Source organism: Telluria sp. LT2P34, assembly GCF_059685915.1.
Genome location: NZ_JCASIN010000002.1, coordinates 342,515 through 399,131, shown reverse-complemented (window position 1 = coordinate 399,131; position 56,617 = coordinate 342,515). Strand labels below are relative to the sequence as shown.

Here is a 56,617-nt window from a genome sequence, read left to right as displayed (position 1 = left end):
GCCCCATCATCCAGTCGTAGACGCGGGTGCTGCCTTCGACGATCTGGAGCGCGCGTTCGCTCTCGCTCCAGTCGAAGGGCATCACCGGCAGCGGTATGCCGGGCTCGCGGTTGACCGGTAGCGCGCACGCCACCGACACGAAGGGCAGCTTCATGCTTTCGGCCACCAGGCCGCCGGCCGCTTCCATCTGGTCGACGATCAGGGCATCGATGTTCAAGGCCTCGAGCGCGGCCGGCAGTTCGCGGCACAGCATGGTGGTGGTGCGCGCCATGTCGGTAATCACGCGGCGCAGCCCGAGCGGACTGCCGGGATTGGCGGCGCGCGCGAGCGAGGCGGCGAGCGAGCCGGCCGGATGGCTGGCGGCGCCCAGCGCATGGAAACCCAGGCGGGCATCACGCACATAGGTGGCGGCGTCCGCCTGCTGGAAGAAGGTCACGCGGTGCCCGCGTGCGACGAGCGCCAGCGCGAGCGCGGACATGGCGCTGAAATGGCTGTAGAAGGCGGGAGCCACCACGCCGAAATGGGACATGCGGGCTCCTTGTCTAGCTGGCAGCGCTCAATGGCGCACCCGCATCTGCCCCTGAGCCTGCCCCTGGACCTGGACCTGGGCGGCGAAGCGCGGGCCCGGGCCGCACGCGAACAGGGTGTCGACGAAGCGGCGCGTGTGCTGCCCGCCACCATGCTTGCTGCCGATCGCGTCGGTGAGGAAGCGGTCGGCGTCGTCGAGGTGGCCGGCCAGGCGCTGGCGTGCTTCCTCGCGGCCGAGGGCGTTGATGATGGTGGCCTTGCCGATATCCTTGCCGGTGTCCTTGCCGGTGACGGCGCTGTCGTTGCCGGGGCCATCCTGGAAGTCGTCGCGGATCTGGAAGGCATGGCCGGCAGCCAGCGCGAAGGCGCGCAGCGACTGGGCGACGCAATCGTCCGATTGGGCGACGATGGCGGCCATGTCGACCGATACGCCGAGCAGGACCCCGGTCTTGAGTTCGTTGGTGGTGGCGATTTCCTCGGCGCTGCGATGGCCGCCGCTGCGCAGGTCCTCGAACTGGCCGCGCACCAGCCCCTGGGCGCCGACGGTCTCCGCCAGCTTCGCGACCAGGCGCGCGCGCACCAGCGGCGGGATGTCGGGGGCGGTGGCCAGGATGCCGAAGGCGCGGCTGAGCAGGGCGACCGAGGCCAGGATGGCGACGTCCTCGCCGAACTGGACGTGAATGGTCGGCTGGCCGCGGCGCAGCATGGCGTTGTCCATGCAGGGCATGTCGTCCAGGATGAGCGAGGCGGCATGCACCATCTCGACGGCGCAGGCGATGTCGACCAGGGCAGGGGAGCGGCAGCCGAGGTCGCGCGCCACCAGCATCAGCAGGAGCGGACGCATGCGCTTGCCGGCGCCCAGGGTGCCGGCGCGCATGGCGCGCGCCAGCAGGTCGGCCTTGTCGCCGCTCTCTGCCAGCAGCTGGGCGATGCGCTCTTCGAATTCGTGGCGGATGGTGTCGAACTCCGCCTGCCAGGGATCGCCGCGCTTGTCCGTATCGAGTCCGCTGAACGGTCGTGTCGTGGTAGTCATGCGCCGATCCTTTTTTGCCGTGATGATAATAAAAATTGATGATTTCACTACGGATGATACCGGAATCCCCAAGGGGTAAGCACTGATAATTTCAACAGTGTGTCCATTGTTTGTATCAGGACTGCGGCAATTTCGTCAATTATTTCCCCCATTGAACAGGGTCAATTTCGGGACATGGCATGAAAAATGCCGCGAGGCGCGAGCCGGGCGGCATTTGTATTACAAGCAAGGATATTGCTTCGCAGGAAAGCGGTCAACTATAGCTGGTCCAGCTCTGTGGAATCTCGATGTGGCCCGAGCGGGCAGCGTCGGCATAGGCGCGCATTTCGGCAAGGACGGCTTCAAGCTGTTCGTTACCCGGATTCTGGAGAAAACCTTTCATGCGTTCGTGCAGAGACGCTTGCTGGTCGCGCCACTCGTAACGTGAACTTTTGCTCATATGCCCCCCTTGCAGCTTGCTGCCGAGATGTTCTTGTTGATAGCCATGACACCCTCCTTCTTATCAGGCTATCAGTGTTGCATATACGTTTGCACCAGATCGGTGCGATGACGCACATTCTCTTCAGGGGCTGGGTCAGCGCAGCACGGCGCGGTAGAACATGTCCAGGCGTTCGGCCAGCAGGCGATGGGCCTCGGCAGGCGCCGGCTGCAGCTGCGGAAATACCAGGCGTCCGATGGGGTCGCCGGAAATCCAGCTCGTGAGGAAAACAGGCAATTGTTCGAAGGGCAGATCGGTGCGCAATTGCGCGCGCACATCGGGCCGCGCGAAAAAGCGTTCGAGCATGTCGCGCGTCAGGCGCGGGCCGGCGCCATGGAAGGTGTCGGCCAGTTCCGGATTGCCGGGCGCCTCGGCGATCACCACGCGCTGCATCGCGATCAATTGTTCGTTGCAAAGGAGGTCGAAGAACTGGCGCGCGAAATCGTCGACCACCTCGCGCAAGGGGCGCAGGTCGTGTTCCATGTCGCGCATCTGGAAGAACTGGTCGCGGCGCGACAGCAGCACCGCGTCGAGCAGGCCCGCCTTGCCGCCGAACTTCACGTAAATGGTGCGCACCGCCACCCGCGCCGCACGCGCGATCGCTTCCAGGCTGGTGCGCGTATAGCCGTTCTCCAGGAACAGGCGCGCGGCCGCGTCGATCAGGTCCTGGGTGCGCGCTTCGACCTCGCTCGCCCTGGGGCGTCCGACGCCGCGCACCGGCGCGGCTTTCGCGGACGGCTTGGTGGCGCCCCTGGTGATCTTGTTGCTCGTGACATTGCTCATGCCCTCACTGTAAAACAGCTCCAAATGAAATGCAATCGTTTCATTTCTTGACGAACGCGTGAGCTTGTCGAATAATGGCGGACTGAATCTTTCCTGGAGTTGCAACATGTCCCAGACGCAGGCGCCAATCGAGCACAAGCCGCCCGGCACCCTTCCTCCCCCAGCAGCGGCTGCGGCCGGCAAGACGCCGCCCAACAAGCGCGTGCTGGCCGTGGTCGGGCTGATCGCCCTGGCGGCTCTCCTTGCCGGCGGGCGCATGTGGTACCGCGGGCAGCACTTCGTCGACACCGAAAACGCCTATGTTTCCGGCCACATCCACCCGATTTCGGCGCGCGTCGCCGGCGTCGTCACGCGCGTGCTGGTCGAGGACAACCAGCGCGTCAAGGCCGGCGACGTCATCGCCGAACTCGATCCCGCCGACGGCCAGGTGCGGGTCGAGCAGATCGAGGCGCAGATCGCCAGCGCCCGGCAACAGGTGATCCAGGCCGACGCCCAGGTGGCGCAGGTGCGGGCCCAGGCCGCGGCGGCCAAGGCGCAGATCGGGCAGTCGCAGGCGCTGGCCTTGCGCGCGCGCCAGGACGCCGAGCGTTTCAGCCAGCTGTACACGAAGCAGATGAAGGCCGTCTCGAAGGCCGAGGTCGATGGCGCCAACGCCGCGCGCACGGCGGCCGCCGCCGACGTCGACGCGCGCCGCGACAACGCGGCCGCCGCCGAGGCCCAGATCGCCGCCGCCTCGTCCGCGCGCGACGTCGCCAAGGCCCAGATCGGGGTGCTGCAGGCGCAGTTGAAGGACGCACGGCAGCAGGTCGGCTACAGCCGCATCCTGGCGCCCGTCGATGGCCGCATCGGCCGGCGCAGCGTGGAAGTGGGCGCGCGCGTGCAGCCGGGCCAGCAACTGGTGGCCGTGGTCGAGGACAAGGTCTGGGTCACCGCCAATTTCAAGGAAACCCAGCTCGCCGGTCTGAAGGCCGGCCAGGCGGTCAGCCTCGAGATCGACGCGCTGCCGGGCGAACACCTGGTGGGCCGCGTGCACAGCTTCTCGCCGGCCTCTGGCAACCAGTTCGCACTGCTGCCGGCCGATAACGCGACCGGCAATTTCACCAAGATCGTGCAGCGCGTGCCGGTGAAAATCACCCTGGCGCCGGCCGACGTGCAGCGCCTGGCCGGGCGCCTGGTGCCGGGCATGTCCGTGGAAGCGGAAGTCGACATGCGCCAGGAAGTCGGGCCGCCGGCCCAGGCAGCTCAGCTTGCCCCGCAGCCTGTCCGCTAAGGCACACCCATGACCAGTACCACCAAGGACGCGGCGGGCGTCTTCCCGGGCGCGCCCGCAGCAGGCGCGCGGGTCGACCTGCGCACCTGGATCGCGGTGGCCGCCGGCATGCTCGGCGCCTTCATGGCGGTGCTCGACATCCAGATCACGAATTCCTCGCTGCGCGACATCCTCGGCACGCTGAATGCGACCCAGGAAGAGGGCTCCTGGATCTCCACCGCCTACCTGTGCGCCGAAATCGTCGTCATTCCGATGACGGCGCTGTTCGCGCGTGCCTTCGGCGTGCGCCGCTACATGATCGGCACCACTGCGCTGTTCGTCGCGTTCTCGACCCTGTGCGGGGCCGCCTGGAACCTGGAGAGCATGATCGTGTTCCGCATGCTGCAGGGCTTCACCGGCGGCGCCCTGATTCCGATGGCGATGACGCTCGTGATGACGCGCCTGCCCGCTTCCAAGCGCGCGGTCGGCATGGCCATCTTCGGCCTCACCGCGACCCTGGCGCCGGCCATGGGCCCGACCCTGGGCGGCTACCTGTCCGAGCTCTACGGCTGGCCATCGATCTTCTATATCAACTGGGTGCCGGGCGTGCTGCTGATCGCCGGCATGATGTACGGCCTGGACCGCGAGCCGATGCAGATCCGCTCGCTGATCCACGCCGACTGGCTCGGCATCGGCCTGATGGCCATGGGCCTCGGTTGCCTCACGATCTTCCTCGAAGAGGGCAATTCGAAGGACTGGTTCGATTCGCAGTTCATCATCAACTTCGCGGCGCTGGCGCTGATCGGCATCCTCGGCTGGATCACGGTTGCCTTCACGCGCCAGCAATCCTTCGTCAACCTGCGCTTGTACGGGCAGCGCAACTTCCTGGTCGCCACCGTGCTGTCGGCCGTCACCGGCATGGGCCTGTATGGTTCGTCCTATCTGCTGCCGCTTTACCTGGGCCAGATCGCCGGCTACACGCCGATGCAGATCGGCGAAGTGATCGCCTGGGTCGGCCTGCCGCAGCTGCTGGTGATGCCGTTTGCCGCCGCCTTGTCCTCGAAAGTCGACAACCGCATCCTGTGCAGTTTCGGGCTGCTGCTATTCGGCGGCTCCTGCCTGATGAACGCCTTCATGGACGCCTCCAGCGGTTACGACCAGCTGGCCTTCACCCAGGTGGTGCGCGCCATCGGCCAGCCCTTCGTGATGCTGACGCTGTCGAATTTCGCGATGAACGGGATTGCGCCGAAAGACATGCCGTCGGCCTCGAGCCTGTTCAACATGACGCGCAACCTGGGCGGCTCGATCGGCATCGCCATGCTGGCGACCACGCTCACCAACCGCGAGCATTTCCATTCGGCGCGCCTGGGCGAGTCGGTCTCCAGCTACGCCGCGCCGACCCAGCAGCGCATCGAGCAGATCACCCAGGGACTGGTGGCGTCGGGCGTCGACCCGGCCACGGCCGCGCAGCAGGCGCTGTCGGTGCTGGACCGCGTCGTGCGGCGCGAAGCCTATGTCATGGCCTACAACGACGCCTTCTGGATCGTCGGCCTGATCCTGGTGGGCTGCATCGCCATGGTCTGGCTGGCCGACAAGGTCAAGTCGCCCGGCGGCGCCGGCGGTGGCGGCCATTGAACTCTTTTAAAAAGATGAGAAAAACGATGTTCGATTCCTTTACGAAGCGCGCCGGCGTGGCTGCGGCGCTGGCCATGCTGGCGGGCGGCTGCTCCACCATCGGCCGCGATTTCGTCGCACCAAAACCGATCGAAACGCCGGCCTACCACCATGCGGCCAGGGCGCCGGATACCGCGCCGGATGCCGCGCCGGATACCGCGCCGGATACCGCGCGCCTGCCGGCAAGCTGGTGGACCGTGTTCGACGACGCCACCTTGAGCAGCCTGGAACAGCGCGCGCTGCGCGACAACCCGGGCGCCAGGGCGGCCGGGCAGCGCCTGCTGCAGGCGCAGGCCCAGCTGGGCGTGCTGCGCGCCGGGCAGTCGCCCAACCTGTCGCTGAACGCGGGCGTATCGAATGCGCGCACCTCGGCCGAGACTTCCCAGGCGCTCGCCCTGGGCGGACGCGCGGTCGAGGGCAACAACTTCGCGGTCGGCGCGGCGCTGTCCTATGAACTCGATTTATGGGGCCGCGTGCGGCGCGTGGTCGAAGCGGCCGACGCCCAGGCGCTGGCCGCGCAGGACGACCGCGACGGCGTGCTGTTGCTGCTCTCGAGCCAGGTGGCGCAAGCCTACTGGCAGCTGCGCGGACTGGACCGGGAAAGCGCGATCCTGACCGAGGCGCTGGCCACCCGGCGCGAGGCGCAAGGCCTGGTCGAGGCGCGCTTCGAGGGCGGCCTGTCGAACGAGCTGGACGTATCGCGTGCGCGCATCGAGCGCGCCAATGCCGAAGCCGACCTGCACGACGTGCAGCGCCAGCGCCGCCTGGTCGAGCATGGCTTGGCGCTGCTCGTCGGCGCCACGCCGGGGGCGCCGCTGGTGCCGGCCCTGGCCAAGACGGCGCTGCCGCTGCCGCCGCACATTCCGGTCGGCCTGCCCGCCAGCCTGCTGGCCCAACGCCCGGACCTGGCGGCCAGCGTCGCCAACCTGCGCGCGGCAAATGCGCAGGCGGCGGTGGCCGAAGGCGCCTTTTATCCCGCGCTCACGCTGACCAGCAATTTCGGCTTTGCGTCGGAGTCGCTGCGCGAACTGGCCAGCGGCAGCGCGCGCCAGTTCTCCATCGGACCGCTGGCCCTGTCGCTGCCGGTGTTCGACGGCGGCCGCAATGCCGCCAACCTGGCCCTGTACCGGGCGCGTTACGAGGAAGCGCTGGCGAACCACGAAAACCGCCTGCTCGGCGCGCTGCGCGAAGTCGAAGATGCGCTGTCCGATGCGCAGGGCCGCCAGCAGCAGGGCGAGGTGCAGGCCGAAGCCCAGGCCGCCGCCGCCCGCGCCCTGCTGGTGGCGCGGGCACGCTACGAGCACGGCCTGTCGACCTATCTCGACGTGACCGACGCCCAGCGCAGCGCACTGGCGGCCGACCGCGCCGCGGCCCAGATCCAGACCCAGCGTTTGCTGGCCTCGGTGGCGGTGGCGCGTGCGCTGGGCGGCGGGTGGAAGGAAGCAGCGCCTCTGGCGACGGTGCGTTGATGTTTGTATGACGCGTGGGGCGGGTGAAACGCCGGTCCGCCTCGCCAACCGTATTACAATTCCCCGGTTGCCTTTCAACCAATCCAGGGGACCCATGAAATACTTCTTCGCTCCAATCGTACTGGCGATTGCCGCCAGCATGGTCAATGCGGCCCATGCGGCCGACGCGCCCGCCGCCAAGCCGCAAGCCGCCAGCGTCGCCGAACTGAACGCGATGGCGAAGCGCTTCGCCCCGGTCGAGCTGCGTGCGGATATCGCGGCGCTGTCGAAAGGCGACCGCGCGGCGATCGCGAAACTGATCGAAGCGGCAAAGGTCATCGATACCCTGCAGCTGCGCCAGCGCTGGGCCGGCAACGAAGCGCTGTGGGCGGCCCTGCAGAAGGACAATTCTCCGCTGGGCCGCGCGCGCCAGCAGGCCTTCTGGCTGAACAAGGGACCCTGGTCCATCCTCGACAACAACACGTCGTTCATGCCGCCCGCGTATGCGGGCATCGCCATCCCGGCGCGCAAGCCCGACGGCGCGAATTTTTATCCGGCCAGGGCCAGCAAGGCCGAGCTCGAGACCTGGATGAATGCGCTCCCGGCGACGGAAAAGGAAGCGGCGCAGTGGTATTTCACGGTCATCCGCAGCAGCCCGGACGGCAAGTTCCGCACCGTAAAATATTCGGAGGAATACAAGCCGGAGCTGGAGCAATTAGCCAAGCTGCTGCGCGAAGCCGCCGTCAGCACCGACAACGCGTCGCTGAAAAAATTCCTGAACCTGCGCGCCGACGCTTTCCTGTCGAACGATTACCTGGCCTCGGATTTTGCCTGGATGGACCTCGATTCGCCGGTCGACATCACGATCGGCCCGTACGAGACCTATAACGACGAACTGTTCGGCTACAAGGCCGCCTTCGAGGCCTATGTCAGCGTGCGCGACGCCAAGGAAACCCAGAAGCTGAACTTCTTCGGCAAGCACATGCAGGAGCTGGAAGACAACCTGCCGGTCGACAAGCAGTACCGCAATCCGAAGGTCGGGGCGATGGCGCCGATGGTGGTGGTGAACCAGCTGTATGGCGCCGGCGACGGCAACATGGGCGTGCAGACCGCGGCCTACAACCTGCCGAACGACGAGCGCGTGATCCGCGAGCGCGGCTCGAAGCGCGTCATGCTGAAGAACATCCAGGAAGCGAAGTTCGCCTCGACATTGAAACCGATCACGCAGCTGGTACTGCGCCCGCAAGACCGGAAGGACCTCGATTTCGATTCCTTCTTCACCCACATCCTGGCCCACGAAATCATGCACGGCCTCGGACCTCACAGCACCAGGGTCGGCGGCAAGGAATCGACCCCGCGCCAGGAGCTGAAGGAGGCCTATTCGACCATCGAGGAAGCCAAGGCCGACGTCACCGGCCTGTGGGCGCTGCGCTACATGATGGACAAGGGCCTGCTGAAGGACACGCTGGGGCAGGGGGTGCAAGCCGAGCGCAAGCTGTACAACACCTTCCTGGCTTCGAGCTTCCGCACGCTGCACTTCGGCCTGTCCTCGTCGCATGCGCGCGGCATGGCAATCCAGGTCAACTACCTGCTCGACAAGGGCGCTTTCGTGTCGCATGGCGACGGCACTTTCTCGGTCGATTTCAAGAAGATCAAGCAGGCCGTGATCGACCTCGACCGCGAGTTCCTGACGATCGAGGCGACCGGCAACTATGCGCGCGCCAAGGCGATGATGACGAAATACGTCGTCATCCGGCCCGATGTGCAAAAGGCGCTCGACAAGATGAAAGCGGTGCCGAACGATATCCGTCCAGCCTTCGTGACGGCGGCCAGTCTGAGCGCCGGGAACACGAAATAGCCACTAATAGTCACTCGCTGTCAAATCCGGCAAAGCCCGCCAACATTTTGCCGGAAAAATTGTTGTATTTGATTAACTGGATAAATACCTGAGGGCAATTCTGCTATAGTTTCGGTCTTTCCGCAGGGCAATAACCATCCATATCTGCCCTGTCCGCCGCCGGAGCGATGTTCCGGACATACTTTAGCGAGTCCTCAATGTCTTCTTCAAAATTGACTATCGGCACCCGGCTGGCGCTGGGTTTCGGTGCCTTGCTGGCGCTGATGATGGTGCTGACCGCCCTGGCGGTCAGCCGCGTCGGCCAGATCGACGCCACCCTGAACCACATCAACGACGTTAACAACGTCAAGCAACGCCACGCGATCAATTTCCGCGGAAGCGTGCACGACCGCGCCATCGCCCTGCGCGACGTGGTCTTGTCCGCCGACGCGGCTGCGGCCAAGGTGGCAAACGAGCGCATCGCTTCGCTGGCAGCCAATTATGAATCCGCGGCCGTGGCGCTCGATGCGCTGTTCGCTGCCCGCACCGACATCCTGCCTGAAGAGAAAAACGCACTGGCGGCGATCAAGGCCGACGAGCGCAAGACCATGCCGCTGATCGCCAAAGTCGCCGAGCTGCACCGCGCCGGCGACCTCGAAGGCGCGCGCACGCTGCTCGCTGGCGAAGCCGGCCCGGCCTTCGTCGGCTGGCTGGCCAGCGTCAACGTCCTGATCGACCTCGAGGAAAAATTGAACAAGGATGCGGCGGGCGGAGCGCGGGCGCTGAGCGGCAGCTTCTTTACCTGGATGCTGGTGCTGTGCGCCATCGCCGTGGCGAGCGGGGCGCTCGGCGCCTGGTTCATCAGCCGCGGCCTGCTGCGCCAGCTCGGCGGCCAGCCGGATTATGCAGCCAGCATCGTCGGCAGCATTGCCGCCGGCAACCTGGGCGTGCAGATCGACACCGCGCCCGACGACAACACCAGCCTGCTGTTCGCGATGAAGGGCATGCGCGACAGCCTGGTGGCGATCGTGTCCCAGGTGCGTAACGGCACCCTGACGATCGCGAATGCCTCGACCGAAATCGCGGCCGGCAACCAAGACCTGAGTGGCCGCACCGAGAACCAGGCCGACACGCTGAAAGACACCGCCGCTTCGATGACGGAGCTGACCGATACCGTGCGCCAGAACGCCGACAACGCCCGCCAGGCGAATGCCCTGGCCGAATCGGCCTCGAGCGTGGCGCTGCGCGGCGGCGCCGTCGTGGCCCAGGTGGTCGAGACCATGGCCTCGATCAACGCTTCCTCGAAGCAGGTGGTCGACATCATCGGCGTGATCGACGGGATTGCCTTCCAGACCAACATTCTGGCGCTGAATGCCGCCGTCGAAGCGGCTCGGGCCGGCGAACAGGGCCGCGGCTTTGCGGTCGTTGCCACCGAGGTGCGCAACCTGGCCCAGCGTTCGGCGGCGGCGGCGCGCGAAATCAAGGCGCTGATCGGCAGCTCGGTCGAGCGCGTCGATGCCGGCGCCCGCCTGGTCGACGAGGCCGGCAGCACGATGGACGAGATCGTCAACAGCGTCAAGCGCGTGACCGACATCATGGCCGAAATCAGCTCGGCCAGCGCCGAGCAGAGCGCCGGCATCGAGCAGGTGAATGCCGCCATCGGCCGCATGGACGAGGCGACGCGCCAGAACGCCACCCTGGTCGAGCAGGCCAGCGCCGCTGCCGCCTCGCTGCAGGACGAGGCGGCGACGCTGGCCGACGTGGTCAGCGTTTTCAAGATGCACACGGAAACGAGCGCCCCTGTTGTTTCGAAGCCGCACAGGAAGGCTTTAGCATTGTCGGCTTGAAAACCCACAAAAATATTTCTGATTGGGAAGATATTCTGGGTTCTAGAATTGCTTTAAGGCATTTCACCGAACCCGGAAATCTCCCATGTTCAAATCCCTGTTGTCCTTCTCGCTGCTCGCCAGCAATCTCGCCCAGGCCGCCGAACTGACCGCGCTCGAACAGCGCTGGCTGCAAGCGGCAAGCCCGGTCCTGGCGTATTCCCGCACCCTTCAATTACCCGTGGACGTCATCGTCCAGCCGCAGGCAGGCCCCACCGACGTGCCGCTGGCGATGGGCTTCGAGCGCGGCCGCTGCAAGCTGGTGCTGTCGCTGCGCGGCAATCCGCAAGCCGAGACCTTGCTGGCCAGCGTGCCGGCCGAGCGCCAGGGCGAACTCATCGAAGCGATGGCGGCGCACGAAGTGGCCCATTGCTGGCGCCATGCGCAAGGCGCCTGGAAGGCGCTGCCGGCCGGCTTTGCCGAAGTGGGCGAGGAAAGCGCGAGCGACCCGCGCCTGCTGGCCGCCTCGAAGGCGCTGCGCGAGTCGCGCCGCGAGGAAGCCTACGCCGACCTGGCGGCGCTGGCCTGGACCCGGCATCGCAATCCCGCCGCCTACGGCCGCGTGCATGGCTGGTTGGAGCAGGTACGCAATGCGCAGACCGTGTCGCGCGGTGGCCACGATACCCGGGCCTGGGTGGCGCTGGCGCGCGACGCCGCCAGCATTGCGCAGACCGGGGCGCCGTTCGAAGATGCGGCGCCGCTCTGGCGGCAGGGACTGCTGCAAGATTAGCGGCCCTTATCCGATTCGGCCAGGTTCGCCGGCATTCGTGGTATTTCCTGTAAGGGTACGTTGACGCACAGATGGTGCGTGGGGTGGGGCGTTTAATCATCCGATTACAACAATCACATCAGGGAACTCCACCATGAAATCATTGCTCGCCACCTTGCTGGCCGCCGCGGCCGGCGCCAGTTTCGCCGCCGCTCCCGCCCCGGCCAACGACGCCGCTGCTTACCGCACCCTCAGCCAGAAGGCGGCAGCCGATTACCAGACGGCCAGCGCGAAGTGCGACGCCAGGAAGGGCAATGACAAGGACGTTTGCATGGCCGAGGCCAAAGCCGACCGTGCTCGCAGCGAGTCCGACGGCATCGCCAGGTACAACAATTCGGAACAGAGCCGCGCCAACGCCCGCACCAAGCTCGCCGAAGCCGAGTACGAACTGGCCAGGGAACAGTGCGACGCCAAGAGCGGCGCCGCGAAGGACAGCTGCATGGACAACGCCAAGGCGGTGCGCACCGCCGCGCTGGCAGACGCCAGGGCCGGACGCACGGGCGCCGCGTCCACCGCGCCATCCGCAAGCGCCGGCCTGATCGCCAGCACCGATACCAAGGATCCGGTCAAGGCCGCCGCGGTCGCCAAGTGCGAGAAAGCCGGCGGCGCCGACACCGCCTGCCTGGTCGACAACAAGGGCAGGGCGACGACGCTGATGAACCGTACCGACAGGGCCGCCAAAGAAGTCGACGGCGCCGCTACCGAAAAGAGCACGAACAAGGCGAAATAAGCAGGGTGCATGAAGCGGCGCTGCCCTTTATCGGGCGGCGCCTCGGCCTTTAGGTATAATTTTCGGGTGAATAAACTCGAAGCCTTTGGATACATCGTGGCGCAGGCAGCCCGCGGTGAGATCACTTTCCCCTCCAGCGTCAATGCAGCCTTGCGCCTGCAGCAGGCGCTCGACGACCCCGATTGTCCCCTCGACGAAGCGATCCGCCTGGTGCTGGCCGAGCCGCAACTGGCGGCGCGCACCGTTGCGCTGTCCAATTCGGCGGCCTTCGGCGGCGGCGGCGGGCCACCCATCACGAATGTGCGCGCGGCGATCACGCGGATCGGCTACCGGCGCTTGCAGGCGCTCGTCGCCAGCCTGATCGTGCGCCAGTTCGGCAGCCGCATCGCCGACCCTGGCCTGCGCGCCAAGGCCGAGCAGTTGTGGGAGCACACCGTCCATGTGGCGGCCCTGGCCGGCGTGCTGGCGCGCCGCGTGACGGGCGTCAATCCCGACACGGCGCTGTTCGCCGGCATCATCCACGAGGTCGGCGGTTTCTATCTGCTGTCGCGTGCCGACGAGTTTCCCGGGCTGCTCGACGACGACCCTGAAAACTGGGGCGAGCTGTGCGAAGACGTGGTGGCCACGGAAGTGATGAAAAAGCTGTCCGTGCCGGCCCCGGTGGCCGAGGCCATCGGCGAACTGCGCAAGGCATGGATCAACATGCCGCCCTCGACCCTGCTCGACACGCTGCTGCTGGCCAATCAGTACGCCGCAGTTGCTTCGCCTTTGGGCGGAGCGGCCGACCCCTTGCCCAACCATGCCGACAGCGCGCTCGACCTCGTGGTCGACGCCGAGATGCTGGCCGACATCCGCGCCGAGGCCGAGGAAGCCTGCCGCGCGCTAGGCGGGCCGCTGCTGGTCTAGGACTGCCACGACGCCGCAGGCCGCGCCAAGAAGATGCGCCTGCCAGGCCACGGCCACGCCCTGGGGCAGGCTGGACAGGCCAGCGCCGACGCCGAGCGCCTGAAAAACGGTCGCCGCCGCGATGACGGCGCCGCCCGCCAGCAGGGCGGGGCGCCAGTGTCCGGCATGGCGCCACAGCAGCGCGGCGGCGGCGACCAGCAGCATCGCCGCAAGGCTCGATGCGCCGCGGTATTCCGTCAGGCCGGGCAGCATGGCCAGCAGCAGCGAGATCGCGACGCCGGCCAGCACGACCCGGCGCAGCAGGCGGGCGGACCCGATACTGCGCTCGATGACCGAGCCGGCGGCCAGCAGCACCAGTGCGTTCGTCAGCGCATGCGGCATGCCGAAATGGACCAGGTGGCCGCTCAACAGGCGCCACCACTGCCCGGCCAGGATGGCCTCGCGTTCCCATGCCAGGCCGGCGCGCAGCGTCTCGGGCAGGCAGGCCAGGCCGAGGCAGGCCAGCGCCAGGCCAGTCGCGACCCTGGCCGATTCAGGCGGCGCGACGCCGCGCATGGCCGAGTACCAGAAAAGCCAGCGCTGCCAGCGCGCCCAGCCAGCCGGCGTCGCCTCCACCCTTGTAGCCGGCCTCTTTCGATACCTTGAATTGCTGCGGATTGGCTTTCACGCGCTCGGGGAACTTGCCCAGTTCCGCCTGCAATTGGGGGATCATGCGTCCCAGGGCTTCGTGATAGCCCTGCGATTGCGCCACGCGCGCTTCTTCGCTGAAAGCGGCAATCGACGCCACTCCCTTGACCTGGCTGCTGCCCGGCGCGCGAAACAGCAGCTTGCGGCTTTTGACGTCGAACACCGCCGCATCGAGCAGGGTCTGGACATCGTACTGGTCGCCCGCGATCAGGTAAGCGCCGACGATCGACCAGTACAGCAGCGCCATGCCGTTGTTGTCGTTGAAGCGCACCTGGTCGTAGGAGAGCAGTGCGACGACGTCGACATCGAACATGCGCGCCACCTGGTCGAGGTTGTCGAAGCCGCCCCCTGGACGCAGGTAGGACGAGGGAATGACGTCGATCCTGCCGACGTAGGTGTGCGACGCGAAGGCAGCTTTCACACGCTCCAGCATCAGGTGCTTTTCCTGTTCCGACGGCGCCATGCCGGTGTGCGAGCCGGGGACGAAGGCGATGCCGACGCGTACCGGCAAGCGCAGTTCGGTCACGGTCGGCTCGAGTTTCGGCGCGACGCTCGCTGCCGGATACAGGTAGTCGACGATGCTGCCGGCGTGACGCGCGCTGCGGGTGTGGGTCGAGGCGCAGGCCGCCAGCAAAGCGGCGAGGAGGAGCAGCAGGGAATAACGAAAGAAGCGCATGGGGCACCTGTCAGTGGTTGGACAACACAGGTGCGCATGCTGTCACGAGACAGGGCAGGGGGTAAGGCCTGGCGGCGGGGTAGCGCGGTGTGCACCCGGCGGTATCGCCGGGCAAGCCGTTGTCAGGAATCGTCCGCGTCGATCCAGCGGATCCGGCCGTGGCTGGTGTCGTTCAGGCGGGCCCCGAAGGCGTCGACAGCCGCCTCGGGCAGGCTGAAGGCGAAGACGACATCGTCGCCATGCATCACGTCCTCGAGGATGGCGCCGGCCGCCTCGAGTTCGCGCCGGATCATGCCCTCGAAGGCGTAGGGCGCGACGCAACGAAGCGAGGCAAGGCGCACGATCGCGACCTTCTCCGCGCCCAACAAGGCTTGCGCGACGCTGTCGGTGTAGGCCCGCACCAGGCCGCCCGCGCCGAGCTTGACGCCGCCGAAGTAGCGCACGACGGTGGCCAGTACGCCGTCGAGGTCCTGGTGGCGCAGCACATCGAGCATTGGCCGGCCGGCGGTGCCGCTCGGCTCGCCATCGTCGACCGCAGCCGAGTGCCCGCCCGCCAGCAGCGCCCAGCACACGTGCGCCGCGCCCGGGTGCGCGGCGCGCAGGGACGCAACCACCTGCTGCGCACCGGCGCGGTCCGCCATCGGCTGCACGCACGCGATGAAGCGGCTCTTCTTGATGAGGAGTTCGTGGTGGACGGGGGCGGTGATGGTCTGGAACACGGGGCTGGTTCGGAGGCTGGTTCGGGCGCCGCTTCGGACGCGGAAACAAAAACGCCAACCGTGAAGGTTGGCGTTTTCGCTGAATCTTTGGTAGGCCGTGCGGGATTCGAACCTGCGACCAACGGATTAAAAGTCCGCTGCTCTACCAGCTGAGCTAACGACCCGAAGAAGGCAATATTATAGCCGGACTCTTGTGAAAGTCCAAGGACTTCATTCAGGTTTCGACATCCTTGTCTTCCGCCTTGGCCTCGCGCATGGCTTCCGGTTCCAGCTTTTCGGCTTCGACGTTCATCCGGACGAACAGGCCCCAGCTCGCCAGCAGGAGGGCTGCAGCCACGCCGATCGATGCGACATGCGGCAGGAATTCTGGCTTGGTATGCATGAACTGGAAGACCCCGACCAGGCATTCGACCCCGAGCGACACGACCACCACGATCAGGAAGCGTGACAGGAAGCGGCGCAGCCGGGTGGGCGAGCCCACGTGCACCGCACGCTGCACTTCCTCTTCCAGCACGGTCTGGCCCAGTTCGAGGGCAGCCACGGCAATCGTCAGCAAGCCGATGCATTCGAGGATCAGCCGAAAGCGCTCTTGGATCGATTGCTCGCCGGATGGGAGCAGCGCCGACCAGATTTCGATGGCGCCCATCACGATCAGTGCGAAGCCGCAGGCGAAGAACAGCAGGGCGACCGAAATATAGCCAACAGCGCCAATTTTTTGCAGGAATTTCACGAAGAGCCTCGGGTGTTGATGTGTAAGCACTTTAGCATTTGTGCACCCTGGATTCGTTTCAGTAGGAATGTGCGCGTTCGCCGTGGCGAAAACTGCTCTTTGGCAATCCACATGCGCTTGCGCAAGCTTGCACACGATTGGAACTTATATCGTTGCAATGCATTGATTTGCCGCGTACACCCGGCAAATCTGGCAAAACCTACAAGGAGCGTTCTTGGGCATGCATACCGCCTTGGTGGACCAGGTCACCGCCGCGCTGGCGGAGTTTTCCAGCGCCAGCAGGTTGTATGAATTGTCGATCGGCGATGACGAATACCGCTCGCGCACCCTGCTGGTGGAAGCCTTTAGTGCCAGCGATGCGGTCGACGCGATCGGCGTTCGCGATGTGATCGTCCTGTCGACATCGGTGCAGGTGCGGCCCGACGCGCTGCTGGGGCAAACCGCCGCCTTGCACGTGAGCCTGGCGAATGGGACGCGCTCTCGTTACGCTGGCGACATCACCGAAGTCGAGCAGCTAGGCAGCGACGGCGGCCTGGCGCGCTGCCGACTGCGCCTTACACCATGGCTGTGGCGCCTGGAACAGGTTCGCAACAGTCGCGTCTGGCAAGACAAGCGCGTGCCGGACATCGTCGACGCCGTGTTCCAGCCCTATCGCCCGCTCGCCAGATGGCGCTGGAGTGCGGAAACGTCCTCGTTCATGGCCACTGCGCGGCCGCGCAGCTATTGCTGCCAATACCGCGAGTCCGACCTCGAATTCCTTGCCCGGCTGCTGGCCGAAGAAGGCCTGTCCTGGCGCTTCGAGCACACCGACGAGGGCCCGGGCCTCGTGTTGTTCGCCGACAGCCGCGAAGCGGACGCCATACCCGACGACGCGACGGTGGCGCTGGATGACGCGATCCGCTATCACGGCGTGGGCGCGACCGAGCGGCACGACACGGTGCAGGCGCTCACCGCCGGCAAACGTCTGCACGCCTCGCTTGTCAGCCTGCTCAGCTACGACTACAAGGCAAAACAGGCGGTTGCGACGAGTTCGCCCTCGCACTACCGCCATGACAAACTGCCCGACCTCGAGTTCTTTGATGTGCCGGGGCAGTACGCGTGGACGACCCGCGCCGAAGCACGGCGCTACGCCGATTTGCGCATGGAGGGCCACGAAGCCCGCCGCGCCCTGTGGCAGGGACGCTCGACCGTGCGCACCCTGCGCGCCGGCACCCGCCTGGCGATATCCGGTACGCCCCTACAGGCATGCGGCGAGCGCGCGCGCTTCACGGTACTGAAAGTGACCAGCGTCGGCGTCAACAACATGCCGCCGCCGGCCCGCCACGCCCTGGCCGAGCTGTTCGGGCCGATTCCCGAGCTGCTGGAACAATTCAAGCACGACGACCGCCCGGCCGATTTTGCCCTCGTCGTCGCCCAGGCGCAGGAGACCGGTTACGCGAACTGCTTCGAATCGATCGAGGCTGCTACGCCCTGGCGGCCGGCGTGCCGCGACCGGAAACCGACGGCGCACGGCGCCCAGAGCGCCATCGTCATCGGCGCCGACGGTAGCGACCAGCCCAAGGGCGCCGACGAAGTTTATTGCGACCGCCTCGGCCGGGTCCGCATTCGCTTTCACTGGCAGGACAGCGGCAATGCAAGCTGCTGGGTGCGCGTTGTCCAGCGCGCCGCCGGCGGCGGCATGGGCGCCCAGTTCCTGCCGCGCATCGGCCAGGAAGTGCTGGTCCAGTTCCTGGAGAACGACATCGACCGGCCGGTCATTGTCGGCGCCCTGTACAACGGGCGAGGAGAGGGCGGCATCGCACCGACGCCTGGCGGCGCCAGCCCGTCGACAGAGCGAGGCTCGCCTTTCGCTGGAGCGAATGATCACGCCACTTCAGCCCAGGGCAACCTGGCCGGCGGGAACAGTCCGGTCTGGCATGGCGCCTCAGGCGAGAGCGGCGGTCACCGCAATCTGGCGGCCCAATGGGGCATCCGCAGCAAGGAATTCGGCGGCGCGGGCTACAACCAGCTGCTGTTCGACGATACCGATGCGCAGGGACGCGTCCAGCTGCGCAGCACGCACGCATGGAGCGAACTCACCCTCGGCCACCTGATCCACGCCGCCGACAATTATCGCGGCAGCTTTCGCGGGCTCGGCGCCGAGCTGCGCACCGATGCTTACGGCGCGCTACGGGCAGGGAGAGGCTTGCTGGTGTCGAGCTACCAGATCACGCACAGCGCCATGGCGCGCGATGCGGCGGCCGACAACGCGGCCGGAATCGCAATGCTGATACAGGCCGTGAAGCTGGCGGAGACCTTCAGTGCGGCTGCTGTCACCCATCAGACCGTCGGCCTGGCGGCCCACCTGGGCGCGTCGCGCGCGAACGCGAGTGCGCTGGATGACAAGGCGGCGCCACTGAAAGCCTTGCTGACTTCCGTATCGGGGATGGTCGGCGCGGACTCGCTCGAGGTGGGCTTGGCAGATGCCGCAGCAAAAAATACCAGCGGGGGCAAGGGCAAGTTGCCGCATTCGACAGACGCCGTCATCGCCATCGCGGCCTAGGACGGGTTCGGTGCGGTGGCGGCGCACAGCCTGCAGCTTGCGAATGGCGAGACCGTCACGCTGATGAGCGGGCAGGACACGCAGTTCGTTGTCGGCGGCCAGATGCGCATGCAGACCGGCCAGGCCATCGGGGTGCTGGGCGGCGCGGTCAAGGCCGGGGAGGGTGGCCTGGGCTTGCAGCTGATTGCGGCGAAAGACGCAATCGACATCCAGGCGCAGGGCGATGCGCTTAAGGTGCAGGCGCGGGACGAAGTGAACGTGATCAGTGCGCATGCGCATATCGATTGGGCGGCGGCGAAGCGGATCAGCTTGTCGACGGCGGGCGGGGCGAATATCACGATCGAAGGCGGGAATATTACGGTGCAGTGTCCGGGAAAGATTGTTGTGCGCGCGGGGAAGAAGAGTTTCAGTGGCCCGGGCAATACAAACGTCAAATTACCTACCCTGCCACGCGGACTAATGAAGTTCGATGAAAAATTTCAGTTAGTCGATCCAGCTGGAGATCCTGTAAAGAACGCGCGCTACTCAATCGCGCGTGCAGATGGGGGAGCGATAGAAGGCGTGACGGATGACGACGGCATGATTTCACTCCAACAGGGTTTTTCTCCCGAGCAGGTACGCATAACAATTCTAGGGCGGGTAAGCAAATAATGAAGGGTGGCAAATGGACTATTCAAAGTGGGCAAAAGAACGCTTCAAACAGATGCACCCTGGCGCAAATGGCCGACTTCAAGCAGATTGGCAGCTTACCGATACCGCATTGCTTGATGCAGTCAAGTTGAGGCTGCCTCCGGCACGTACAATACCGATAATCTTCGTCCCAGGAATTATGGGATCAAACCTCTGTAACTTAAAAAACACGCCCGTCTGGCTTTTAAATGGAGTTAAAGGCGTGCCGGTTAAATTGGCCACCGCATGGGCCAGAAAGAATGCTGGCGATCGACAGCGAATTCTCCATCCCGGTCGTACAAAAGTCTACGCAGGAGGAGCTGTTCCAACGCGCAATTCGTCAGGTGGCCATACCGAACAGCACTACAAGAATCGGGGTTGGGGTGAAGTTTCGGAGGCAAGTTACCACCAATTTCTCCTTTGGCTGGACGAGAAAATAAACGCCGAGCCGAACCCAGCCAATTGGACGGATTTTTCGAATTCAACGGTACGACAACCAACAACGGTCATGGAGAAGCTGGGTACGCGCTTGCAATCGGGTTTAATAATGAAAATGCACGGCTTGCCCGATGTGGCAGAGGCGGGCTATTCAGTCGATCCCATTACATCAGACGACTTGCTCAAGCGATGCAAGTCAAACTTTCCAATCTATGCTTTTGGATACAACTGGCTTGCTTCTAATCAGGATGCAGCTAAACACCTAAAAGCAAGGATCGAGAGTATTATTTCTGACAACAATATTGGAGAAATAGAGTGCACCCAAGTAATTCTAGTGACGCATTCAATGGGTGGGTTGGTTGCTCGGGCGTGTAGTCAACTCCCCTTGATGAGCGACAAAATTGCAGGAGTCGTACACGGCGTGATGCCGGCAACTGGAGCGGCGGTCGCTTACAGACGTTGCAAAGTCGGAATGAGAGATGAGGATTTCGTGGCAGGGCTAGTAATCGGCTCAGATGGTAAGGAAGTGACCGCAGTGTTCGCGCAGTCGCCGGGCGCACTGCAACTTTTACCTTCAGAAAGTTATGGGCGAGGGTGGTTAGAAATAACTGATTCAACTGGAAAAACCATCGCGTCGCTTCCAATTGCAGACCCGTACAAAGAAATCTACCTGGAGCGAAATAGATGGTGGGGGCTTGTTAATGAGGAATGGCTAAAGCCGGAGGGCGGAACGCCGATTAGCTGGAACGTATTTTCTAAAAATATAGCGATAGCAAAAGAATTTCACCGTGGCCTTGCCGGCAAATATCATAAGAAGAGCTATGTGTTTTACGGAGGTGGGTCTGGAAAGGAAAGTTTTTCAAAGATTCGCTGGAGCATAGCGAGAGGAAATCTCCATATGGATTCTGCCGCTGGTCCACCATCAAGTACGATTCTAGCGATGAGTCATCGCGACATTAGAACCGACGGTTCTAATAATCTTTACATCGGGGGAGAAAAGACTACCCAAACCACTGCCCACGCCATTTCGCCGGTCGCAATTGCTATCGCTGTTGAAACCAGCCATTGGGAAGTCCGGTGTGGCGGGCATGATAGCTCCGGTGATGGGACCGTTCCAGCTCGCTCAGGGGGGAATCCACGCGAAACTGGTGGGAGCAGCATCTTGCAACAGTTTTCGCTCGGTGGAATACAGCACGAGCCAGCTTATAAAAACTACCCGATAGCTCAGCAAGTAACCCATTACGCAATAACCAAACTGGCAGCGCTTGCTGATCAAGAATGAAGAAAATCCCATTAATTCTAACAATGCTGATGATTGTCTTTGGTTGTACTTCAAAAAATGATGAGGGAATCAAAATGCAAGTTGAGAGTCACGAGCGAAAATTACAACATTGTATTGGACGCAGTGTTATCGAGTTGCCGAACTCGTTTACCGCGTCTTTAGTGACTACTGGAATTTTCAAAGAGCAAAGTGCTGTTGCGGAGGACGAAGCAATGGATGTTCTAGTGCGCGCCGGGATGGAACCGTCCAAGTTTGCGGTTACGCTGCAAAAGCGTAAGGCGGAACTGGAGGGTGCCAGTGATTCCCCAGTCAATGTTCTTCGCGAGGTGAGATCGCTAGGTAATGAAGCTACTTTGTTTCGTGTTCAAGAAATCGATGACGCTTACGTTAGCGAAATTTTTGTGCTTCGCGGAAGCAGCGTTGTTACTGCCCGCGTGCATTCATTTCAAAATGGGTATCTTGCTGCAGAGGAAAGGCTGATCCGCTTTGCCGAAGGAATTAAGGAATTGGATAAAGAGGGAAGTGCAGCTAATAATAAACAGTTTTGTCTGGGCACAATCAAGATCCCGGGAGATTTCCGGTCAGAGATAGGCAGTTTTCTGTTTAGAAACGGCAAAGGCGCGCAATTCGAAGTAAATACTGACACCTACGCCCCAGACGCTAGTGTTTCATTGCTTAAACGGATGTCAGGGCCGGAGTCATTGCTGCAGATTTTTAACGTTCGCCATAAGGTGTATCGCGCCGGCGAACGTACTGTTGGGGGTATGCGCGCACAGGAATGGCTGGGTTCAGCGCAAACAACTGAGGACGAAGATGCAAGTGAACTCCAATTTACATTGGAGACTATGCGCTCGTTACCTAGTAAAGCAGCCCCGCGTATCGACCTGACGTTTGAAACGGCGCAGCCACTCGAAGACGGGTCACAGACGAAGACGTTGATATCAAAAGATGAAGCAATTCGCCTATGGGATTCAGTCGTGGCTTCACTTCGCTCTGCTAACTCTTGAATCAGCTAAGTCCTTTAGTAATACGATTGGACTAGACTTCTAGTTGATAGAAGGCCTTGAGTAAACAAAAAAGGCGTCATGATCACTCATGACGCCTTCATTGCTGCAACAAATTCGTGGTAGGCCGTGCGGGATTCGAACCTGCGACCAACGGATTAAAAGTCCGCTGCTCTACCAGCTGAGCTAACGACCCGAAAGAGGCAGGATTATAGCCGGTGGTTCGGGTTTGCGCTAGTGCCGGGCGTGACGCATGTGCATCACGCTTCAGCGCGCAGCCTCGATCCCCTTGACCCATGACTTGGCCGGCAGTTTGGTCGTCGCCACGATCTGCGCGGCGCGCGCGGCCAGGACCGCGATGTCGAGTTCCGGTTTGGTCTTGAAACACAGGGCCACGACGTTCCCGTCGTGTACTTCCGGCAGGCAGATCACGTGGGCGAAGGCGAAGCGCATCGCCTTGATGTTCTTGTTGTAGCTCGGATGGTCGCCGAACAGGTTGACGGTCATGATGCCGTCGTCGACCAGGCAGTCCCTGCAGGCAGTATAGAACTCGGGTGTGTCGAGCACCGGGCCGCGTGCGGTGGCGTCGTACAAATCGCACTGGATCACGTCGAGGCTGCCGTGGTTATCGAGGTCGTTCACGAAGTCGAGCGCATCCATCTCGAGCAGGTTCAGTCGCTCATCCTCTGGCGGCAGCTTGAACATGGTGACGCAGATCGAGATGACCGAAGGATTGAGTTCGACGGCCGTCACTTGCGCCTCGGGAAACTGGCGGTAGCAGTATTTGGTGAGCGTGGCCGCGCCGAGTCCGAGCTGGACGATGTTGCGGGGCGCTTCCTTGAACAGCATCCAGGCCATCATCTGCTGCGCGTATTCGAGTTCCGGCCAGTCGGGCTTGCGGATGCGCATCGCGCCTTGCACCCATTCGGTGCCGAAATGCAGATAGCGCACGCCGTCCTGTTCGGACAAGGTGACGGGGGCGAATTTGGCTTTGCGGGCGGGACGGCGCGAGGATTCGGCTTGTTCGATGGATTTGCGTTTGATGAGCATAGGACGGCCTGGTGGAATCGCCCTATTATCAGCGGTTGGGTTCCCGCCGCGCAAGCGCAACGGGAACGGAGGCAAACTTAATACTGGTCCGGCTCCACCGACACGCGCAGGCGCACGCGGTTGCCCGGGTCGCGCTGCATGAAGGCGGTGTGGTTCTGGCCGCGGTATTCGTAGGTCACGTCGTAGCCGACCGTGCGCGAATCGACGGCGTCGACGGTGCGGCACTGGCGCACGGCCTGTTCCTGGACGCCGTTGTTGTACTGGCGGCCATTGTTTTCGACCCGGTCGCCGACCACGGCGCCGGCGATCGCGCCGGCGGCGGTTGCTGCCACGCGGCCGTTACCGCCGCCGATCTGGTTGCCGAGCAGGGCGCCGGCAATGCCGCCGACGATCGAGCCACCGGCGCCGCGCTGCTGCTGCACCGGCACTTGCTGGTATTCGGTGCGGCATTCCTGGCGCGGCTGGCTGAACTGCTCGACGCGCGGCTCGACACGCACCACGCGTCCGAAGTCTTCGAATTGCGCTGCCTGGGCAAGCGGGAGGGCGCACAGCCCCAGGGCGGAAATCAGTAGTTTCGATGGCATGTTCATGAGGGACCTCGTAGTCGGTGCAGGATTGGTGGGTACGTCCACCCGCGTATGTTAATCCGGCTGTGACTGTTTCGCGGCCCTGTGTGGCAACAAAATGTAACGGCTCCGGGCACTCCTGCCAAGAATCGCAAAAATACGGAAAGATGCCAAAAATCGGGGTCAAAAGGCCTGAAAAGCGGCGAATCCTTTCACAAACACGGCATTCCGGCACATTCGGGTTGCTTCGGTTACCACAAAAGAGTACCCTTGCGCTTGTGATTTATTGGCGCGCGGAAACGATTAGGAGAACAGCGTCGGCCCCGGCCACACACCAAATCAACTTGAGGGAAAAATGAGTTTGTTGATGAGAGTGCCGTCCAATCTTGTGCAGGCTATTCGCGCCTACCGCGTGCCGGAACTGCTGGAAGAAGCGGTACGCATGGGTCACCATTTCCTGTACGCGCATTGCGCCACGACGCTGACCAAGCAACAGGTATGCGCCCGCATCGGCGAGAACTTTTATTTCCCCAAGGCCTGCAGCAAGAATTTTGACGCCCTGCGCACTTGTCTGACCGAGACGATTTCCGGCGCCGGTCCCCAGCCCGGCTTCCTGGTGGTGCTCGAGCAACTGCCCCACACTCAGAAATTCGACAAGGAAGCACGCGAGACCCTGCTCGACGTGTTCCGCGATGCGGCCGAATACTGGGCCGAAAAGAAAGTGCCGTTCCGCGTTTTTTACTCGTTCCAGTAGTCCGTCGCAGCTGGCCGCGGCCGGTTTCTGATTATGGGGCCGTACTGGCGCTGTCGTATTTGGCGCAGGTCAATACGGTACAATGCGCGCTATGAAAAACATCGTCATCCTCATTTCTGGCCGAGGTAGCAACATGGAAGCGGTCGTCCGTGCTGCGCAGTCGGAAAGGTGGCCGGCGCGGATTGCCGCGGTGATCAGCAACCGGCCTGAGGCCAAAGGACTGGCGTTTGCCGAGGCCCAGGGCATCCCGACCGTGGTCGTGCCGAGCAAGCATTTTTCCACACGTGCCGAGTTCGACGCCGCGCTGCAAGCTGAAATCGACCGCTTCGCACCGGACCTCGTGGTACTGGCCGGTTTCATGCGGATACTGACGGCGCCCTTCGTGGAACATTATGCGGGGCGGATGCTGAACATTCACCCGTCGCTGCTGCCGGATTTTCCGGGACTCGATACACATGGCCAGTGCCTCGCCGCGGGCAAGCAGGAACACGGCGCGACCGTGCATTTCGTGACGGCCGAGCTCGACCATGGACCGATGGTCGCCCAGGCACGCGTTGACGTGCTGCCGGGCGACACCGAAGAGACGCTATCGGCGCGTGTGCTGCTCGAGGAGCACAAGCTCTACCCCTACGCGGTACGCCTGTTCATCGAAGACAGGCTGCGCATCGAACAAGGCGAGGTTCGCATAGCGGACACCCAGCTCGCCACCACCCCTATTTAATTCAAGTAGTTCATATATTCAAGGATTTTCATGAGATTGCCACCAGCGATACTCGGCAGTACCGAAGAGGTATTGCGCGAGATCTTGCGCTTCACGGCCCCGGCCGACGTCACCCTGTCGCGTTACTTCAAGGATCACCAGCGCCTCGGTTCGCGCGAGCGCGGCGTCGTTGCCGAAGCGGTGTATTCCGTCCTGCGCAACAAGACCTTCTTCACCGAGTTCGGTGGCACTGGCGGCACGCCGTCGATGCGTCGCCTGGCGCTGCTGGGCCTGTCGGAAACGGTCGGCATCGAGTCGCTCAGCGGCCTGTCCGACGAAGAAAACGAATTCCTCACGCGCATCAAGGAAATCGACCGCAACCTGCTGCCGCCGCTGGCGCAGGCCAACATGCCGCAGTGGCTGTACGACAAGCTGGTCGCCCAGTACGGCGAGGCCGAGGCCAAGGAACTGGCAGCCGTGCTGAACACGCCGGCGCCGCTGGACCTGCGCGTCAATTCGATCAAGGCCAATCGCGATGAAGTCATCGCCACGCTGGCCGAAGCGCCGATCACCGCCACGCCGACGCCATACTCGCCGCTGGGCCTGCGCGTGCTGAAACGGCCGACGCTGCAAAACCTGCCGCTGTTCAAGGATGGCGCGATCGAAGTGCAGGACGAGGGCAGCCAGGTGCTGGCCCAGATCGTGGCCGCGCGCCGCGGCGAAATGGTGGTCGATTTCTGCGCCGGCGCCGGCGGCAAGACCCTGGCCCTGGGCGCGACGATGCGCAACACCGGCCGCCTGTACGCCTTCGACGTGTCGGAAAAGCGCCTCGCGAAACTGAAACCGCGCCTGGCGCGGAGTGGCCTGTCGAACGTGCATCCGGTCCTGATCGCGCACGAGCGCGACGCCAAGATCAAGCGCCTGGCCGGCAAGATCGACCGCGTGCTGGTCGACGCGCCATGTTCGGGCCTGGGCACGCTGCGCCGCAATCCCGACGTAAAATGGCGCCAGCCGGAGAGCGCCGTGGCCGAGATGCAGGTCAAGCAGGCTGCGATTCTCGCCGGCGCCGCGCGCCTGCTCAAGGGCGGCGGACGCCTGGTGTACGCCACCTGCTCGCTGCTGAACGAAGAGAACGACTTCATCGTCGAGCAATTCCTGGCCGCGCACCCGGATTTCGATCTGGTGCCGATGAGCAAAGTCCTGGCCGAGCAAAAGATCGACCTCGACATGGACCAGTACCTCAAACTCATGCCGCACAAGCATGGCACCGACGGCTTCTTCGCCGCCGTGCTCGAGCGTAAACCGATGGTCCCCAAGGCGCCCAAGGCGGCGCCCGCGGAAGACACCGCAGACGAAGAGTAAGGAGCACCAATCAGATGCCGTTGACCGACCTGTTGCAGGAACTGCTCGAGGACATCAGCCATCCCCGTATCCTGTGGCAGGCGCTGGCCATCCTGGGAGCGGTCGTGTTCGGCCTGCTGCTGGCGCGCTTCATCCGGCGCGGCTGGCTGCATGAGGACGATTCCCGGAATGCCATCCAGCGCATCGGCGTCGAAGGCTTCGGCCGGGTACTGGCGCCGCTGTTGATCACCGGCGGCGTCTGGCTGGCGATCCTTCTGCTGCAGAGACACCAGAACGTCAACCTGCTGCGGGTGGCCCTGCCGGTATTCGGCTCGATGGCGCTGATCCGCATCGTCTTTTATCTGCTGCGGCGCGTGTTTGCGCGCCACGGCCAGATTGGTCCGGCGCTGCACACCTCCGAAAAGATCCTGGCGACCATCGTCTGGGTCGGCGTTGCGCTTTATCTCACCGGCATGTGGCCGGACATCATCAAATTCCTCGAAAACAAGGAACTGCCGATCGGGAAGGCACGTCCCTCGCTGCTCGGCATCCTGCAAGGCCTGGTCTCGGTCGTGGTCCTGATGATGCTGGCGCTGTGGGCCGGCGCTGCGCTGGAAGACCGCCTGATGGGCATCGAGCGCATGCACAGCTCGCTGCGCGTGGTCCTGGCGCGCATGAGCCGCGCGATCCTGATCGTGGTGTCGCTGCTGGTCAGCCTGCGTCTCGTCGGGCTCGACCTGACGGTGCTGTCGGTCTTCGGCGGGGCGCTTGGCGTCGGCCTCGGCCTCGGTATGCAGAGGATCGCCAGCAACTATGTGTCGGGCTTCATTATCCTGCTCGAACGCAGCCTGACCATCGGCGACCCGATCACCGTCGACAAGTATTCCGGGCGCGTTACCCGCATCAATACGCGCTACACGACGCTGCAGGCGCTGGACGGCACGCAAACCCTGCTGCCGAACGAAATGCTGATCACCGGTGTCGTCCTGAACCAGTTCGGCACCAACCGCGCCGTGCGCCTGAGTACGCGCCTGATCGTCGCCTACGACAGCAATCTCGACGACGTCATGGCGCTGCTGCTGCGCCAGGCCGACGGCGTCGAGCGTGTCGTCGAGGACCCGGCGCCGTCGGTGCAACTGAATGCTTTCGGTCCGACCGGCTACGAGCTGGAACTGGGCTTTTCGATCGTCGACGCCGAAAAGGGCGGCGGTTCGGTCATCTCCGCCGTGAACCAGAATATCTATGCGCTAGTACATTCAGGCGCGATTCGGCTCGGTTTGCCGCCGCAAATGCTGCAAATGCCCCCTGTATAGTGTAGATATGCTAACGCTATCGTGCAGATTTGTTCCGGGAAGTGCACATTCCGGCCCCGCTCGTGCCGTGCGTCATCGGAAGTGCGTAGAATATGGCCTGCGGTGTGGTCCCCCTCGACCACCCTGTGCGACCTTCTCCCAGAAAGACGGCGTGCCTAGACAAGCAATTATTTTGGAGCCTTAATGAGCTTTAGCAACATGCTGCATTCCGTACTGGAATTCATGAATACCGGCTTGATTGGCCTTAGCGGCTGGGAAGTCGTGATCTACACGCTGATCGTCACCCACATCACCATTGCCAGTGTCACGATTTACCTGCACCGCCACCAGGCGCACCGGGCGCTGGAACTGCACGCCATTCCGAGTCACTTCTTCCGCTTCTGGCTGTGGCTGACCACGGCCCAGGTCACCAAGGAATGGGCGGCCATCCACCGCAAGCACCACGCGAAATGCGATACCGAGGAAGACCCGCACAGCCCGGTCACCCGCGGCATCAAGAAAGTCCTGTTCCAGGGCGCCGAGCTGTACAAGGTCGAAAGCAAGAACAAGGAAACCCTGGCCAAGTATGGTCACGGCACCCCGGACGACTGGATCGAGCGCAATGTGTACACCCCGTACAGCCTGGCCGGTGTGATCGCGCTGCTGTTCATTAACTTCACGCTGTTCGGCGTCATCGGCATCACCATCTGGGCGATCCAGATGATGTGGATTCCGATTACCGCGGCCGGCATCATCAATGGCCTGGGTCACTATTGGGGCTACCGCAACTACGATTGCGCTGATGCGGCGACCAACATTTTCCCGTTCGGCATCCTGATCGGCGGCGAAGAGCTGCATAACAACCACCACACCCATGCTACCTCGGCCAAGCTGTCGAGCAAGTGGTACGAGATCGACATGGGCTGGGGCTATATCCGCGCCCTGGAAATGATGGGCCTGGCCAAGGTGAAGAAAGTTGCGCCGGAGCCGAAGTTTGCCAAGGACAAGATCGTGGCCGACCTCGACACTCTGCAATCGGTGATTACCAACCGCTACGACGTGATGGCGAAGTACACCAAGTCGGTCAAGCGCGCTTTCCACGAAGAACTCGAGCATCTGACGCACAAGGCCGAACTGCAAAAGCCGTTCCTGAAGTCTTCGCGCAAGCTGCTGCAGCAGGAACCGGCCAAGCTGGAACTGTCGCAGAAAGAGCAGCTCGTCGAGCTCTTCAAGCACAGCAAGGCGCTGGAAACGATGCACCACATGCGCGTCGAGCTGGGCGCGATCTGGGAACGTTCGCACGCCACGCGCGACCAGCTGCTCCAGCAACTGCAGGACTGGTGTACCCGCGCTGAAGCCTCGGGCATCAAGTCGTTGCAGGAATTCTCGATGCGCCTGCGCAGCTACGCATAAGACCGCGTACCAATGCAGCAAACGAAAAAGGCTCCTTCGGGAGCTTTTTTTTCGTCCCTCATTCCGACATGCGCTTGAGCTGGGCGATGCGCTGGCGGGTCAGCTCGGCCTGCACCGACGCCGGGTCGACCGGCAGGCGCACGGTGGCGAGGTAGGCGCGCCAGGCATCGCGGTAGGCCAGCCAGGCATGCTGGCTGGCGCGCACATCGTTCCGCGCCACCGTCGAATAGCCAAGGCGCTCCGGGTGCTTGTCGTTCTTGGATGGGATGGCCAGCACCCTGCGGTAGTGCGCATCCAACTGCCGGTCGAGCCCGGCAAGTTGCGCCGCGTCGGTGCGCGCAAGTGTGCCGCGCGCCGCCTTGAATACGGTTTCCACGAACTCGTTGTCGCGTCGCCCACCATGCCGGAAGGAGAATCCGACGCCGCCGCTGCCGCTCAGGTCGACCTCGCCGGTCGATTGTTCGGCGAACGCATCGGCAGCCTTGCGCAGCAGCGCGAAGGCCGCGCGCGCGTCGGGCGCCAGGCTTGCGGCGAACCGGTCCAGGCGAACGCGCCGCACGCGGTCGGCCCGGCCTTCGTCGATGGAAGTGCAGACGCCGCCCATGCGCCCGCTCGTGATGTGATCGCACAAGTCGAAAGGCGGGCCGTCGGACGCCATGGCGCCGGCGGCAAGATGCTCGACCCGTGCTTCCATCTCGGCTTTGGCCGTATCGAGGCGGCAGGCGTGATACAGGGCGCGATCGGCGTCGCGCGCCGTACCGTAGCCGTTGGCATGCAACATCATCAGCACGGCGTCGTCGCCGAGCGCCAGCGCAGATTCCCGCACCTGGCGCCATTCGCTTGCCGTGGTGGCAGCGTGGTCACGCTTGCGGTAGTAGTGCTCGGTCGCCCTGGTAGGCAAGAAATCGAGGACGGGCGTGGCGGCGTAGGCGGGCGACGGCGCAAGGTGGGCAACGCGCATGCACTGGAGATACCATTCTTCGCCGTCATTGAAGCCGACGCCGAATCCGCGTGTGTTCGGATAGGCGGGGGCCTCCACAGCGGCGGCATGCGCGCCCAGGGCGGCCGCGAGCAGGACGGCGTAAGCGGCGCGGCAAAGAACGTGGGTGCGGCGGGGCATGGTGACGGTGGTGTCGAGGGTGTCGGATTTGGGACACCGCTACTATACCCAGCTAATCTTGCCAGAAATGCACAGATTGTCACCAAGGGTGCATAAACAAAAAAGCCGCGCACTTGCGTGGGCGGCTTTCTTTGTACGGCACCAGGACCAATTACTTGATCTTGGTTTCCTTGTACGGAACGTGCTTGCGTGCTTTCGGGTCGAATTTGATGATTTCCATCTTCGCCGGCATCGTGCGCTTGTTCTTGGTGGTGGTGTAGAAGTGACCGGTACCTGCAGTCGATTCCAGCTTGATTTTGTCGCGGCCAGTTTTTGCCATGATAGCTCCCTAATTAAACTTTAACGCCACGAGCGCGCATGTCGACCAGAACAGCGTCGATGCCCAGCTTGTCGATGACGCGCAGGCCGGCGTTGGACAAACGCAGCGAGACCCAGCGGTTTTCGGATTCCACGAAAATGCGGCGGTTCTGCAGGTTAGGCAGGAAACGGCGTTTCGTTTTGTTGTTTGCGTGGGAGACGTTGTTGCCAACCATCGGACCCTTGCCAGTAACTTGGCAGACACGTGCCATAGCGCACTCCTTAAAAATAAACTTCCGAATTCGGAAAAACGAGAGTATAGCGTGAAAACCATCGCGGAATCAATCACTTGCAGAAAACAAGTGTGTCTTGTGCATGTCGCGTGATTTAACAATTGTAAAATCGTGGCTAGCGCCTTGTTTTCACAAAGTTTACTGAACAGCAGCCTTACAGCTGCCCATGCTCGGCGAAGGAATGCACCTGTGTCCCCGCCACCACAAAATGGTCGAGCACTCGTACATCGATCAGGGCCAGGGCCTTGACCAGGGCCTGGGTCAGCGTCAGGTCCGCTTCGCTCGGCTGGGCGACGCCGGACGGATGGTTGTGGGCCAGCATGACACCCGAGGCATTGCGCCGCAATGCCGCCACCACCACTTCGCGCGGGTAGACGCTGGTGTGGGTCAGGGTGCCGCGAAACATTTCTTGGGAATCGATCAGGCGGTTCTTCACGTCGACAAACAACACCACGAAGGATTCGTAGGCTTGCAAGCCGAACTTGCCGCGCAAGTAGTTCTTGACGACGTCCGGCGAGCACAGCGCCTGGCGAAAGAATTCCTCGGAGATCGCGCGGCGCGACAGCTCCATCACCGCCTGCAGCTGGGCGTATTTTGCCGGTCCCAGGCCATTTACCTGTGAAAACTCTTGCGGGGTGGCGTGCAGCAGCCTTTGCAGCGAGCCGAAATAGTCGAGCATGTGGCTGCCGAGTTCGACCGCGTTGCGGCCGCGCACGCCAACGCGCAGGAAAATCGCCAGCAGTTCGGCGTTCGACAGCGCCGCCGCCCCTTCGCGCGCCAGCCGTTCGCGCGGCCGGTCCTGTTCCGGCCAATGATTGATGCCCATGATCCCTCACTCGGTGCACGCGCCGGCAGGGACGCCTGGCTGCGTGAGACCGGATTATCGGGCGACCAGGAGAGGGCGTACTGAGGAAGTCGAAACGTGCGGCCCCTGCGCGCGAACAGGCGCTCGAGCGAGCGTCAGCTGCCTGGCTTCGCCTCGAAACTGACCGGCGCATTGGCGCCACGTTTGCGCCGGATCACGACCGTGCCCGCCATCTTGTCGTGCCATCCCTGTTTGCGGGGATCGATGCCGATCCAGAAAAATCCCAGGAAAAGCCCGATCAGCGACACGTAGTAGCCGACGTAACGGACAACGCACTGGAGCATGCTTGGTGCGGCGCCCGTACGGGCATCGACGACGGTGGCGCCGATGGCCATCTTGCCCGGCGTACCGCCCAGCTTGCGCCACATTACGACGACCAGCACGGCAGGGATGACATAGGAGATCAGGATGTCGGCGGGCCCTTGCAGATAGCCTTCATATTCCCAGTAAGCGCTGCCGTAGATCGCGAACAAGGGCGGCACGGTAATGAGCAACAAAAAAACGGTGTCGATCAGCGAGGCCCAGACGCGCAGCCAGAAACCGGCGTATTCCAGCTCTGCTTCCTGTTTCATCATGGACGGATCCTGTAGTTTGTACATTCGATAAACGAAAACAATAACACCATTGCACCACGCCTTGCCCAGCGTGGCGCCGCTGCCATAAAAAGCAGCGGCCGCGAGGCGAGAAGGGCAGCGGTGGCTTACAATAGCGGTTTGCCCGTCACAACAATTAACATGTCCAACGCTCCTCCTGCTGTCGTCACCGAATCGGCCTACCTCACGCTGCATTACCGCCTGGCGAACGCCGAGGGCGCCGACATCGTCACGACCTTCGGCACCAATCCCGCGACCCTGATGCTTGGCCAAGGGCAGCTCGCGCCTTTCCTGGAAGAGCGCCTGCTCGGCATGGAGGAAGGCGAGCACAGGACGTTCACGCTGAGCCCGCTCGACGCTTTCGGCGAGCGCAACCCGGAGCTGCTGCAGTGGGTGTCGAAAGCCACGCTCGACGAGAACTCGGTGCCCGGCGCCGACTACAAGGCGGGCGACCTGGTCGACTTCGCCGCGCCCGGCGGGGGCCGCTTCGCAGGCATGCTGCGCGAGATGAAGGATGACGCCGCCCTGTTCGACTTCAACCACCCGCTGGCCGGCCAGGCGCTGCATTTCGAAGTCAAACTGATTTCGGTCTTGTGATCAAGGAAAAGATGATGGAAAACGAGATTCTGCTTGCCCAGCCGCGCGGCTTTTGCGCCGGCGTCGACCGCGCCATCGAGATCGTCGAACGCGCCCTGTTGCAGTTCGGCGCGCCGATCTATGTACGCCACGAAATCGTCCACAACGCCTATGTCGTGGCCGATCTGCGCGACAAGGGCGCCATCTTCATCGAAAACCTCGATGACGTCCCGTCCGGCAACACGCTGGTGTTCTCGGCGCATGGTGTCTCGAAGGCCGTGCGCGCGGAAGCCGAGTCGCGCGGTCTCAAGATTTTCGATGCGACCTGCCCGCTGGTGACCAAGGTGCACGTCGAGGTCTCGAAGATGCGCAAGAGCGGCGCCGAGATCATCATGATCGGCCACGACGGCCACCCGGAAGTCGAGGGCACGATGGGGCAGGCGGAAGAGGGCATGCACCTGGTCGAAACGGTGGAGGACGTGGCAAGGCTGCAAGTGGCCAATCCGGATAACCTGGCTTACGTGTCGCAGACCACGCTGTCGGTCGACGACACCGCCGAGATCATCGCCGCCCTGAAAGCCCGCTTCCCCGGCATCTCGGAGCCGAAAAAGGGCGACATCTGCTACGCCACCACCAACCGCCAGGAAGCCGTGAAATTCATGGCGCCGCAAGTGGAAGTCGTGGTCGTGGTCGGCAGCCCGAACAGCTCGAATTCGAACCGCCTGCGCGAAGTGGCGGACAAGATGGGCACACCGGCCTACATGGTCGACAACGCCGTCGGCATCGACCCGGCCTGGATTGTCGGCAAGAAGCGCATCGGCGTCACCGCCGGCGCCTCGGCGCCGGAAGTGCTGGTGCAGGCCGTGATCGACCGCCTCAAGGAATTGGGCGGCGCCAGCGTGCGCGCGCTCGAGGGCGTCGAGGAGCACGTCACCTTCCCGCTGCCCAAGGGCCTGGACGGGATCCGTCCCGAAGTGCTGTAAGGACGTGGCTGGCTTTTCGGCGCCAATCCGGCGCCGCGGTAATTATCCATTGTGAATTCGATAAAAATCTCGTTATGATGGCGGCGGCACCTCGGACTCATCCGGGTGCCGTTTTTGTTATTGGAAGAGCGAGGCAGCGAACGATGGAGACTTTTGTCCAGCAGATACTCAATGGGCTGGTGCTAGGCAGCATGTATGCACTGGTCGCGCTCGGGTACACGATGGTCTACGGGGTGCTGAACCTGATTAACTTCGCCCACGGCGACGTCCTGATGATCGGTGCGATGGTCGGCCTGTCGATCCTGCAAGTGCTCGAGAATTATTTCCCTGGCCTGCCGGGCTATCTCCAGCTGGCGCTCGCCATTCTCGGCGCCATACCGGCGGCCATACTGGTGAACGTATTGATCGAGCGGGTCGCCTACCGCCGCCTGCGCAATGCGCCGCGCCTGGCGCCCCTGATCACCGCCATCGGCGTTTCGATCCTGCTCCAGACCTTCGTCATGGCGATGCCCTTCTGGGGCCGCAACCCGCTGCCCTTTCCGCAACTGTTGTCGTCCGAGCCGATCATGATCGGCGGGGCGATGATTTCGCAAACCCAGGTGCTGCTGCTGGTGCTCGCCGCGCTGGCGATGGTGGCGCTGGTGCTGCTGGTCGAGCGCACCAGGATGGGCCGCGCGATGCGCGCGGTGGCCGAAAATCCGCGCGTGGCCGGCCTGATGGGCGTCGACTCGAACAGCGTCATCGTCGCCACCTTCGCCATCGGCGCCGCACTCGCCGCCGTGGCCGGCGTGATGTGGGGCGCCAACTACGCCTCGATCACTTTTACGATGGGCGTGCTGCCGGGCCTGAAGGCCTTCTGCGCGGCGGTGCTGGGCGGTATCGGGAACATCTACGGCGCCATGATCGGCGGCCTGCTGCTGGGAATCATCGAAGCGCTCGGCGCCGGCTATATCGGCGACCTGACCGGCGGCTTCCTCGGCAGCCATTACCAGGATATCTTCGCCTTCGTGGTGCTGATCCTGGTGCTCACCCTGCGTCCGTCCGGGATCATGGGCGAACGCGTGGCCGACCGGGCTTAAGGGGATACCATGGCTCTGATGACTTTCGACGTCCACCACCACCCGCGCAAGGCTTACGTCTCGATGGCCCTGCTGCTGGTGGCGATGCTGGCCTTCCCCTTCATTGCCGGCATGTACGGCAACTCCTGGGTGCGCATCATCGACATCGCGCTGCTCTACATCATGTTGGCGCTCGGCCTGAACATCGTGGTCGGCTTCGCCGGCCTGCTTGATCTCGGCTACATCGCCTTCTTCGCGGTCGGGGCCTACCTGGCCGGATTGTTCTCGTCGCCGCAGTTCGCGGCCCTGCTCGAATCGGTGGTGAACTACCACCCCGCGATCGGCGCTGCCTTGGTCAGCATGTTCGGCCCGGAGATCGCACTCAACGGCATCCACCTGTCGGCCTGGGCGATCGTGCCGCTGGCCGGGCTGGTGGCGGCCCTGTTCGGCGCGCTGCTGGGCGCCCCGACCCTGAAACTGCGCGGCGACTATCTCGCCATCGTCACCCTCGGCTTCGGCGAGATCATCCGCATCTTCATGAACAACCTGAACGACCCGATCAATTTCACGAACGGGCCGCAGGGCATCAACATGATCGACCCGATCCGCGTGTTCGGCGTTTCGCTGGCCGGCGAGGCCGGGTCGCAGTCCACCGTCTACATCGGCAGCTATGCGATGCCCTCGGTGAACGCCTATTATTTCCTGTTCCTGTTCCTGTGCATCGCCACCATTTTCGTCACCAGCCGCCTGCAGCACTCGCGCCTGGGCCGCGCCTGGGTCGCGATCCGCGAAGACGAAATCGCGGCGAAAGCCATGGGCATCAACACCCGCAACGTCAAGCTGCTGGCGTTTTCGATGGGCGCCTCCTTCGGCGGCGTGGCCGGCGCCATGTTCGCCGCCTTCCAGGGTTTCGTTTCTCCGGAATCGTTCTCGCTGACCGAATCGATCGCCGTGCTGGCGATGGTGGTGCTGGGCGGTATCGGCCACATCCCGGGCGTGGTGCTGGGCGGCGTGCTGCTGGCCGCCTTGCCGGAAGTGCTGCGCCACGTCGTCGAGCCGGCGCAGATGGCGGTGTTCGGCAAGGTCGTGATCGAAGCCGAAGTGCTGCGCCAGCTGCTCTACGGCCTGGCCCTGGTGCTGATCATGCTGGTGCGGCCGGCGGGCGTGTGGCCGTCGCCAAACCGCGAAGACCGCCCGACGGCGGCGCTGGCGCGCGACGATGACATGAGCGAGAAGGAGGCGGCGGCATGACGATGCGCGAGCCCTTCCTGTTGAACGTCTCGGGCGTGAACAAACGCTTCGGCGGCCTGCAGGCGCTGACCGACGTCGGCCTGCAAATCCAGCGTGGCCAGGTGTATGGCCTGATCGGCCCGAACGGCGCCGGCAAGACCACCTTCTTCAACGTCATCACCGGGCTCTACCAGCCCGACAGCGGCGTCTTCGAGCTGGCCGGCAAGGCGTATTCGCCCTCGGCCCCGCATGCGGTGGCCAAGGCGGGAATCGCCCGCACCTTCCAGAATATCCGCCTGTTCGGTGAAATGACGGCGCTGGAAAACGTGATGGTCGGGCGCCACGTGCGTACGAAGCAGGGCGTCTTCGGCGCTATCTTCCGCCACAAGGCGGCGCGGCTGGAAGAAGCCGCGATCAGGCAGCGCGCCCAGGAATTGCTCGATTTCGTCGGCATCGGCCAGTTCGCCGGCCGCACCGCGAAATTCCTCTCGTATGGCGACCAGCGCCGCCTGGAAATCGCGCGCGCGCTCGCCACCGACCCGCAACTGCTGGCGCTGGACGAGCCGGCGGCCGGCATGAACGCCACCGAAAAGCTGGCCCTGCGCGAGCTGCTGGTGAAGATCAAGAACGAAGGCAAGACCGTGCTCCTGATCGAACACGACGTGAAACTGATGATGGGCCTGTGCGACCGCATCACCGTGCTTGAGTACGGCAAGCGCATCGCCGAAGGCGTACCGCTCGACATCCAGAAAGACCCGGCCGTGATCGCGGCCTATCTCGGGGGCGCGCACTGATGAGCGACTTAGTGAACAGCGTGAGCAGCAGCGTTCTCAAAATCGCCGGGCTGAAGGTGTCCTACGGCGGCATCAAGGCCGTCAAGGGCCTCGACCTCGAAGTCAACCGCGGCGAACTCGTCACGCTGATCGGCGCGAACGGCGCCGGCAAGACGACGACCCTGAAAGCCATCACCGGCACCCTGCCGTCGTGCAAGGTGGAAGGATCGATTTCCTATCTCGGCCAGCCGCTGGCGGGTCGCCAGGCGCACCAGCTGGTGCAGCAAAAGCTGGCGATGGTGCCGGAAGGGCGCGGGGTATTCACCCGCATGAGCATCCGTGAAAACCTGTTGATGGGCGCCTACACGCGCACCGACAAGGCCGAAATCGAACGCGATATCGAAAAATGGTTCAGCGTGTTCCCGCGTTTGAAGGAACGGTCGACCCAGCTGGCCGGCACCCTGTCCGGCGGCGAGCAGCAGATGCTGGCGATGGCGCGCGCCCTGATGTGCCACCCGACGCTGCTGCTGCTCGACGAACCCTCGATGGGCCTGGCGCCGATCATGGTGGAAAAGATTTTCGAAGTGATCCGCGACGTGTCGAAGCAGGGCATCACGATGCTGCTGGTCGAACAGAATGCGCGCCTGGCGCTGCAGGCCGCGCACCGCGCCTACGTGATGGATTCGGGCCTGGTCACCATGACCGGCGACGCCCGCGCGATGCTCGACGATCCGCGGGTGCGGGCGGCTTATCTCGGTGAATGAGCTGGGCACATGAGCTTTCCTGGCGCGCCCGATATTGCACAGACCGGCGGCGGTGGGGTCAGGGCCATCGACCGCCTGCACATGCGCAGCTATTTCGCGATTCCCTACGCGGCGCCCCCGCTTGGCAACTTGCGCTGGGCGGCGCCGGCGCCCGCGCAACCGTGGAGCACCGCGCTGGCGCATACCCGCTCGGCGGCGCCCAGCCTGCAGACCGGCAGCAGCCCGTTTCGGCTCATGGGCGACAGCGAGGACTGCCTCTACCTCGACGTGCATGCGCCGACAGGGCAGGGTCCGTTCCCGGTGATGGTCAACCTGCATGGCGGGAACTTTCATACCGGTGGCGCGGTGGTCTACGCCGACCCGTCGCCACTGGTCACGCAGGGCGTGATCGTCGTCAATGTCGGCTACCGGCTGGGCGCGATGGGCTTCCTCGCGCATCCGGCCCTGGCCGTCGACGGCGCGGCGGGCAATTACGGCATCATGGACCAGCAGGCAGCCTTGAGGTGGGTGCGGGAGAATATCGCCGCCTTCGGGGGAGACCAGCAGAATGTGACCTTGCTCGGTCAATCGGCCGGCGGCTTTTGCGTCATGGTCCATCTGGCCGCGCCCGGCTCGCAGGGCCTGTTTCACAAGGCCATCGTGCAGAGCGGGAATTACGGCAATGACCGCCAGCTGACGGCGGCGCAGATGGGCGCTGCCAGCGCCGCGATTGTCGATGCGGCGATCGATGCCGCGAAGGCGGCCGGCGTCGACGGCGTCGATTGCATCCCGGGACACATCGACGCCGCCTGTCTGCGCAGCCTGCCGGACGTCGTCGTCCGTAGGTATCTTGCCGACGCCATGGCCGCCGCCTTGCCGGTGATGGTGCCTTCGGTCGACGGCAAGGTGCTGCCGAAGCCGGTCAAGGCGAGTTTTCTGGCCGGCGAGAACATGCGCGTGCCGCTGGTGATCGGCAGCACCCGGGACGAATATGCGCTCTACCTTGCCATCGGCGAGGCCGCGCGCAGGGCGGCGGCCCGCCCGCCGCATGTCGACCCGCTGGATGCCGGCGTTGATGCTGGATTTAATGCCTGTTTTGCGCTGCCGGCAGCGGCGTATGCCCCGACGGTCGCTGCCTTGACGGCGGGCACCGGCGTCGACGTGGATGCCGTGCTCAGCACTTTCTATCCCTTGGCCAATTACGGCGCGGACCCGGCGATTCAGCCGAGCCTGGCGACGGCAGCCATGGCCACCGACCTCGGCTTTGCCTGCCCGGCCTTGCGCACGTGCCAGCGCATCGCCGCGCAAGGCACGCCGGTGTGGATGTACGAATTTCGCGACCGCACGGCCCTCCCCACCGTCGGCATGGCGGAGGGCGATTACACCCTCAGCTTCCCGCAAGGCGCCGCCCATTCCTACGACTTGCAATACCTGTACAACATGGGCGAGCTCGGCAACGACGAACGGCGCCGGCTGCAGGCGGCCATGGCGCGCTACTGGACCAATTTCGCGAAAACGGGCAACCCGAACAGCGGCGCCCGGGTAGCGGCCGACTGGCCGTCGTTTACAGGGCCCTCCACGGTGCTCGGCCTGGATGTGGCATCCGGCGGAGGCATTGCCCTGCTGGATGACTTCGACGCCGACCACCAATGCAGCGGCGCCTGGGGCATGGTGCGCTTCTGATTGCGCCGCCGTAAACGCCAACGGGCCGCCTGATCTCTCAGGCGGCCCGTTGTTTTACAGCCTGCCGAAGCAGGCCGCAAGGGAAATGACTTAGGCGGCAGCAGCAGCGTTGGCGGCGAAACCAGGCGCTTTGGCGGCAGCCTGGGTGAACTGCGACACGGCGCTGTTCACGTTGTTTTCGACGGTTTCGACAGCTTGCTTGCTGGTCTTGCTGAACTGCTCGTAGCCGGCGTTGGCATTGCTGATGGCGGTCTTGATGGCGGCGACAAACGTCTCCGAACCGGCAGGAGCATTCTTGCTCACTTCGTCGACCAGGGCGATGACCTTGCGGTTCGCTTCGACGATCTGGCTTTCGGCGGCTTTCGAGAACTCGGCGCCGGTGCCGGTGGCGATGGCGGCCAGCTGACGGTTGTAGGCGACAGCTTTTTCAGCGGCAGGCTGGGCTTGCGTAGCGACAACCTGGAAGAACTCTTGTGGCGCCTTGACCGACATCAGCTGGCGGGCGGTGTTCGAGCTGTTTTCCATGGCGGCGCGTGCGGTAGCGATGTTCAGCTCGACCAGCTTTTCCATGCTTTCGAAGGTTTTCGCGCTCAGCGACGAAAACAGTGCGAACTGGGCTTCGAAATTGGTTTTGGTGGCATTCGAGAACTGCTCTGGGATTGCAAACATGTGGATCTCCAAACAAACGTTATAGGAAGGTATGCTGCCGGAACCGATGTTGCTGGTCCCTTGACCGGTGCCTCGAAAGTATGGTGCACCGCAACAGAAGCAAGTTTGGCCGGTTTTTGAATGCACGTCAAGCGAATTTGGTGCGTTGCACCATGGCATCCTCGTCTGTTGTTTTGTTGCATCCGAAGAAATACTTCGAGGCAATAGAGATTGCTGCGCGCATCGGCCGATCGGCGTTCCGCTTGCGTCCTGAAGTGCAGCGGCGCCCTATGCTAGACTTGTCCTGCGCTCATCGGAATCCCCGGTCCCTGGCGCCCCATGCCATGGCCGACACCACCTTAGTTCCCCGCTCCACGCACCGCTGGCTGTTGCCGGCGTTTTTCGTTGTGCTGTGGAGCACCGGCTTCATCGTCGCCAAGTTCGGCTTGCCGTATGCACCGCCGCTGACCTTCCTGCTGCTGCGCTGCACGGGCGTGCTGCTGGTGCTGCTGCCGCTGTTGCTGGTATGGGGCGCGCCCTGGCCGCACGGACGTGTCCTGCACATCGCGATTGCCGGGCTGTTGCTGCAGGCGGGCTACCTGGGCGGCGTCTGGTGTGCGATCAAGATCGGCATGCCGGCCGGGCTGTCGGCGCTGATCGTCGGCCTGCAGCCGATCCTGACGGCGGTGGCCGCGCCCCTGATCGGTGAGCACGTGCGGCCGCGCCAGTGGCTGGGCCTGCTGCTGGGTCTGGGCGGGGTAGCGCTGGTAGTGGCGGCCAAGACCGCGACGGACGGCTTGTCCTTCCAGTCGATCCTGTATTGTGTGATGGCGCTGCTGTCGATCACCGCCGGCACGCTGTACCAGAAGCGCTATTGCCCCAGTTTCGATTTGCGGGTCGGCACCGCGATCCAGTTCGCGGTGTCGATTGCGGCACTGCTGCCGCTGGCGATTCTTTTGGAACAGTTCGATTTGTCGCTGTCTAAAGTAGAGTGGGGCGCGCGCTTCATCGGGGCGCTCCTGTGGTCAATTTTCGCGCTCTCGATCGGCGCGATCTTCCTGCTCTTTCGGCTCATCAGCCGGGGCGCCGCCCTGGAGGTAACGAGCCTGCTGTACCTGACCCCGCCGACAACCGCCATCATGGCCTGGCTGCTGTTTGGCGAAACGCTCGGACCGCTGGCCCTGCTGGGCATGCTGGTGGCCGTGGCGGGGGTCGCATTCGTGATGAAGAAACCGGAGCTGACATGATTTCAAACCCACAACAAGAAGCGGTCGACGCCGCGATCACTTCGCGCCGTTCGACCCGCGCCTTCCTCGACCAGCCGGTCGCGCGCGAGGACATCGAGCGCATCCTCGAAGTGGCGGCGCGCGCCCCGTCCGGCACCAATACCCAGCCCTGGAAAGTCTATGTGCTGCTCGGTGCGGCGCGCGTAGCCCTGTCCGACGCGATCCTGGCCGTCCACCAGGACCCGGCCCAGTCGCGCCAGCACACCGAGGAATACGCCTACTATCCGCGCGAATGGGTGTCGCCTTTCATCGACCGCCGGCGAAAAGTCGGCTGGGACCTGTACAGCCTGCTCGGCTTGACGCGCGACAATAAAGAGGGCATGGCCGCACAGCACGCACGCAATTTCCGCTTTTTTGACGCGCCAGTCGGCCTCATCTTCACGATCGACCGCGTGATGGAGCAGGGCTCCTGGCTCGACTACGGCATGTTCTTGCAAAACATCATGGTCGCGGCGCGCGGGCGCGGGCTCGACACGTGCCCGCAGGCGGCGTTTACCCAGTATCACCGAATCATTGCCGCCCAGCTGGAACTGCCGGAAAATGAAACCGTCGTCTGCGGCATGGCGCTGGGCTGGGCCGACCGCACCAGGGTCGAAAACACGCTCGTCACCGAACGCGAGCCGGTGGCCTCGTTCGTGCGCATCCTGGAGTAAATACGGGCATGTCTCCCCGTTCCGGGACGCGTAAAGACATGCGCGTGTGTCATGTTGCGCTTGGCAGACAAGGGCAGGTTTAGTTGCGCCATGCATGACGCATATCGTTGTATTGCGGCAAAATAGCCGAAGCAAATGTTAAATTCGCTTGCAGTTGACTTGTGGATGATTACACTGGGGCAATGCCTCATCCGTTCCGTGTGAAGGAAAGTAGAAAATGTTGAAGTTGCTGTTGGCCGCCCTGATCTCGCTGTTCCTGATGGCCGAGCCTGTTTCGGCTGCCGGGGCGGGCGCTGGCGCCGGTGCCGGTGCGGGCGCCGAGAAGGCCCGTGCGGCAAAGGGCAAGCGTCCCGTCGTCAAGAAAAAAGTCGTTCGGAAGCAGGTCGCCAAGGCCAAACGCAAGGGCAAGCGCGGCAAGGACCTGGCCGCTGCGGTGGCCCTGGATGGCCGCCAGCGCATGGTGCGCCGCGTCGAGACCGTGCGCGGCAAGCGCCGCGTGACCTACCATATGGCGCGCCGGGCGGCACCGGTCATCATGGCGCCTGCGCTGCGCACTGCCGGCGACATGGCCGGCCTGCACCAGACCCGTGATGCGCTGTCGCTGCGCTCGAGCGTGGCCCTGGTGCTCGACCAGAATACGTCCGAAGTGCTGTTCGAGAAAAATGCCAACGTTGCGCTGCCGATCGCCTCGATCACCAAGCTGATGACCGGCGTGATCGTGGTCGACGCCAACCTCTACCTGGACGAAACCCTGGTCATCAGCAACGACGACGTCGACCGCCAGAAGTTCAGCAGCTCGCGCCTGCCCGTCGGCGCGCGCATGACCCGCAACAGCCTGCTGCATATCGCGCTGATGAGTTCGGAAAACCGGGCGGCGGCGGCACTCGGACGCAACTACCCCGGTGGCATCAACGCTTTCGTCGTAGCAATGAACGCCAAGGCGCGCGCGCTGGGCATGAACGACACCCATTTCGTCGACGCCAGCGGCCTGTCGAGCCGCAACGTATCGAGCGCGCGCGACCTGGCGCGCCTGGTGGCTTACGCGCACCAGAAACCGCTGCTGCGCCAGTATTCGACCGATCCGAACTGGGTGGTCGAGGCCAGCGGGCGGCCGATGCGCTACAACAATACGAACTACCTGGTGAAGCTGCCGGACTGGAACATCGGCCTGCAAAAGACCGGTTTCATCAACGAAGCAGGGCGCTGCCTGGTAATGCAGGCCACGATCCAGGGTCGCAACGTGATCATGGTCTTCCTCGATTCGAAGGGCAAGATGTCGCGAACCGCCGATGCCGGCCGCATGCGGCGCTGGCTCGAGGCGCTGACGCCCGACACGCTGCGCCCGGCTGCCGCCAACGGCGCCGCCACGGCTGCTGCGGCGGCAAGCGAGGCGGCGCATGCCGCCCACGCCGCGTTCCGTCCGGTAACCGTGCCGACGATCCGCTAAGCGACGTCCCGATAACCCAGGGTCGACGAAATCTGGCTGGCGGTCTGGACCAGATCGTCCAGCCACTCGTCCTGCAGGCGGTCGGCCGGCGCCGAGATCGACAGGCCGGCGACCAGCTTGCCGCTGTCGTCGTGGATGCCCGCCGCCATGCAGCGCACCCCCAGCTCCAGCTCCTCGTTGTCGCGCGCATAGCCGCGCGCGCGCACCAGGCTCAGCTCGCGCTCGAGCTTGGCCAGGTCGGTGATCGAATTCTTGTTGTGGCCTGCGAGACCGGTACGGGTGGCGTAGGCGCGAATCGCCTTGGCTTCGTCCACCGACAGAAACAACTTACCGGTAGAAGTCAGGTGCAGCGGGCCGCGTCCGCCGATGGCGCGCACCACCTGCATGCCGGAACGCTCGGAAAAGGCGCGGTCGATATACACGATCTCGTCGCCCTGGCGCACCGAGAGGTTCACCGTTTGCTGGGTTTTCTTGTGCAGGGCGCGCATGTAGTCGAGCGCCGCTTCCCGTACCGAGAGCCGGCTTTTCACCACATTGCCCAGTTCCAGCAGACGCATGCCGAGCCGGTAAGTGCCGGGCTCGACGCGGTCGACGAAGCGGGTTGCCACCATGTCGTTGAGGATGCGGTGCGCCGTCGAGGGATGCAGGCCCGAGACTTTCGACAATTCCTTCAGGCTGACCGGATCGGGATAGGTTGCCAGCGCATCGAGCAGGGCAACCATGCGCTCGATCACCTGGATCGATGTCTTCGGCGCTTCAAGGGTGTCGATTTTCATGATGGGCTTGGTGCAGTGCAGTATCGCTTCACTTTATACCATAATGCGAAATACAGCCAAGAATTTCCTAGTGGCAAACATCTAGGATGATGCTGCTCCATCGCAGGCATGGAACGGGCATAATGGCCGTTCTGCTTGCCTTTTTGGACATGTAATGGAACAACCAGTCAGTGAATTCAAGAGCAAGGCCGGCTTCAGGCGCATCCTGAATGCAACGAGCTTTGCCATGCAGGGCCTGGCCACGGCCTGGCGCACCGAGCATTCGTTCCGCCAGGAATTGGTCATCGTTGCGCTGGCGACGATTGCCGCCTTGCTGCTGCCGGTGTCGGGCTTCCAGAAACTGGTGCTGGTCGGCGTCATGTTGCTGGTGCTGATCGTCGAGCTGATCAATTCGGCGATCGAGGCCATCGTCGACCGCATCTCGCTCGAACGCCATCCGCTGTCGAAGAATGCCAAGGATTTCGGCGGCGCCGCCGTCGCTCTGACGATCCTGCTGGCCGTTCTCACCTGGGGCACCGTGCTCTACAGCCGTTTCATGTAATCTCCCTGCGCGGTCGCGGCAAACTTGTCAAAAATGCCGCACAATGGCTTTCCGCTGTGCGGCGTCATGGTGGCGCCGCGAAAGCGTCCAACTCCTGGAGATGACCATGACCTTACGCCTGGGCGACACCGCCCCCGACTTCGAACAGGATTCCAGCATCGGCCGCATTCGCTTCCACGAATGGGCAGGCAATTCCTGGGTGGTGCTGTTTTCCCATCCGGCCGACTTCACGCCGGTCTGCACGACCGAACTGGGCCTGACGGCCAAACTGAAGCCGGAATTCGACAAGCGCAACGTGAAAGCGATTGCCCTGTCGGTCGACCCCGCCGAGCAGCACCGCGAGTGGATCCGCGACATCGAAGAGACCCAGCAGACCGTGGTCGGCTTCCCGATCATCGCCGACGCCGATAAAACGGTCTCTACCCTGTACGACATGATCCACCCGGAAATGTCGGCGACGGCCACCGTGCGCTCGCTGTTCGTGATCGACCCGAACAAGAAGATCCGCCTGACCATCACCTATCCGATGAGCACCGGCCGCAACTTCGACGAAGTGCTGCGCGTGATCGACGCCCTGCAACTGACCGACGGCTATTCGGTGGCCACCCCCGGCAACTGGAAAGATGGGGACGATGTCATCATTCCGCTGACCGTGCAGGATCCGGCCGTGATTGCTGAAAAGTATCCGAAGGGGTTCACGGCGCTGCGCCCGTATTTGCGTTTGACGCCGCAGCCGAACAAGTAAGCGGGTTTCGTAGGGTGGGCACTCCGTGCCCACGCGGAACTACCGCATAAGCAAATAAGAAACCCATCCTTTGTCCCACGGCTGACCCGGCTTACTCTTGGGTTCTACTCTGGGACAAGCATGCTACTGACATATATCACCGCCGGCTTTGCGGTCGGGCTTCTGGTCGGGATGACGGGCGTGGGCGGCGGGTCGCTGATGACGCCGCTCCTGACCCTGATGTTCGGCGTTTCGCCAACCGTTGCGGTCGGCACCGACCTGGCCTTCGCCTCGGTCACCAAGGGCGCCGGCACCATCACCCACCGCTTCAACGGCACCGTCCACTGGGCCATCGTGCGCCGCCTCTGCCTGGGCGCGCTTCCTGCCGCCCTCATTACCACGCTGGCGCTGCACCAGTTCGGCGCCATCGATGCCCGTCTTGGCCAGGTCATCCGCTATTCGATCGCCGGTTCGGTGATGCTGACCGTCGTCGCGCTGCTGTTCCGGCGCCGCATGCTGGCCTGGGTCCAGGCCAAACCGGGCCGCCAGCTGCAGGGCAGGGCGCTGACGAACGCCACCATTTTCTCGGGCGCCGTGCTCGGCGTGCTGGTCACCGTTTCCTCGATCGGCGCCGGCGCCATCGGCGCGACCCTGCTCGTGATGCTGTATCCGACCTTGAGCCCGGCGGAAGTGGCCGGGACCGATATCGCCTATGCCGTGCCGCTGACGGCGATTGCCGCGCTGGGGCACTGGTGGCTCGGCACGATCGACTGGATGCTGCTGGTGACCCTGCTGGTGGGTTCGGTGCCCGGGATTACCCTGGGTTCCATGCTCGCGCGCAAGGTGCCGGAACGCTTCCTGCGCGGACTGCTGGCTGTCACCCTGACCGGTGTGGCGGCGAAGCTGGTGCTGTAAAGAACGAATCGATTGGCCCCGTCGCGCTAATAGCTTATTTCGTCTATGTAAATAAAGAATGGTTCGTTTGGTTTATGAGTTCTTAGTGAGATTATTACGCTCCAATAGAAGAATTTGTAATAAGGCAGCCATGACCAAAACACCAGGCCGGATCATGCCCGGCTTCGGCTTGTCGCTCGGGTTCACGATCTTTTACCTGGCCCTGATCGTCTTGATTCCGCTGTCGGCGGTCTTCCTCAAGACCTTCACGATGAGCTGGGAAGCATTCTGGGCCGCCGTCACCTCCGAGCGCGTGATCGCCTCCTACAAACTGACCTTCGGCGCTTCGCTGATCGGCGCCAGCCTGAACGTCGTATTCGGCGGCATCGTGGCCTGGGTACTGGTGCGCTACCGCTTTCCGGGCAAGCGCTTCATCGACGCCCTGGTCGACCTGCCGTTCGCCCTTCCCACCGCGGTCGCCGGCATCACGCTCACCGCCCTGTATTCGCACAACGGCTGGATCGGCCAGTATCTGCAAACCCTCGGCATCAAGGTCGCGTTCACGCCGCTCGGCGTTGTCGTCGCGCTGACCTTCATCGGCCTGCCTTTCGTCGTGCGCACGGTGCAGCCGGTGCTGGAAGAGGCCGAGCGCGAGCTCGAGGAAGCCGCCGCCAGCCTGGGCGCGAGCCCCTTGCAGACCTTCTTCCGCGTGATCCTGCCGACGATTATCCCGGCGCTGCTGACCGGCTTCGCGCTGGCCTTCGCGCGTGCCACCGGCGAATACGGGTCCGTGATTTTCATTGCCGGCAACCTGCCGATGGTCTCGGAAATCACGCCGCTCCTCATCATCACCAAACTGGAGCAGTACGACTACGCCGGCGCCACCGCGATCGCGGTGGTGATGCTGGTGTTTTCCTTCATCCTGCTCCTGACGATCAACCTGTTGCAGGCCTGGACCCGCAGAAGGGCAGGCAAGAAATGAGCGCCGTCGTTACCCCACCTTTAGATAAACCGATCACCGCCGCGCCCGCCGCGCGGCGCCCGATGAAAACCAATGCCTTCGAGCCGAACTGGGTGCGCTGGACCCTGATCGCCGTGGCCCTGGCTTTCCTGACCCTGTTCCTGTTCGTGCCGCTGGTGGCGGTGTTTGCCGAAGCCTTGAAGCGCGGCTGGGCCACCTATGTCGAAGCGATCGTCGATCCGGACGCGCTGTCGGCCATCAAGCTGACCCTGATTGCGGCCGGCATCTCGGTGCCGCTGAACCTGGTGTTCGGGGTCGCCGCCGCCTGGGCCATCACCAAGCACGACTTCCGCGGCAAAAGCATCCTGCTGACCCTGATCGACCTGCCGTTTTCCGTCTCGCCCGTGATCGCGGGCCTGATCTACGTGCTGCTGTTCGGCGCCCAGGGCTGGTTCGGCGAGTGGCTGATGGAGCACGATATCAAGATCCTGTTCGCCGTGCCCGGCATCGTGCTGGCGACCATTTTCATCACCTTCCCCTTCGTGGCGCGCGAGCTGATCCCGCTGATGCAGCAGCAGGGCACCGAGGAAGAGGAAGCGGCGCTGGTGCTGGGGGCCTCGGGCTGGCAGACCTTCCGGCGCGTGACGCTCCCGAACATCAAGTGGGGCCTGCTGTACGGCGTCATCCTGTGCAATGCACGGGCGATGGGCGAGTTCGGCGCGGTGTCGGTGGTGTCGGGCCATATCCGCGGCGAGACCAACACCATGCCGCTGCAGGTCGAAATCCTCTACAACGAATACAACTTCACGGCCGCGTTCGCGATCGCGTCGCTGCTGGCGCTGCTGGCGCTGGTGACGCTGGCCATCAAGTCCTTTATCGAATGGCGCCTGCACCTGTCCATGCGTGCTGACGCCGGCACTACGGAGCGCATGCAATGACGATCGAAGTCCAACACATCCGCAAGCAGTTCGGCCAGTTCAAGGCGCTCGACGACGTCTCGCTGCAGTTCCCGAACGGCGAACTGACCGCTTTATTGGGGCCTTCGGGCTGCGGCAAGACCACGCTGCTGCGCATCATCGCGGGCCTCGAGCATCCGGATTCGGGCGCCGTGCTGCTCGACGGCGAAGACGCGTCGACCAGCCATGTGCGCGAGCGCCAGGTCGGCTTCGTGTTTCAGCATTACGCGCTGTTCAAGCACATGACCGTGTTCGAGAACGTGGCCTTCGGCCTGCGCGTACGCCCGCGGCGCGAGCGCCCCAGCGAAGCGCAGATCCGCGACAAGGTCAAGCAGCTGCTCGAACTGGTGCAGCTCGACTGGATCGCGGACCGCTACCCGCCGCAGCTCTCCGGCGGCCAGCGCCAGCGCATCGCCCTGGCGCGCGCCCTGGCGGTCGAGCCGCGGGTGCTGCTGCTCGATGAACCCTTCGGCGCGCTCGATGCCAAGGTGCGCAAGGAACTGCGGCGCTGGCTGCGCCGCCTGCACGACGACCTGCACGTGACCTCGATTTTCGTCACCCACGACCAGGAAGAAGCGCTCGAAGTGGCCGACCAGGTGGTGGTCATGAACAAGGGCCGCGTCGAGCAGCTCGGCACGCCGGCCGACGTCTACAACGCCCCGGCTTCGCCCTTCGTCTACAGTTTTCTGGGCAACGTCAACCTGTTCCACGGCCGCGTGCACGACGGCGTGCTGGCCAGCGGCGACGCGCTGTTCGACGCGCCGGGTCACGGCACGGTGCAGAACGCCGACGGCATCGGCTACGTGCGCCCGCACGACCTCGAAGTCGAACGCTTCGCGCCCGGGCAGAAGGGCATCGCGGTGAAGCTGCGCCGCGCCCATGCGATCGGCCCGCTGGCCCAGCTCGACCTCGAGCGCCTCGACAACGCCGAACTGATCGAAGCGGTGATCCCGAACGAGCGTTTTACCCGCCTCGGGTTGAAGGATGGCGAAACGCTGCTGGTGCGTCCGCGCCAGATCCAGGTCTTCGTGGACGAGGGCGGCGGCATATGAATTTCCAGCAGCTGCGCTCGGTGCGCGAAGCTGCGCGCCGCAATTTCAATCTCACCGATGTCGCCACCGCCCTGTTCACCTCGCAGCCGGGCGTGTCGCGCCAGATCCGCGAACTGGAAGATGAACTCGGCGTCGTCATCTTCGAGCGCAACGGCAAGCGCCTGACCGGGCTGACCGGTCCCGGCAAGGGCATCCTGAAAATCGTCGAGCGCTTGCTGGTGGAAGCGGAAAACCTGTCCCAGGCCAGCCAGGAATACGCCGGCCAGGACAGCGGCACGCTGACCGTGGCGGTGACCCACACCCAGGCGCGCTACGCGCTGCCGCAGGTGGTGCAGTCCTTCCGCAGCGCCTTCCCGGGCGTGCGCATCGCCCTGCAGCAGAGCGCACCGGAACACATCGCCGAATACGTGCTGTCGGGCCGCGCCGACATCGGCATCGCCACCGAAGGCCTGTCGGCCTTTCCCGACCTGGTGTCGTTTCCCTGCTACCGCTGGAGCCATGTGGTGGTGGCGCCGGACGGCCATCCCTTGCTGGACAGTGCGCCCTTGCGGCTGGAAGACCTGGCGGCCTACCCCCTGATCACCTACGACGTCGGCTACACCGGCCGCAGCCATATCGACGACGCCTTCAACACGGCCGGCCTCACGCCCGACATCGTGCTCACCGCGATGGATTCGGACGTGATCAAGCAGTATGTCTCGCTCGGGATGGGTGTCGGCATCATCGCCTCGATGGCTTTTGATCAGGGCCGCGACAAGGGCTTGCGAGCGATCGAGGCCGCGCACCTGTTCGCACCCAACGTGACGCGCCTGGCTGTGCGGCGCGGGGCCTATTTGCGGGCCTATGCCTACCATTTCATCGAACGCTTCGCGCCGGGATTCACCCGCGCCGACATCGAGCGCAGCTTGCAGGCGGAAGCGGCGGCGGCTTGACCGGGATGACAAGCTTGCAATGAGCCTGTCCTAAAGTTTCCCTGATGTGTTCCTTTCGCGCCGCATCGCCTGTTTGACCCGGTATTTTTATTCGCGCACAGTGCGAGATTGCTTGATCGAAAGGGCAAGCGCACTCAAAATACCGGTTCATCATCAGGAGCCACGCCATGAACATCGTTGAAGAGTCCGCAGTGGACCTCGATTCGCAACTTTTACTGAATGCGCTCACGGCCATGCGCCAGGGAGACTTCAGCGTTCGGGTCCCTCTTGGGCTGGGCGGCGCCAACGCCGCCCTGGCTGCAATCGTCAACGAGCTCATGGAAGAAAGCGCCGAACGTGCGCGCCTTGCCGAGGAGGCCCTCGATTCGCGCCAGCTCGTCACCGCCCTGGTCGCGCTGCGCCGCGGTGATTTTTCGGTGCGGCTGCCGTCCGACCTGACTGGCATGAACGGCAAGATCGCCGACACGCTCAACGAAATCATTGAAAACTCCGACAAGATCGCGCAAGAGATCGTCAGCGTCAGCCGTATCGTCGGCCACGACGGCCGTCTGCTGCAGCGCGCGACGCCGCCCACCGTGGGCGGCGGCTGGGCCACGATCATCAATTCGGTCAACGCCCTGATCGACGACCTGGTGCGCCCGACCACCGAGATGGCGCGCGTCATCGGCGCCGTGGCAAAAGGCGACCTGTCCCAGAACATGGCCCTCGAAGTGGACGGACGTCCCCTGCGCGGCCAGTTCCTGCGTGCGGCGACCACCGCCAACACGATGGTCGACCAGCTGTCTTCCTTCGCCTCCGAAGTCACGCGCGTGGCGCGCGAAGTCGGTACCGAGGGTAAGCTCGGCGGCCAGGCCAACGTGCCGAACGTGGCCGGTACCTGGAAAGACTTGACCGACTCGGTCAACTCGATGGCCGGTAACCTGACCTCCCAGGTGCGTAACATCGCGGAAGTGACCACCGCCGTGGCAAACGGCGACTTGTCGAAAAAGATCACGGTCGACGTGCGCGGCGAGATCCTGCAGCTGAAGGACACGATCAACACCATGGTCGACCAGTTGCGCTCCTTTGCGTCCGAAGTGACGCGGGTGGCGCGCGAGGTCGGTACCGAAGGAAAGCTGGGCGGCCAGGCCTATGTGCCGGGCGTGGGCGGCACCTGGAAGGACTTGACCGACAACGTCAACTTCATGGCCTCGAACCTGACGGGCCAGGTGCGTAACATCGCGGAAGTCACCACCGCGGTGGCAAACGGCGACCTGTCGAAGAAAATTGCGGCCGACGCCAAGGGCGAGATCCTGCAGCTGAAAGACACGATTAACGTCATGGTGGACCAGCTGTCCTCCTTCGCTTCCGAGGTGACCCGGGTGGCGCGCGAAGTGGGTACCGAAGGCAAGCTGGGCGGCCAGGCGCAAGTGAAGGGCGTGGGCGGCACCTGGAAGGACTTGACCGACTCGGTGAACTCGATGGCGGGTAACCTCACGGGCCAGGTGCGTAACATCGCCGAAGTCACGACGGCGGTTGCGAACGGCAACCTGTCGAAGAAGATTACGGCCGACGCCAAGGGCGAGATTCTCGAGCTGAAGAACACGATTAACGTCATGGTGGACCAGCTGTCCTCGTTCGCTTCCGAAGTGACGCGCGTCGCGCGCGAAGTCGGTACCGAGGGCAAGCTGGGCGGCCAGGCGCAGGTGAAGGGCGTCGGCGGCACCTGGAAAGACTTGACCGAGAACGTCAACTCGATGGCGGGTAACCTCACGCGCCAGGTGCGTAACATCGCGGAAGTGACGACCGCGGTGGCGAACGGCGACTTGTCGAAGAAGATTACGGCGGACGCCAAGGGCGAGATCCTCGAGCTGAAAGACACGATTAACGTCATGGTGGACCAGCTGTCCTCGTTCGCCTCGGAAGTCACGCGCGTGGCGCGCGAGGTCGGTACCGAGGGTGAGCTGGGCGGCCAGGCCAACGTGCCGGGCGTTGCCGGCACCTGGAAGGACTTGACCGACTCGGTCAACTCGATGGCGGGTAACCTGACCGGCCAGGTCCGCAACATTGCGGAAGTGACCACCGCGGTGGCGAACGGCGACTTGTCCAAGAAGATCGCGGCCGACGCGAAGGGCGAGATCCTGCAGCTGAAAGACACGATCAACGTGATGGTCGACCAGTTGTCCTCGTTCGCGTCGGAAGTGACGCGCGTGGCGCGCGAGGTCGGCACCGAGGGTAAGCTGGGCGGCCAGGCGAACGTGCCGGGCGTCGCGGGTACCTGGAAAGACTTGACCGACTCGGTCAATTCGATGGCGGGTAACCTGACGGGCCAGGTGCGTAACATCGCCGAGGTGACCACCGCGGTGGCGAACGGCGACTTGTCGAAGAAGATCGCGGCCGATGCACAGGGCGAGATCCTGCAGCTGAAAGACACGATTAACGTCATGGTGGACCAGTTGTCCTCCTTCGCATCCGAAGTGACGCGCGTGGCGCGCGAGGTCGGTACCGAGGGCAAGCTGGGTGGACAGGCGCAGGTGAAGGGCGTGGCGGGTACCTGGAAGGACTTGACCGACAACGTGAACTTCATGGCCTCGAACCTGACGGGCCAGGTGCGTAACATCGCGGAGGTCACTACCGCGGTGGCGAATGGCGACTTGTCCAAGACCATTACCGCCGACGCCAAGGGCGAGATTCTCGAGCTGAAAAACACGATTAACGTCATGGTGGACCAGCTGAACTCCTTCGCGTCGGAAGTGACGCGTATGGCGCGCGAGGTCGGTACCGAGGGTAAGCTGGGCGGCCAGGCGAACGTGCCGGGCGTTGCTGGTACCTGGAAAGACTTGACCGACTCGGTCAACTCGATGGCGGGTAACCTGACCGGCCAGGTGCGAAACATCGCCGACGTCACCACCGCGGTGGCGACGGGCGACTTGTCGAAGAAGATTACGGCTGACGCCAAGGGCGAGATCCTGGAGCTGAAGAACACGATTAACGTGATGGTGGACCAGCTGTCCTCGTTCGCGTCCGAAGTGACGCGCGTGGCGCGCGAAGTCGGTACCGAAGGCAAACTCGGCGGCCAGGCGCAGGTGAAGGGCGTGGCCGGTACCTGGAAGGACTTGACCGACAACGTGAACTTCATGGCCTCGAACCTGACGGGCCAGGTGCGTAACATCGCGGAAGTGACGACCGCCGTGGCGAACGGCGACTTGTCCAAGAAAATTACCGCTGACGTCAAGGGCGAGATTCTCGAAATGAAGGACACCATCAACGTGATGGTGGACCAGTTGTCCTCGTTCGCGTCGGAAGTCACGCGCGTGGCGCGCGAAGTCGGTACCGAAGGAAAGCTGGGCGGCCAGGCCAACGTGCCGGGCGTCGCGGGTACCTGGAAGGACTTGACCGACTCGGTCAACTCGATGGCCGGTAACCTGACGTCCCAGGTGCGTAACATCGCCGACGTGACCACCGCCGTGGCAAACGGCGACTTGTCGAAGAAAATTACGGTGGACGTGCGCGGCGAGATCCTGCAGCTGAAAGACACGATCAACACCATGGTCGACCAGCTGCGCTCCTTTGCGTCTGAAGTGACGCGGGTGGCGCGCGAAGTGGGTACCGAAGGAAAACTCGGCGGCCAGGCGAACGTGCAGGGCGTGGCGGGCACCTGGAAGGACTTGACCGACAACGTGAACTTCATGGCCTCGAACCTGACGGGCCAGGTGCGTAACATCGCCGAGGTGACCACCGCCGTGGCGAACGGCGACCTGTCCAAGAAAATCGCGGCGGACGCCAAGGGCGAGATCCTGGAACTGAAAGACACGATTAACGTCATGGTGGACCAGCTGTCCTCGTTCGCATCCGAAGTGACGCGCGTTGCGCGCGAAGTGGGCACTGAAGGCAAGCTGGGCGGCCAGGCGCAGGTGAAGGGCGTGGGCGGTACCTGGAAGGACTTGACCGAGAACGTCAACTTCATGGCCGCCAACCTGACCGCTCAGGTGCGCGGTATCGCGGGCGTGGTGACCGCCGTGGCGAACGGCGACATGAAGAAAAAATTGACGGTGGCGGCGCAGGGCGAGATCGCCTCGCTGGCCAACACCATCAACGAAATGACCGACACGCTGGCGGTGTTTGCCGACCAGGTGACCTCGGTGGCGCGCGAGGTCGGCGTCGAAGGAAAACTGGGCGGCCAGGCGAGTGTGCCGGGCGCCTCGGGCACCTGGAAAGACTTGACCGAGAACGTCAACCAGCTGGCGGCAAACCTGACCACCCAGGTGCGCGCGATTGCCGAAGTGGCGACCGCCGTGACGCGCGGCGACTTGTCGCGTTCGATCCAGGTCGAAGCGCGCGGCGAGGTGTCCGACCTGAAGGACAACATCAATGAGATGATCCGCAACCTGAAGGAAACGACGCAGAAAAACGCTGAGCAGGACTGGCTGAAGTCGAACCTGGCGCGCTTTACCCGCTTGCTGCAAGGCCAGCGCGACATCGAAGAGGTCACCAAGCTGATCCTGTCCGAGCTGGCGCCGCTGGTCTCGGCCCACCATGGCGTCTTCTTCATGATGGACGCCGACGGCCTCAAGCCGCGCCTGAAGATGATCGCCAGCTACGGCTACCGTCCGGACAATGCGCTGCCGACCTCGTTCGCCCCGGGCGAAGGGCTGGTGGGCCAGTGCGCCATCGAGAAGCAGCGCATGTGGCTGACCAACGTCCCGCGCGACTACATCGTCGTGTCCTCGGGCCTCGGTTCGGCGCCGCCGACCAACATCGTGGTGCTGCCGATCCTGTTCGAGCAGGAGGTCAAGGCGGTCATTGAAATCGCATCCTTCGAGCGCTTCACCCAGACCCACATGGGCTTCCTCGACCAGCTGATGGGTTCCATCGGCGCGGTCTTGAACACGATCGAGGCGAACAGCCGTACCGAGTCGCTGCTGACCCAGTCGCAGTCGCTGGCGCAGGAACTCCAGCAAACCAACCAGGAGCTGGCGGAAAAGGCGCGCCTGCTGTCCGACCAGAACAGCGAAGTGGAGCGCAAGAACAGCGAGGTCGAGCAGGCCAAGCTGGCGCTGGAAGAAAAAGCGACCCAGCTTGCGCTCTCCTCGAAGTACAAGTCCGAGTTCCTGGCGAATATGTCGCACGAGCTGCGCACGCCGCTCAACTCCCTGCTGATCCTGGCCCAGCAGCTCAGTGAAAACCCGATCGGCAACCTGAACGATAACCAGGTCGAGTACGCCCGCACCATCCATGGCTCCGGCTCGGACCTGCTGACCCTGATTAACGACATCCTCGACCTGTCGAAGATCGAGTCGGGCACCGTGACCCTGGAAGTGAGCGAGTCGCGCTTCCCGGTGCTGGCGACTTACGTCGAGCGCACCTTCCGCCACATGGCCGAGGCCAAGCTGGTGAAATTCTTCATCCAGCTCGATCCAAGCCTGCCGCTGGCGATGATGACCGACACTACGCGCCTGCAGCAGATCCTGAAAAACCTGCTGTCGAACGCCTTCAAGTTCACCGCCAACGGCGAGGTGACGCTGCGCATCGGCCTGGTGCAGAGCGGCTGGTCGCCGGACCATCCATTCCTGAGCCGCGCGGATTCGGTGGTGGCATTCTCCGTTACCGATACCGGCGTCGGCATCTCCGCCGACAAGCTGCAGCTCATCTTCGAAGCCTTCCAGCAGGCCGACGGCAGTACCGCGCGCCGCTACGGCGGCACGGGCCTGGGCCTGTCGATTTCGCGCGAACTGGCGCGCCTGCTGGGCGGCGAGATTCGCGTGACCAGCGTGGTCGGCAGCGGTTCCACCTTCACGCTTTACCTGCCGTACAACTATGCCGGCTTCCATACCTATTCGCCGGCGAACGAGCAGACGCAACCGCGCATGTACGCCGACCACTATGCGCCGGCCTTTGTGCCGAATGCGCAGATTCCGGGCGTGCTGACGCTGCCATCTTCCAGCACCAACCCCCAGGTCAATGTGCACGATCCGGACCTGGACGACCGCAACCTGATCCTCGCCGGCGACCAGTCGGTGCTGATCGTCGAGCATGACCCGGAATTCGCCAACGTCCTGCTGTCGCAGACCAGGGCGCGCGGCATGCGCGGCATCGTGACCGAATCCGGCGAATCGGTGCTGACGCTGGCCCGCGATTACCTGCCGATCGCGATCCTGCTCGACCTGGACCTGCCCGATACCGACGGCTACATGGTGCTCGACCGCCTGAAGCGCGATCCGGGCACGCGCCACATCCCGGTGCACGTCATGTCGGAAATGCGCGAGCGTGAAAAGGCGCTGCGCCAGGGCGCCATTTCCTACCTCAACAAGCCGGTCAACGCGGAGCGCCTGGAGGGAGAGTTCAACCAGATCCAGCGCTTCATGAACCA

The 56,617-nt window shown here is 63.7% G+C and carries 50 protein-coding genes, 2 tRNA genes and 1 pseudogene (2 of these 53 cut by a window edge); 34 read left to right on the top strand and 19 right to left on the bottom strand.

What is annotated here, in order from left to right; genetic code table 11:
- The 4 genes from AC56KZ_RS07685 to AC56KZ_RS07670 form a co-directional block, all read right to left on the bottom strand.
- Nucleotides 1-529, bottom strand: partial view of a glycosyltransferase gene (locus AC56KZ_RS07685; protein WP_497161560.1) — the 5' end (the start) only. 770 nt of this gene lie to the left of the window's left edge; only the first 529 of its 1,299 coding nucleotides appear in the window; its start codon is at nucleotides 527-529; its stop codon lies beyond the left edge, outside the window.
- A gap of 27 nt (nucleotides 530-556) precedes the next feature.
- Complete coding sequence (locus tag AC56KZ_RS07680) at nucleotides 557-1,561, bottom strand: polyprenyl synthetase family protein (protein WP_497161559.1); 1,005 nt, start codon at nucleotides 1,559-1,561, stop codon at nucleotides 557-559.
- Between the two features lie 253 nt (nucleotides 1,562-1,814).
- Nucleotides 1,815-2,000 carry a hypothetical protein gene (locus tag AC56KZ_RS07675; RefSeq protein WP_497161558.1) on the bottom strand — a complete coding sequence of 62 codons (186 nt, stop codon included), beginning with the start codon at nucleotides 1,998-2,000 and terminating at the stop codon, nucleotides 1,815-1,817.
- Nucleotides 2,001-2,135: 135 nt separating this feature from the next.
- Nucleotides 2,136-2,822, bottom strand: a complete 687-nt coding sequence (locus tag AC56KZ_RS07670) for a TetR/AcrR family transcriptional regulator (RefSeq protein WP_497161557.1) — start codon at nucleotides 2,820-2,822, stop codon at nucleotides 2,136-2,138.
- A gap of 106 nt (nucleotides 2,823-2,928) precedes the next feature.
- Here AC56KZ_RS07670 and AC56KZ_RS07665 point away from each other — a divergent pair, with 106 nt between their 5' ends.
- From AC56KZ_RS07665 to AC56KZ_RS07630, 8 genes are all read left to right on the top strand, one after another.
- The gene (locus tag AC56KZ_RS07665) at nucleotides 2,929-4,092 is read left to right on the top strand and encodes an HlyD family secretion protein (protein WP_497161556.1); all 1,164 of its coding nucleotides are present in this window, start codon (nucleotides 2,929-2,931) and stop codon (nucleotides 4,090-4,092) included.
- A gap of 9 nt (nucleotides 4,093-4,101) precedes the next feature.
- Nucleotides 4,102-5,706: a DHA2 family efflux MFS transporter permease subunit gene (locus tag AC56KZ_RS07660; RefSeq protein ID WP_497161555.1), complete on the top strand. Its 1,605-nt coding sequence runs from the start codon at nucleotides 4,102-4,104 to the stop codon at nucleotides 5,704-5,706.
- A gap of 26 nt (nucleotides 5,707-5,732) precedes the next feature.
- A complete protein-coding gene (locus tag AC56KZ_RS07655; protein WP_497161554.1) occupies nucleotides 5,733-7,214 on the top strand; it encodes an efflux transporter outer membrane subunit in 1,482 nt (493 codons plus the stop codon).
- 94 nt (nucleotides 7,215-7,308) lie between these two features.
- Entirely contained in the window at nucleotides 7,309-9,051 is a 1,743-nt protein-coding gene (locus AC56KZ_RS07650) for a dipeptidyl-peptidase 3 family protein (RefSeq protein ID WP_497161553.1), read from the top strand.
- Nucleotides 9,052-9,248: 197 nt separating this feature from the next.
- Complete coding sequence (locus AC56KZ_RS07645; protein ID WP_497161552.1) at nucleotides 9,249-10,877, top strand: methyl-accepting chemotaxis protein; 1,629 nt, start codon at nucleotides 9,249-9,251, stop codon at nucleotides 10,875-10,877.
- An 85-nt stretch (nucleotides 10,878-10,962) separates the two neighbouring features.
- The gene (locus AC56KZ_RS07640) at nucleotides 10,963-11,646 is read left to right on the top strand and encodes a hypothetical protein (protein ID WP_497161551.1); all 684 of its coding nucleotides are present in this window, start codon (nucleotides 10,963-10,965) and stop codon (nucleotides 11,644-11,646) included.
- A 133-nt stretch (nucleotides 11,647-11,779) separates the two neighbouring features.
- Nucleotides 11,780-12,415 carry a BON domain-containing protein gene (locus tag AC56KZ_RS07635; protein ID WP_497161550.1) on the top strand — a complete coding sequence of 212 codons (636 nt, stop codon included), beginning with the start codon at nucleotides 11,780-11,782 and terminating at the stop codon, nucleotides 12,413-12,415.
- A 66-nt stretch (nucleotides 12,416-12,481) separates the two neighbouring features.
- Nucleotides 12,482-13,321 carry an HDOD domain-containing protein gene (locus AC56KZ_RS07630; RefSeq protein ID WP_497161549.1) on the top strand — a complete coding sequence of 280 codons (840 nt, stop codon included), beginning with the start codon at nucleotides 12,482-12,484 and terminating at the stop codon, nucleotides 13,319-13,321.
- Here AC56KZ_RS07630 and AC56KZ_RS07625 read toward each other — a convergent pair.
- From AC56KZ_RS07625 to AC56KZ_RS07605, 5 genes are all read right to left on the bottom strand, one after another.
- Complete coding sequence (locus tag AC56KZ_RS07625) at nucleotides 13,298-13,876, bottom strand: rhomboid family intramembrane serine protease (protein ID WP_497161548.1); 579 nt, start codon at nucleotides 13,874-13,876, stop codon at nucleotides 13,298-13,300. The genes AC56KZ_RS07630 and AC56KZ_RS07625 overlap by 24 nt on opposite strands.
- Nucleotides 13,854-14,684 carry a rhombotarget lipoprotein gene (gene rhlP, locus AC56KZ_RS07620; RefSeq protein WP_497161547.1) on the bottom strand — a complete coding sequence of 277 codons (831 nt, stop codon included), beginning with the start codon at nucleotides 14,682-14,684 and terminating at the stop codon, nucleotides 13,854-13,856. The genes AC56KZ_RS07625 and rhlP overlap by 23 nt, the downstream gene beginning before the upstream one ends.
- 122 nt (nucleotides 14,685-14,806) lie before the next feature.
- The gene (locus AC56KZ_RS07615; protein ID WP_497161546.1) at nucleotides 14,807-15,403 is read right to left on the bottom strand and encodes an IMPACT family protein; all 597 of its coding nucleotides are present in this window, start codon (nucleotides 15,401-15,403) and stop codon (nucleotides 14,807-14,809) included.
- 88 nt (nucleotides 15,404-15,491) lie between these two features.
- Nucleotides 15,492-15,567: transfer RNA gene (locus AC56KZ_RS07610), tRNA-Lys, on the bottom strand.
- 50 nt (nucleotides 15,568-15,617) lie between these two features.
- On the bottom strand, nucleotides 15,618-16,133 hold the full coding sequence (locus tag AC56KZ_RS07605) for a hypothetical protein (RefSeq protein ID WP_497161545.1): 516 nt from the start codon (nucleotides 16,131-16,133) through the stop codon (nucleotides 15,618-15,620).
- Nucleotides 16,134-16,353: 220 nt separating this feature from the next.
- On the opposite strand from AC56KZ_RS07605, the pseudogene AC56KZ_RS07600 reads away from it, so the two are divergent.
- The 3 genes and pseudogenes from AC56KZ_RS07600 to AC56KZ_RS07590 all read left to right on the top strand — a co-directional run bounded on the left by AC56KZ_RS07600 (nucleotide 16,354) and on the right by AC56KZ_RS07590 (nucleotide 22,071).
- A pseudogene (locus AC56KZ_RS07600) lies at nucleotides 16,354-19,326 on the top strand (type VI secretion system Vgr family protein).
- Nucleotides 19,327-19,339: 13 nt separating this feature from the next.
- Entirely contained in the window at nucleotides 19,340-21,064 is a 1,725-nt protein-coding gene (locus tag AC56KZ_RS07595) for an esterase/lipase family protein (protein WP_497161544.1), read from the top strand.
- Nucleotides 21,061-22,071 (top strand): T6SS immunity protein Tli4 family protein, encoded by a 1,011-nt coding sequence (locus AC56KZ_RS07590; protein ID WP_497161543.1) that lies wholly within the window; start codon nucleotides 21,061-21,063, stop codon nucleotides 22,069-22,071. The genes AC56KZ_RS07595 and AC56KZ_RS07590 overlap by 4 nt, the downstream gene beginning before the upstream one ends.
- A 117-nt stretch (nucleotides 22,072-22,188) precedes the next feature.
- Here AC56KZ_RS07590 and AC56KZ_RS07585 read toward each other — a convergent pair.
- The 3 genes from AC56KZ_RS07585 to AC56KZ_RS07575 form a co-directional block, all read right to left on the bottom strand.
- Nucleotides 22,189-22,264 (bottom strand) — tRNA-Lys (locus AC56KZ_RS07585).
- Between the two features lie 71 nt (nucleotides 22,265-22,335).
- Nucleotides 22,336-23,118, bottom strand: coding sequence for a spermine/spermidine synthase domain-containing protein (locus tag AC56KZ_RS07580; RefSeq protein WP_497161542.1), 783 nt, complete (start codon nucleotides 23,116-23,118; stop codon nucleotides 22,336-22,338).
- A 77-nt stretch (nucleotides 23,119-23,195) separates the two neighbouring features.
- A complete protein-coding gene (locus tag AC56KZ_RS07575; RefSeq protein ID WP_497161541.1) occupies nucleotides 23,196-23,708 on the bottom strand; it encodes a glycine zipper 2TM domain-containing protein in 513 nt (170 codons plus the stop codon).
- Between the two features lie 331 nt (nucleotides 23,709-24,039).
- Here AC56KZ_RS07575 and AC56KZ_RS07570 point away from each other — a divergent pair, with 331 nt between their 5' ends.
- The 5 genes from AC56KZ_RS07570 (at nucleotide 24,040) to AC56KZ_RS07550 (ending at nucleotide 29,184) form a co-directional block, all read left to right on the top strand.
- Nucleotides 24,040-24,438 carry a barstar family protein gene (locus tag AC56KZ_RS07570; protein WP_497161540.1) on the top strand — a complete coding sequence of 133 codons (399 nt, stop codon included), beginning with the start codon at nucleotides 24,040-24,042 and terminating at the stop codon, nucleotides 24,436-24,438.
- A gap of 91 nt (nucleotides 24,439-24,529) precedes the next feature.
- A complete protein-coding gene (purN, locus tag AC56KZ_RS07565; protein WP_497161539.1) occupies nucleotides 24,530-25,159 on the top strand; it encodes a phosphoribosylglycinamide formyltransferase in 630 nt (209 codons plus the stop codon).
- Between the two features lie 30 nt (nucleotides 25,160-25,189).
- Entirely contained in the window at nucleotides 25,190-26,500 is a 1,311-nt protein-coding gene (locus AC56KZ_RS07560) for an RsmB/NOP family class I SAM-dependent RNA methyltransferase (RefSeq protein ID WP_497161538.1), read from the top strand.
- Nucleotides 26,501-26,514: 14 nt separating this feature from the next.
- Nucleotides 26,515-27,792 (top strand): mechanosensitive ion channel family protein, encoded by a 1,278-nt coding sequence (locus tag AC56KZ_RS07555; RefSeq protein WP_497161537.1) that lies wholly within the window; start codon nucleotides 26,515-26,517, stop codon nucleotides 27,790-27,792.
- Between the two features lie 183 nt (nucleotides 27,793-27,975).
- A complete protein-coding gene (locus AC56KZ_RS07550) occupies nucleotides 27,976-29,184 on the top strand; it encodes a DesA family fatty acid desaturase (protein WP_497161536.1) in 1,209 nt (402 codons plus the stop codon).
- A gap of 58 nt (nucleotides 29,185-29,242) precedes the next feature.
- On the opposite strand, the gene AC56KZ_RS07545 is transcribed toward AC56KZ_RS07550, so the two are convergent.
- The 5 genes from AC56KZ_RS07545 to AC56KZ_RS07525 all read right to left on the bottom strand — a co-directional run bounded on the left by AC56KZ_RS07545 (nucleotide 29,243) and on the right by AC56KZ_RS07525 (nucleotide 32,334).
- On the bottom strand, nucleotides 29,243-30,304 hold the full coding sequence (locus AC56KZ_RS07545; RefSeq protein ID WP_497161535.1) for a lysozyme inhibitor LprI family protein: 1,062 nt from the start codon (nucleotides 30,302-30,304) through the stop codon (nucleotides 29,243-29,245).
- A gap of 151 nt (nucleotides 30,305-30,455) precedes the next feature.
- Nucleotides 30,456-30,626: a 50S ribosomal protein L33 gene (rpmG, locus tag AC56KZ_RS07540; protein ID WP_182991897.1), complete on the bottom strand. Its 171-nt coding sequence runs from the start codon at nucleotides 30,624-30,626 to the stop codon at nucleotides 30,456-30,458.
- 10 nt (nucleotides 30,627-30,636) lie between these two features.
- Nucleotides 30,637-30,873, bottom strand: a complete 237-nt coding sequence (gene rpmB / locus AC56KZ_RS07535) for a 50S ribosomal protein L28 (protein WP_497161534.1) — start codon at nucleotides 30,871-30,873, stop codon at nucleotides 30,637-30,639.
- 175 nt (nucleotides 30,874-31,048) lie between these two features.
- Entirely contained in the window at nucleotides 31,049-31,720 is a 672-nt protein-coding gene (gene radC / locus AC56KZ_RS07530) for a RadC family protein (protein WP_497161533.1), read from the bottom strand.
- Between the two features lie 134 nt (nucleotides 31,721-31,854).
- Nucleotides 31,855-32,334: an RDD family protein gene (locus AC56KZ_RS07525; RefSeq protein ID WP_497161532.1), complete on the bottom strand. Its 480-nt coding sequence runs from the start codon at nucleotides 32,332-32,334 to the stop codon at nucleotides 31,855-31,857.
- A 159-nt stretch (nucleotides 32,335-32,493) separates the two neighbouring features.
- Here AC56KZ_RS07525 and AC56KZ_RS07520 point away from each other — a divergent pair, with 159 nt between their 5' ends.
- From AC56KZ_RS07520 to AC56KZ_RS07490, 7 genes are all read left to right on the top strand, one after another.
- Nucleotides 32,494-32,949, top strand: a complete 456-nt coding sequence (locus AC56KZ_RS07520) for an FKBP-type peptidyl-prolyl cis-trans isomerase (protein WP_497161531.1) — start codon at nucleotides 32,494-32,496, stop codon at nucleotides 32,947-32,949.
- A gap of 14 nt (nucleotides 32,950-32,963) precedes the next feature.
- A complete protein-coding gene (gene ispH / locus AC56KZ_RS07515; protein ID WP_497161530.1) occupies nucleotides 32,964-33,911 on the top strand; it encodes a 4-hydroxy-3-methylbut-2-enyl diphosphate reductase in 948 nt (315 codons plus the stop codon).
- A gap of 143 nt (nucleotides 33,912-34,054) precedes the next feature.
- Nucleotides 34,055-34,990 (top strand): branched-chain amino acid ABC transporter permease, encoded by a 936-nt coding sequence (locus tag AC56KZ_RS07510; RefSeq protein WP_497161529.1) that lies wholly within the window; start codon nucleotides 34,055-34,057, stop codon nucleotides 34,988-34,990.
- A gap of 9 nt (nucleotides 34,991-34,999) precedes the next feature.
- A complete protein-coding gene (locus AC56KZ_RS07505; protein ID WP_497161528.1) occupies nucleotides 35,000-36,220 on the top strand; it encodes an ABC transporter permease subunit in 1,221 nt (406 codons plus the stop codon).
- A 2-nt stretch (nucleotides 36,221-36,222) separates the two neighbouring features.
- Complete coding sequence (locus AC56KZ_RS07500) at nucleotides 36,223-36,993, top strand: ABC transporter ATP-binding protein (protein WP_497162123.1); 771 nt, start codon at nucleotides 36,223-36,225, stop codon at nucleotides 36,991-36,993.
- A gap of 20 nt (nucleotides 36,994-37,013) precedes the next feature.
- A complete protein-coding gene (locus AC56KZ_RS07495; protein WP_497162122.1) occupies nucleotides 37,014-37,736 on the top strand; it encodes an ABC transporter ATP-binding protein in 723 nt (240 codons plus the stop codon).
- Nucleotides 37,737-37,745: 9 nt separating this feature from the next.
- Entirely contained in the window at nucleotides 37,746-39,398 is a 1,653-nt protein-coding gene (locus AC56KZ_RS07490; protein WP_497161527.1) for a carboxylesterase/lipase family protein, read from the top strand.
- A 90-nt stretch (nucleotides 39,399-39,488) separates the two neighbouring features.
- Here AC56KZ_RS07490 and AC56KZ_RS07485 read toward each other — a convergent pair whose 3' ends face one another.
- Nucleotides 39,489-40,067, bottom strand: coding sequence for a phasin family protein (locus AC56KZ_RS07485; protein WP_497161526.1), 579 nt, complete (start codon nucleotides 40,065-40,067; stop codon nucleotides 39,489-39,491).
- A gap of 323 nt (nucleotides 40,068-40,390) precedes the next feature.
- Here AC56KZ_RS07485 and AC56KZ_RS07480 point away from each other — a divergent pair, with 323 nt between their 5' ends.
- From AC56KZ_RS07480 to pbpG, 3 genes are all read left to right on the top strand, one after another.
- The gene (locus AC56KZ_RS07480; RefSeq protein ID WP_497161525.1) at nucleotides 40,391-41,293 is read left to right on the top strand and encodes a DMT family transporter; all 903 of its coding nucleotides are present in this window, start codon (nucleotides 40,391-40,393) and stop codon (nucleotides 41,291-41,293) included.
- Nucleotides 41,290-41,985 (top strand): nitroreductase, encoded by a 696-nt coding sequence (locus AC56KZ_RS07475; RefSeq protein ID WP_497161524.1) that lies wholly within the window; start codon nucleotides 41,290-41,292, stop codon nucleotides 41,983-41,985. Before AC56KZ_RS07480 ends, AC56KZ_RS07475 begins: the two co-directional genes overlap by 4 nt.
- 217 nt (nucleotides 41,986-42,202) lie before the next feature.
- A complete protein-coding gene (pbpG, locus tag AC56KZ_RS07470; protein ID WP_497161523.1) occupies nucleotides 42,203-43,432 on the top strand; it encodes a D-alanyl-D-alanine endopeptidase in 1,230 nt (409 codons plus the stop codon).
- On the opposite strand, the gene AC56KZ_RS07465 is transcribed toward pbpG, so the two are convergent.
- Nucleotides 43,429-44,208: an IclR family transcriptional regulator gene (locus AC56KZ_RS07465; RefSeq protein WP_497161522.1), complete on the bottom strand. Its 780-nt coding sequence runs from the start codon at nucleotides 44,206-44,208 to the stop codon at nucleotides 43,429-43,431. The genes pbpG and AC56KZ_RS07465 overlap by 4 nt on opposite strands.
- A 154-nt stretch (nucleotides 44,209-44,362) precedes the next feature.
- Between AC56KZ_RS07465 and AC56KZ_RS07460 the strand changes: the two genes are divergently transcribed.
- The 8 genes from AC56KZ_RS07460 to AC56KZ_RS07425 form a co-directional block, all read left to right on the top strand.
- Nucleotides 44,363-44,749, top strand: a complete 387-nt coding sequence (locus tag AC56KZ_RS07460) for a diacylglycerol kinase (protein WP_497161521.1) — start codon at nucleotides 44,363-44,365, stop codon at nucleotides 44,747-44,749.
- Between the two features lie 106 nt (nucleotides 44,750-44,855).
- On the top strand, nucleotides 44,856-45,494 hold the full coding sequence (locus AC56KZ_RS07455) for a peroxiredoxin (protein ID WP_497161520.1): 639 nt from the start codon (nucleotides 44,856-44,858) through the stop codon (nucleotides 45,492-45,494).
- 120 nt (nucleotides 45,495-45,614) lie between these two features.
- The gene (locus AC56KZ_RS07450) at nucleotides 45,615-46,388 is read left to right on the top strand and encodes a sulfite exporter TauE/SafE family protein (RefSeq protein WP_497161519.1); all 774 of its coding nucleotides are present in this window, start codon (nucleotides 45,615-45,617) and stop codon (nucleotides 46,386-46,388) included.
- A 130-nt stretch (nucleotides 46,389-46,518) separates the two neighbouring features.
- Nucleotides 46,519-47,349 carry a sulfate ABC transporter permease subunit CysT gene (cysT, locus tag AC56KZ_RS07445; RefSeq protein WP_497161518.1) on the top strand — a complete coding sequence of 277 codons (831 nt, stop codon included), beginning with the start codon at nucleotides 46,519-46,521 and terminating at the stop codon, nucleotides 47,347-47,349.
- Entirely contained in the window at nucleotides 47,346-48,266 is a 921-nt protein-coding gene (gene cysW, locus AC56KZ_RS07440) for a sulfate ABC transporter permease subunit CysW (protein WP_497161517.1), read from the top strand. Before cysT ends, cysW begins: the two co-directional genes overlap by 4 nt.
- The gene (locus tag AC56KZ_RS07435; RefSeq protein ID WP_497161516.1) at nucleotides 48,263-49,336 is read left to right on the top strand and encodes a sulfate/molybdate ABC transporter ATP-binding protein; all 1,074 of its coding nucleotides are present in this window, start codon (nucleotides 48,263-48,265) and stop codon (nucleotides 49,334-49,336) included. The genes cysW and AC56KZ_RS07435 overlap by 4 nt, the downstream gene beginning before the upstream one ends.
- A complete protein-coding gene (locus AC56KZ_RS07430) occupies nucleotides 49,333-50,268 on the top strand; it encodes a CysB family HTH-type transcriptional regulator (RefSeq protein WP_497161515.1) in 936 nt (311 codons plus the stop codon). Before AC56KZ_RS07435 ends, AC56KZ_RS07430 begins: the two co-directional genes overlap by 4 nt.
- A 167-nt stretch (nucleotides 50,269-50,435) precedes the next feature.
- Nucleotides 50,436-56,617, top strand: the 5' portion of a protein-coding gene (locus AC56KZ_RS07425; RefSeq protein WP_497161514.1) for a HAMP domain-containing protein. Its footprint extends 811 nt past the window's final position; the window shows 6,182 of its 6,993 coding nt (coding positions 1-6,182); the start codon lies at nucleotides 50,436-50,438; the stop codon falls past the right edge of the window.

Excerpts from the sequence above, each read along its gene's own strand:
- AC56KZ_RS07635 (WP_497161550.1), top strand. The coding sequence starts at position 11,780 with ATGAAATCATTGCTCGCCACCTTGCTGGCCGCCGCGGCCGGCGCCAGT.
- AC56KZ_RS07485 (WP_497161526.1), bottom strand. The coding sequence starts at position 40,067 with ATGTTTGCAATCCCAGAGCAGTTCTCGAATGCCACCAAAACCAATTTC.
- AC56KZ_RS07450 (WP_497161519.1), top strand. The coding sequence starts at position 45,615 with ATGCTACTGACATATATCACCGCCGGCTTTGCGGTCGGGCTTCTGGTC.
- AC56KZ_RS07480 (WP_497161525.1), top strand. The coding sequence starts at position 40,391 with ATGGCCGACACCACCTTAGTTCCCCGCTCCACGCACCGCTGGCTGTTG.
- AC56KZ_RS07460 (WP_497161521.1), top strand. The coding sequence starts at position 44,363 with ATGGAACAACCAGTCAGTGAATTCAAGAGCAAGGCCGGCTTCAGGCGC.
- AC56KZ_RS07645 (WP_497161552.1), top strand. The coding sequence starts at position 9,249 with ATGTCTTCTTCAAAATTGACTATCGGCACCCGGCTGGCGCTGGGTTTC.
- AC56KZ_RS07675 (WP_497161558.1), bottom strand. The coding sequence starts at position 2,000 with ATGAGCAAAAGTTCACGTTACGAGTGGCGCGACCAGCAAGCGTCTCTG.
- AC56KZ_RS07670 (WP_497161557.1), bottom strand. The coding sequence starts at position 2,822 with ATGAGCAATGTCACGAGCAACAAGATCACCAGGGGCGCCACCAAGCCG.
- AC56KZ_RS07590 (WP_497161543.1), top strand. The coding sequence starts at position 21,061 with ATGAAGAAAATCCCATTAATTCTAACAATGCTGATGATTGTCTTTGGT.
- AC56KZ_RS07555 (WP_497161537.1), top strand. The coding sequence starts at position 26,515 with ATGCCGTTGACCGACCTGTTGCAGGAACTGCTCGAGGACATCAGCCAT.
- AC56KZ_RS07550 (WP_497161536.1), top strand. The coding sequence starts at position 27,976 with ATGAGCTTTAGCAACATGCTGCATTCCGTACTGGAATTCATGAATACC.
- AC56KZ_RS07650 (WP_497161553.1), top strand. The coding sequence starts at position 7,309 with ATGAAATACTTCTTCGCTCCAATCGTACTGGCGATTGCCGCCAGCATG.
- AC56KZ_RS07475 (WP_497161524.1), top strand. The coding sequence starts at position 41,290 with ATGATTTCAAACCCACAACAAGAAGCGGTCGACGCCGCGATCACTTCG.
- AC56KZ_RS07665 (WP_497161556.1), top strand. The coding sequence starts at position 2,929 with ATGTCCCAGACGCAGGCGCCAATCGAGCACAAGCCGCCCGGCACCCTT.
- cysT (WP_497161518.1), top strand. The coding sequence starts at position 46,519 with ATGACCAAAACACCAGGCCGGATCATGCCCGGCTTCGGCTTGTCGCTC.
- purN (WP_497161539.1), top strand. The coding sequence starts at position 24,530 with ATGAAAAACATCGTCATCCTCATTTCTGGCCGAGGTAGCAACATGGAA.
- AC56KZ_RS07525 (WP_497161532.1), bottom strand. The coding sequence starts at position 32,334 with ATGATGAAACAGGAAGCAGAGCTGGAATACGCCGGTTTCTGGCTGCGC.
- AC56KZ_RS07660 (WP_497161555.1), top strand. The coding sequence starts at position 4,102 with ATGACCAGTACCACCAAGGACGCGGCGGGCGTCTTCCCGGGCGCGCCC.
- AC56KZ_RS07430 (WP_497161515.1), top strand. The coding sequence starts at position 49,333 with ATGAATTTCCAGCAGCTGCGCTCGGTGCGCGAAGCTGCGCGCCGCAAT.
- ispH (WP_497161530.1), top strand. The coding sequence starts at position 32,964 with ATGGAAAACGAGATTCTGCTTGCCCAGCCGCGCGGCTTTTGCGCCGGC.
- AC56KZ_RS07570 (WP_497161540.1), top strand. The coding sequence starts at position 24,040 with ATGAGTTTGTTGATGAGAGTGCCGTCCAATCTTGTGCAGGCTATTCGC.
- AC56KZ_RS07640 (WP_497161551.1), top strand. The coding sequence starts at position 10,963 with ATGTTCAAATCCCTGTTGTCCTTCTCGCTGCTCGCCAGCAATCTCGCC.
- AC56KZ_RS07545 (WP_497161535.1), bottom strand. The coding sequence starts at position 30,304 with ATGCCCCGCCGCACCCACGTTCTTTGCCGCGCCGCTTACGCCGTCCTG.
- pbpG (WP_497161523.1), top strand. The coding sequence starts at position 42,203 with ATGTTGAAGTTGCTGTTGGCCGCCCTGATCTCGCTGTTCCTGATGGCC.
- AC56KZ_RS07490 (WP_497161527.1), top strand. The coding sequence starts at position 37,746 with ATGAGCTTTCCTGGCGCGCCCGATATTGCACAGACCGGCGGCGGTGGG.
- AC56KZ_RS07595 (WP_497161544.1), top strand. The coding sequence starts at position 19,340 with ATGGACTATTCAAAGTGGGCAAAAGAACGCTTCAAACAGATGCACCCT.
- cysW (WP_497161517.1), top strand. The coding sequence starts at position 47,346 with ATGAGCGCCGTCGTTACCCCACCTTTAGATAAACCGATCACCGCCGCG.
- AC56KZ_RS07435 (WP_497161516.1), top strand. The coding sequence starts at position 48,263 with ATGACGATCGAAGTCCAACACATCCGCAAGCAGTTCGGCCAGTTCAAG.
- rpmB (WP_497161534.1), bottom strand. The coding sequence starts at position 30,873 with ATGGCACGTGTCTGCCAAGTTACTGGCAAGGGTCCGATGGTTGGCAAC.
- AC56KZ_RS07560 (WP_497161538.1), top strand. The coding sequence starts at position 25,190 with ATGAGATTGCCACCAGCGATACTCGGCAGTACCGAAGAGGTATTGCGC.
- AC56KZ_RS07510 (WP_497161529.1), top strand. The coding sequence starts at position 34,055 with ATGGAGACTTTTGTCCAGCAGATACTCAATGGGCTGGTGCTAGGCAGC.
- AC56KZ_RS07655 (WP_497161554.1), top strand. The coding sequence starts at position 5,733 with ATGTTCGATTCCTTTACGAAGCGCGCCGGCGTGGCTGCGGCGCTGGCC.
- AC56KZ_RS07520 (WP_497161531.1), top strand. The coding sequence starts at position 32,494 with ATGTCCAACGCTCCTCCTGCTGTCGTCACCGAATCGGCCTACCTCACG.
- AC56KZ_RS07500 (WP_497162123.1), top strand. The coding sequence starts at position 36,223 with ATGCGCGAGCCCTTCCTGTTGAACGTCTCGGGCGTGAACAAACGCTTC.
- AC56KZ_RS07625 (WP_497161548.1), bottom strand. The coding sequence starts at position 13,876 with ATGCGCGGCGTCGCGCCGCCTGAATCGGCCAGGGTCGCGACTGGCCTG.
- AC56KZ_RS07680 (WP_497161559.1), bottom strand. The coding sequence starts at position 1,561 with ATGACTACCACGACACGACCGTTCAGCGGACTCGATACGGACAAGCGC.
- AC56KZ_RS07455 (WP_497161520.1), top strand. The coding sequence starts at position 44,856 with ATGACCTTACGCCTGGGCGACACCGCCCCCGACTTCGAACAGGATTCC.
- AC56KZ_RS07465 (WP_497161522.1), bottom strand. The coding sequence starts at position 44,208 with ATGAAAATCGACACCCTTGAAGCGCCGAAGACATCGATCCAGGTGATC.
- radC (WP_497161533.1), bottom strand. The coding sequence starts at position 31,720 with ATGGGCATCAATCATTGGCCGGAACAGGACCGGCCGCGCGAACGGCTG.
- AC56KZ_RS07505 (WP_497161528.1), top strand. The coding sequence starts at position 35,000 with ATGGCTCTGATGACTTTCGACGTCCACCACCACCCGCGCAAGGCTTAC.
- AC56KZ_RS07575 (WP_497161541.1), bottom strand. The coding sequence starts at position 23,708 with ATGAACATGCCATCGAAACTACTGATTTCCGCCCTGGGGCTGTGCGCC.
- rhlP (WP_497161547.1), bottom strand. The coding sequence starts at position 14,684 with ATGCGCTTCTTTCGTTATTCCCTGCTGCTCCTCCTCGCCGCTTTGCTG.
- AC56KZ_RS07580 (WP_497161542.1), bottom strand. The coding sequence starts at position 23,118 with ATGCTCATCAAACGCAAATCCATCGAACAAGCCGAATCCTCGCGCCGT.